The sequence below is a fragment of the Aneurinibacillus uraniidurans genome (assembly GCF_028471905.1).
Lineage (GTDB): Bacteria > Bacillota > Bacilli > Aneurinibacillales > Aneurinibacillaceae > Aneurinibacillus > Aneurinibacillus uraniidurans.
Map to the genome: position 1 here is coordinate 3,797,672 of NZ_CP116902.1, position 55,651 is coordinate 3,853,322.

Consider the following 55,651-nt stretch of genomic DNA (forward strand, 5'->3'; position numbering starts at 1 on the left):
GCAACTTTTATATTCTATCAGAACAAACAATAGTTTGTCAACAAACTTTTTTGTTTGTTCCGCCCGGCGACGTCCTACTCTCCCAGGGAGTTGCCCCCCAAGTACCATCGGCGCTAAAAGACTTAACTTCTGTGTTCGGGATGGGAACAGGTGTGACCCTTTTGCCATCGTCACCAGACTAGAATAGAATTTTTGGTGGAGCTAAGCGGGATCGAACCGCTGACCTCTACACTGCCAGTGTAGCGCTCTCCCAGCTGAGCTATAGCCCCATGTTTATGAAGCTAACTCTTTTTATAAATGAAGGAAAATAAAAAATTCCTTCAAAACTGAACAGTGAAATCTCGACGTGTGCAAAGTCTCCATAGAAAGGAGGTGATCCATCCGCACCTTCCGGTACGGATACCTTGTTACGACTTCACCCCAATCATCTACCCCACCTTCGGCGGCTGGCTCCTTGCGGTTACCTCACCGACTTCGGGTGTTGCAAACTCTCGTGGTGTGACGGGCGGTGTGTACAAGACCCGGGAACGTATTCACCGCGGCATGCTGATCCGCGATTACTAGCGATTCCGGCTTCATGCAGGCGAGTTGCAGCCTGCAATCCGAACTGAGAATGGTTTTCAGGGATTTGCTCACTCTCGCGAGTTGGCTGCCCGTTGTTCCATCCATTGTAGCACGTGTGTAGCCCAGGACATAAGGGGCATGATGATTTGACGTCATCCCCACCTTCCTCCGTCTTGTCGACGGCAGTCTCCCTAGAGTGCCCAACTAAATGCTGGCAACTAAGGACAAGGGTTGCGCTCGTTGCGGGACTTAACCCAACATCTCACGACACGAGCTGACGACAACCATGCACCACCTGTCACCTCTGCCCCGAAGGGAGCCTCTATCTCTAGAGATTTCAGAGGGATGTCAAGCCCTGGTAAGGTTCTTCGCGTTGCTTCGAATTAAACCACATGCTCCACCGCTTGTGCGGGTCCCCGTCAATTCCTTTGAGTTTCAGCCTTGCGGCCGTACTCCCCAGGCGGAGTGCTTATTGCGTTAGCTGCGGCACTGAGGATTGGAGTCCCCAACACCTAGCACTCATCGTTTACGGCGTGGACTACCAGGGTATCTAATCCTGTTTGCTCCCCACGCTTTCGCGCCTCAGCGTCAGTTACAGGCCAGAGAGCCGCCTTCGCCACGGGTGTTCCTCCACATCTCTACGCATTTCACCGCTACACGTGGAATTCCGCTCTCCTCTCCTGCACTCAAGTCTCCCAGTTTTAGGTGGCCCTCCACGGTTGAGCCGTGGGCTTTCACACCTAACTTAGAAAACCGCCTGCGCGCGCTTTACGCCCAATAATTCCGGACAACGCTTGCCCCCTACGTATTACCGCGGCTGCTGGCACGTAGTTAGCCGGGGCTTTCTCGTAAGGTACCGTCAGACCGGGAGGTCATCCCGGCGGTTCGTCCCTTACAACAGAACTTTACGATCCGAAAACCTTCTTCGTTCACGCGGCGTTGCTCCGTCAGACTTTCGTCCATTGCGGAAGATTCCCTACTGCTGCCTCCCGTAGGAGTCTGGGCCGTGTCTCAGTCCCAGTGTGGCCGATCACCCTCTCAGGTCGGCTACGCATCGTCGCCTTGGTAGGCCTCTACCCCACCAACTAGCTAATGCGCCGCAGGCCCATCCGACAGTGACTCATGGTCTTTCCCAGCAAGGAGATGCCTCCTTGCTGCGTATCAGGTATTAGCACCGGTTTCCCGGAGTTATCCCTGTCTGTCGGGCAGGTTGCCTACGTGTTACTCACCCGTCCGCCGCTAACATCAGGAGTGCAAGCACTCCATCTGTCCGCTCGACTTGCATGTATTAGGCACGCCGCCAGCGTTCGTCCTGAGCCAGGATCAAACTCTCCAATAAAGTTGAAAAGATGATTCGCTGAGCTCGAAAGCTAGCTTATAATTAAATCGAAATTGATTGAACTCGCACACTCGAGTTTCACTGTTCAGTTTTCAAGGAACTTCTTTAGCAATTCATCGCCCGACTGTATTTCAGTGGCGACCTTTATAATTTATCATGTCCCATAAATTAAGTCAACACTTTTTTATTTTGTTTTTAAAATGAACTAAAAAATAAAAAGTCCGTTGTAACGGACTTTTACACTGTAGCATTGTTTTTGGCTAGGGTCAACATTTGTTCACAAGAGAAACTGTTTAATAACAACTAGCGTAGCAAGACCCGGTACACCAAGGAACCCCGTTATGGTTACCGTCACAGGATTAACCGGGAGATGAAATGAGATAGACTGTCCAGCCAAATTAAACAAAAATAGCATAATACTGCCCACAACCAGATTTCCCAGCCCCCACCCGATCCATTTAATAGGTCTCCACGCAGCCTGATTCATAAGTAAAAATACACTTATCGCAATCGCTACAGCTACCCCAATTGTCCAGCCATTCAACAGCTGTCTCCCCCTTTTCCCAATTATTTATTTTTTAAGAAAATAAATAAGTACAGTAACAGAGTTATTAAGTGAATGAAATAGTATAGATGCCCAGATACTTTGATAATGATGGCGTAGCCACCCAAGTATTATGCCCATAATAAATAAAGAAGGGAAAAAAACAGGGTCTACATGGAAAATGCCAAACAATAAACTCGAACCTATAATTCCAGCTGCTGCCCCCAGCCGATTTGTAATCGCCGTTTGTAGTACACCTCGAAACATCATCTCTTCTGCGATCGGCACAAACATCCCAATCAGTGTTATTTCCAGAAGTCCCATCATCATACCGAGGCTCTTAGCTTCTGTTACGCCGCCAGAGATTTGTTCTTCACGCCATGAATACAGATCTACATGTAATCCCTGTGCAATTGGAATTGTTACCAATCTATCTAATAAAAAAAGAGAAGCCAAATAAAAGCCCACAACCGCCCCAATCATCGAAAACATTCGGGTCGGTCGAACAAACCCCAGTTCGTCCATTCTCCCAGCAAATAAAATCAGACCGCATACAAGCATAATAATCTGCATTAACAAAGACTCAATAAGTCCCCCCGGTGTATCCGCTTGAAAAAAAGACCCATCTACAAACTCGTACAAAATATACGTTGCTCCTGTAAACGCCTGATAAAGTGCAAAGTAATACAACAAGTCCGTTCCGGTTAGTTCTCGCTCCCAAAGCAAAAGTCTCCTGCGACGTACTTTTATAAGAGCCGGCACAAACACAAAAATCGGCAGCACACTTAGCCCAAGCACGCTGAAAGCCAACCATCGGCTTGCTTCACCTGTCGCCACAATCCGCCACAACCCTTGCTCTGTTACTACCAAGCGAAGCGTAGAAAAATGAAATACCTGCGCACTTATATATCCAAGCAGCAGAAGTATACTCGAAACTACAGCTACTTGTTCCCACCGTCGATTCTTCGCCACATCCTCACCTCGCCATCTTGTACAAACATATTCCGAATTCCCCTATAACAGAACAAGCTCTCCTTGATAAAAAATAAAGATGCTCAGCAATACGATGCTGGCATCTTCACTTTATCATGGAAAGAACAACCTATTACAACTCTCTTCTTCCCTCAAGTGCTTTTGAAATCGTTACCTCATCCGCGTATTCTAGATCCCCGCCTACCGGCAGACCATGCGCAATTCGGGTCACCCGAATACCAAACGGTTTCACAAGCCGAGAGATATACATTGCAGTCGCTTCCCCTTCAATATTCGGATTGGTCGCTAAAATGAGTTCCTGTACCTCTTCATTTTCTAAACGCCTGAGCAATTCTGCGATGCGAATATCTTCTGGTCCGACTCCTTCCATAGGAGAAATCGCGCCATGCAACACATGATAGTACCCCGTAAATTCACGTGTTTTCTCCATCGCAATCAAATCTTTCGGCTCTTGCACGACACAAATGGTAGATATATCTCTTGATGTGTCGGAACAGATACGGCACGGGTCAACATCTGTAATGTTCTGACATACCGAGCAATAAAACAAATTCCGCTTCGCATTTACAAGCGCCTTGGCAATATCAAGCACATCATCTTCTTTCATGCCAAGCACGAAAAAGGCCAGACGGGCTGCCGTTTTCGGGCCGATGCCTGGCAATTTCATAAATCCATCAATCAATTTAGCTATCGGTTCGGGATAATACACGTATGCCTCCCTATGACCTAGAACATCCCCGGCATATTCATACCGCCTGTGAAACGTCCCATGCTTTTCGATGCCATCTCATCGGCTTTATTGAGCGCTTCCGTTACCGCAGCCAGCACAAGATCTTCGAGCATTTCAACATCATCCGGGTCAACCGCTTCCGGCTTGATCTTCACTTCAAGAATTTCCTTCTGACCATTCGCCTTCACAGTTACCATGCCGCCGCCAGATGTTCCTTCTACGGTCTGTTCCTTCAGCTCTTCTTGCGCCTTTTGCATTTGCTGCTGCATTTTCTTAACTTGCTTCATCATATTTTGCATATTTCCGCCACCAAACATATTGTGTTCCTCCTAATCTTTTATGTCCACAAGGTCTTCGCCAAACAACTTTATCGCTTCATCAACCAGTGGCTCTGCTTCGGGAGCAGATACCGACTCCTCTCCCGATCCTTTCTCTGGCAAAACGGCTGCCTGCCGAATCTCCTGCCACTGACTTTCCATCAAGGTAAATAATTCAACAGGACGATTTATAAATCCTTTTACAACTTCTTCAAGTAACTTCTTATTTAATTCGCGTGATGTTGTCTCACAATGAATCACGCTCTTAAAGCAGACCACGATTCCATCCTGAGAGAGTGCAACCGGCTTGCCATCAAGGAGCCAGGCATGCAGTTGGATGCTGCGTGATTTAACTGTCCCAAGAATGTCCGGCCAGATGGACTGTAACTTCCGTAATTGTGGCTCAATCGAATGAACCGCCACATCTTGAATGCGACTAACCGGAATTTTGACTGTCGGCTGAAGGCTGGAACGACGCTTTTCTGGACGAGTCGGTTGCGACACGGGTGAAGCTGAGCTTCCGTCTGTTTCCATCTGCTTAAGGCGCTTCTCCAGTATATCAATTCGCTGTAGAAGCTGTGCCACATCCGCAGATAAAACAGCAGGGGCGCCTGACGGATTCTCTCCACCCCCCATAACTTCCTGTTCAGAACCTGTCGCTTGGCAAAGCTGAATCAGAATCAGCTCGAGCATAATCCGCGGCTGACTGGCCCACTTCATCTCACTCTTCGCCCGGTTCAACTGCTCAATAACAGCGAAAATGTGCGGACGTACCAGGCTGTCTGCTAGCTTTGCGAATTCTGGTTCCAGTATGATCCGGTCCTGAATCTCTTCTAACGCTGGCGCTGTTTTATACAGCAGGAGGTCCCGGAAGTAAAAGAGTAAATCATCCAGAAACTGCTCCGGGCTTTTACCTTCTTGCACAAGGCGGCGAACAATGTCGAGTGCCGTAGCAGTTGCCCCATCCTGGATTGCCGTAACCGTCTCACTCAACAAACCATGGGAAGCGGCACCCGTAATGGCGATCACATCTTCAAGATCAATCTGTTCGCCACCGAACGAAAGAGCCTGATCAAGCAAGCTCAATGCATCCCTCATCCCACCTTCTGCCATACGTGCAATAAATGTCAGCGCCTGATCTGAAATCTGGACGTGTTCCGCTTCGACTGCCTCGCGCATCCGCTTCACAATTGCTCCACTTCCGATACGTCGGAAATCAAACCGCTGACAGCGGGAAATAATCGTAGCCGGAAGCTTATGTGGATCTGTCGTTGCCAGAATAAAAATCACATGGGCTGGCGGTTCTTCCAACGTTTTCAGTAAGGCGTTAAACGCTTCCGTCGTCAGCATGTGCACTTCATCAATAATATATACTTTATACCGTACTTGAGTCGGCGCATACTTCACTTTATCACGAATATCCCGAATTTCTTCAATTCGTCGATTCGAAGCAGCGTCAATCTCCATGACATCGACAACAGAGCCTTCTGTAATTCCACGGCAGGCCGCACATTCGTTGCAGGGTTCCGCTGCCGGACCCTGTTCACAGTTAATCGCCTTCGCCATCACTTTGGCTGCACTAGTCTTACCGGTACCGCGCGGCCCATTAAATAAGTACGCATGAGAAAAACGCTGCTCTTTAATTGCGTTTTGCAGCGTACGAGTGATGTGTTCCTGGCCTACGATATCATGAAATGTCTGCGGCCGCCAAACACGATATAATGCACGATATGTCATGTTTGCCTCTCCGCTTTCTTGTCCATATATGCTACCTAACCATATACGGAACTAAGATAATCAATACTAGTATGATTATATCATTGAACACACTTTATGGGAAAGAGGTGGGGAGTGATCAACAGGAAGGAAGGATAATATGAAAAGTCGTACCGAACCCTTTGCTTGAAACTCGGATGCTACCACCCATATCATGTATAATTTTCTGACAAACTGGCAACCCTAGCCCAGTCCCGTTTTCTTTTGTCGTAAAAAAGGGCTCAAAAATCTTATCAGCTAAATACGGCGGAATTCCCTGCCCACTATCATGTATCGTAATCTCCAAATTCCCATGATTGGAGACAATACGTACAGTGAGTTCTCCTTTGCCACCCATCGCCTCGATTCCATTTTTGGATATATTCAAGAATACCTGCTTTAATAGTTCTCCATCCCCCATAATGTGCGGAAGATATTCTTCCTGCTCCATTCTAACCTCAATTCCCTGTAAAAGCGCTTCATTTTTTACAATCGGTAAAATCTCACACATCACCTGCTTAATATCAACAAGCTTGTACTGAATCTTTTTCTGCTTACTCAGTAATAAAAACTCGCTGACCAGATCATTAATCCGCTTGATTTCCATCAGCATAATATCTGTATAACTCTTCTCTTTTTGCATACCCGCTTTTTCAAGTGATTCCCGCATCATCTGAAGGAAGCCATTAATGGATGTAAGCGGATTACGAATTTCATGCGCTGTGCCAGCTGCAATCTGTCCGATCATAGCCAGGCGATCACTACGTTCGATTTTCTCTTCGAGTGAACGCATATTCGTGATGTTTTTAAAAATATAATACCCACCCTTGATTTGACCCGCCGCATCACGAAATACATCTGAGTCTACAATCAGCTCGAACCGCTGTTCCCCGTTGTTCCACGAATAGGGCTTATCCGATACTGTAACACCGCTCAGCAGAGAAGAGGAAATAAACCCCTGTTCTTCTCCCATTCCCGGGAAAGCTTCTTCAATTGTCTTATTAATTACCTCAGTTTTACGCACCCCAAGAATGGTGCAGGCTTTATTGCTAATCTCCAAAATCCGGGCTTCCTTACTCAGTAAAATAATCCCCAGATTGATCTCACGAACGATTTGTTGATAAATAGACGGGAAAGCATCCGGCCCCTGTGCCTCTTGAATACCCGGGAGGATAATATAATGAATCGCATCTTCCCCATTCCCTCTGTAAATCATTAAATCGCACATGCACGTCTCACCGCTTTTTAACCGCAGTAAACTTCGCGGTGTCTGTAAGAAACGCTCGCGCATAATATCGCAGTAGGAAAGCCAAGCTTCAAATGAGTCTTTCGTTACGAATAAATCCTGGTATGTCTTTTGCTTAATTTCTTCATATGTATGGCCGGTTGCCTGAAGCAAGATTGCATTCGCTTCTACAATGTGGCCCTGTCCGTTAAAAAATACAGCAGCAAATGGCATCGTATGCAGATGTATTTCTAATTCATCCATGCCGATCTCTAAGTAAAATGAATTGCTAGACATTACATCGTTCCTCCACAAACTAGAGATAATTGCCATTTTGTCGGTATATGTTAACTATACTAATTCGTTTTTCTTTTCTTATTTCCTTTCTTTTCCGTAAAAAATAAGAACTCCTGGTGTAAAATACACCAGGAGTTCTATAAAAATGAACCGCACACCTATCTTCGATACGTACATCCGAGCGGCCCCGTGTAGTTAGCTCAAACCAGGCACCCCTGCGGCACACGAAAGATACCACTTATGGCTGCTTCCTTCCGGACCTGACCAGGTTCATGGGCTTTCGTTGCGCAGGACCCGGTTCTCAACACCACTTGCACGGACCTGACCCCACATGTTACGCACCTCTGATAGGAATTCAACCCCGCTACAGCGGATTGCGGGTTACAGGGCACCGCTACCTCCCCATCTAGTGCGGAAACTTATACGCTTTTATTAGGCAGTGTTAACTGCCCATTCATCATAACAAAAACAGAACAGATGTGCAAGCTGGTCGATTAAGGAAGCGAATCCAGTCTGTATCGTACTGACTCTACCCATTCGATTTGTTCAGCTGTCAGAACCATTCGTTCCCCTTCTTTTATAATCGTTGGATTCATCGGTGTATCTGCCTGCACCTGTATAACCTGCCAGACAGTTTGATCGGTTAATCGCACCTCACTTCCGACAGGAAACGGATTCAGAAGCCAGCGATACGTCTGCAGCTGATTCATGTCATGCTCCCATATGTACGTCACCAGCTGTTCATATGCTTTTTTTGGTTCGATCCAGCCATTCTTGATCGTTGCAAATAGCTGTTGTGCATAATAGCGCGCATAGCTTTCATCTGGACTCGGCTTCCCCGCGAGAATACATGCCTGCTGAAGCAAACTTGCTGTATACAAAATCGCAACCTGATGTACAAAATCAGAAAAATCATCTGGAGTATGAATGCAGAGTTGTCTAACAATTAGTCGTGGAAGGGAAACGTTTTTCTTTAACTCTCGCAGCATTAGCCCATGATCATGCAGGAATAACACGCTGTTTATTGAGGAGTCAAGCTTTTGGATAATCCGTATAATTTCCTCTTCAGCGGCGCTCATTACCTTCACCCCATTCAAGCAAAAGCATCGTATAATCGTCTTCCCGTATCGGATGCTCCTTCTGAATTTCCTGTTTGAGCTGCATCTGTAGCGGATCTAGCTCACGGTAATCTGATGATCGAAAAACTTTCGTCAACCTCTCAATCCGCTTTGCATTTCCTTCCGGATCATTTCCTTTCTCATACACACCGTCTGTCATAAGCATAAGACGGCCCGTCTTTCCTACTGCCAATTTCTTTGTTTCATGTCGATTTGTCTCAATAATACCAAGCGGCAAAGAAGTAGACCGCAGGCAATGCAAGATATCCGCTTCTGTATCAAGCACATACCCATTTGGATGACCTGCATTCGCATACTCCATAGTTCCAGCTGATATATCTACTACCACATACATGCAGCTCACAAACATCGTATCCGGGAGGCGGAAGAATAGGCGACAAAGATGGGAATTAAGTTCCTTCATAACCGTGGCAGGATCGGTTACTTTCATAGCCAGTCCGCGTAAAAGCGTACGAATGGCCATCGTAATTAAAGAAGCTGAAAAGCCATGACCCGACACATCCAGCAAGAATAATGCCGCCTTGCCGTCGTCAAGTGAAATAAACTCGAATAAGTCCCCGCCGAGAAGGTAGTAAGGCTGGTGGATGTACGTAAAGCGAATAGCTCCGCTCTTAATTTCCTGAGGATACAGACTTTTCTGAACGAGAGTGGCGATATTCAGCTCTTTTTGTACAGCGTGAAATCGACTCATACGTTCGTTCAAGCTACGGGCATGTGCGATGTACTTCTGAACCATCAGGCGAACTTCACGCACATCAAGAGGATAAGAAAAAATATAGGAGACTCCACGATCAAAGTACAACAGTCTATCTTCAAAATACAATCCTGGACAATCAAGCAAAATAGGTAAAAGCGGCTCAACGTTCCGTAGCTCATGAATGGCTTCTTTAAGGTTTTCCGCTTTTTCTGCACTCGCAGCACTGACCAATACTAGCTCAACGGTCATAATCCGTTCCATAATGCGCCGCAAATGTGATATATCCTCTACCTCCAACAATCGATACTGCATGGAAAGAAAAGAACGCATCAGCGGCTGGGGCGTTCCAAGAAGCAGAATAGTTCCAGCAGATTCTGACATAAAAACAGACACACCTTTTCTATGAATTTTTCATCGTAGACAACTAGTAAAAGACAGCGGTCCCCTATAGCGGAATCGCTGTCTTACTAGCTGCCAATCTTTTTGTCAAAATTAACAAGGCGATGAATTTCATCTAGCGTTTTTACGGAACGGGTAAACCCTTCTTTCCCCTGTGTGATGGAGTGACTGACCTCAATGAGAAGTCCTGTTAGTTCCGTTAGATCAAGGCTGTCTGTATACGATTCAAGCTCATTAATTTTTATAACCATATCACGCCCCAGCTGATCACTATAAGGCTGATTAGCCATGGCCTGAAGTTCGGTCGTAAGCGTTCGAACAAGCGGTGCTAGTTGTCCCCGAGACGGTGAGAATGATTCTGGGCGCTTAATTACCCGGCCTTCACGATTAATAACCAGGCCATTCGTGTAGTGAGCATCTCCGGTTAATGGATCAATCGACATTTTATCGGGACGGCCTTTACGTGGTTTATCTAGCGGCTTCTCAAACGGCTGCTCTACAACAGAAAATACTTCCTGAATGCGAGCCATTCTTGGGTCTGATACTGGAATTTTTTCATGCTGTACGACTTCATGGTACAGGTTTTTGCGCATTTCTTGCTCGAATTCGGAAGGGGTAGCATTGTCGTCAACATTGACCTGATAAGGTGATGGATTCGCAGGAGCTATCTCTTCCGGCTGATCGTCTGCCTCGACATTCAATGTGACGGTACCAAATCCAACTCCGGCTAGAGCTATAGAAAGTAGTACACCTGCCAGAAGCTTTCGTTTCCTCATTGGTATATCTCCTCTTGTATCGTCTCTACTAATTAATTACTGCTTCGAGAAAAATAGTACGTGTTCCTTCACATTTTTTCAATCCTTAATTATGTCTGTTTGCAAAACTTTTTCGTGGCTACACAAAAAACCGCAGCATCACGCTACGGCCTAGCTTTTATATGTATGGCGGAGATGGAGGGATTCGAACCCCCGCGCGCCGTAAGACGCCTAACTGATTTCGAGTCAGTCCCCTTCAGCCGGGCTTGGGTACATCTCCATAACATTGTATATTTTATCACATTAAAATTATGAGATGCAAAAAGAAATCTTTCGTCTTGATTTTTCCAAAAACCCTTTTTATAATAAAAAATAAATTTGTACTGACCAGTCAGTTTAAAAAAGTTCGAGGTGAATACATGCGGACAAAAACAAAAGAGTTGATTTTTCAGGGGGCGCTTAAAGCGTTCGCAGAAAAAGGATTTAACGAAACAACAATGGAGCAAATCGCCGAAATATGCGGCGTAGCCAAAGGTACGCTTTACTACAACTTCAAAACAAAAGAAGACCTTTATATTTTCGTCATGGAATCAGGCGTGCAGCGCTTTATTTCAATGATTCAAGATTACGTCGCACCCGTCAGCGACGACGACTTCCGTGAGCGGGTTATCCGCCTGACAGAAGCGCATCTTGACTTCTTTGAGAATGAACAAGACTTTTGCCGTCTGCTGCTCAGTCGCAGTTGGGGAACACAAGAACGACATCACACAATCCGGCATGTACTACAAAAATATTTCGATTTACTAGAAAGTGAGCTGCACACCGCCCAGGAGCAGAGGAAACTGCCCGCCAGCATCGATGTTAAAACAGCCGCTAGCAGCTACTTTGGAATGGTTGGATTTGCAGCGATGCGAGCTATTGTTCACGGACAATCACTCGATAATGTCGCACTACGCAGCAGCTTACAATGTCTTGTTCTTCACATGATGGGAATCTCTGATCAAGAATAGGGGAGAAAAAACGATGAAAGCAATTCGAATCACCATGTTCTCGGCAATGGCACTGCTGATAGGAGGAGGGACGTATGCACTGGCTTCCTACCAGGAAACCGGGCACATTGAAGCCGCATCCGTAGATCAGCCAACCGCCTATGTAGAAGCAACCAATATGAATCTCAGCTTTAAGATCGGCGGACGTATCAATCAGATCTATGTAAAAGAAGGAGACCATGTAAAAAAAGGTCAGCTACTCGCACGAATTGAGAGTAAAGAGCTGCAAGATAAGGCTGCTCAGGCGCAGGCAGCTCTTCAAGCGGCTGATGCTGGAGTAGGTCAGGCTTCTGCTGCCGTATCGGCAGCAGAAGCGAAAAAACTACAGGGAAGTAACGCCGTCACCGTAACAGCCGAAACAGCCGAGCGACAAGTTTCTCAGGCGCAAGCTGCCGTGAAAGCAGCACAAGCACATCTCGAAGCACTAAAAAATGGCGCCCGCCCAGAAGAAAAACAGCAGGCACAAATTAAAATGAACGCCGCCAAAGAGGCAAGCCGCATCGCAGACGATAATCTGAAACGGACACAAGCTCTGTTTCAAGCCGGGGCTGTCCCTCAAGCCAAAGTAGACGAGGCGGAGCTCAACTATCAAAAAGCAAAAGCTGAATATGATGCATCTGTTAAGCAGTATGAACTGGTAAAACAAGGGCCGCGTGTAGAAGAAATTAAAGCAGCTCAAGCACAGGTAGAACAGGCTCAGGCAGCCGTCGCTCTTGCGGAAGCAAACAGAGGCCAGGTCACACTTCGCCAGGATGATGTGCGAGCAGCAGAGGCCGGGGTTTCTCAGGCACAATCTGCAGTTTCGTCCGCATCTGCCGGTGTATCTAAAGCCCAGGCAGCTTTAAACGAAGCGAACACGTACATTAGCTACACTGAATTACGAGCACCATCTGACGGCATCATTACCGTCCAATCCGCACAAAGCGGAGAACTTGTCGGTGCAGGCTTCCCGGTCCTGACACTTGAATCCAATCAGGATCGCTGGGCAAAATTCTACTTCCCGGAAAACCGAATGGCTGGAATGAAAACGGGGGATGAAGTCCAATTGAAGGTAATTTCCACCGGCAAAGTAGTCAAAGGTCGTGTAACGGTTATTCAGCCGGCCGCTGATTTTGCGATCCAGAAGCCAAGCCAAGGTACAGGCGATACGGACGTGCGCTCATTTGGTGTAAAAGTAACCTTACTTGATCTGCCTGATACAATAGCAACTGGCATGACGCTGCAATGGCAGGGCAAAGGAGCGAAATAGCATGGAAAACCGTCTCAAAATCGGGGACGTTATCCGGGAAGAGTGGCAAAATATCCTCAAGGACCGCCGTCTATTCGCAATCCTGTTCATCGTCCCGCTTATGTATACCGCCCTGTTTGGCTATTTATATACGAATCAGCGGATAAAAGAAATCCCGACCATCGTGTACGACGGAGACAACAGTCAGCTCAGTCGCCAGATCGTACAGTCATTCGATCAAACCGAAACGTTTCATGTTAACCGACAGGTACGCTCGGAACCAGAAGTGGAGCGAGCGATTGAGCACGGTGAAGCAAAAGTCGGTATCATTATTCCGAATGACTTCGAGGCGAGATTAAAGCATGGCGAGAACGTGCCGGTGCTTACGTTTGTTGATGGAAGTAACATGCTGTTTTCCAATGCGGCAACACGCGCCGCTAATCAAGTTGTCACAACGATTGGGTATGGCGCCTCTTCCATGAAACTAAAACAGCAGGGGCTACAGGATGAGCAGATCTCCTCGACGTTCGCTCCGATCCCATTCCGATCCCGCGTCCTGTATAATCCGATGTTTAACTATAACTACTTCCTTGTGTATGGTCTGATCGGCACCATTCTGCAGCAAATTCTGCTGCTGGGAATTGCGCTTGCGATTACACGGGAGAAAGAGCAGGGGACATGGAGCCGCTTTGCTCAATGGCGTGATATGCCCTGGCGGATTGCCTATGCCAAAGCGGCCCCTTATTTTTTGATCGGTATGGTGAATAACGTCACTGCATTCAGCATGGCACTGTATATGTATCATCTGCCGTTCCGAGGACTTATTGTACCTGCACTGGCGCTGGCTGCCTGCTTCTCAATTGCACTAATTGGACTTGGATATTTTATCAGTATGTTCTCTAGCAATCAGCTTGGATCGACACAGACTGCTATGTTGATCGCAGTCCCTTCCTTCCTACTGTCCGGATTTACGTGGCCATTTGAAGCGATGCCCCACCCGCTATATGTGCTCAGTCATGCGCTTCCGCTCACATACTTCCTTGATGGCGTGCGGGAAATCTTTATCAAAGGGCACGGGTTTGACATGATATGGCGTGACTGTATCGCTCTTCTGCTTACCGGAGCCATCACGTTTTTTGCAGCATTCATACTAACACCTCTGTTCTTGAAAAAACAAAAAGAAGAGGACTACGATTCTTCCCCTTCCACCTTATCCATGTAAGGAAAAAGGATGAACCACTCTACCTGTGGCTCATCCTTTTTTTCGTTTCTGCCGCAACGCCCGGAAAAAATCCCGCAGCAAGTCGGCACACTCTTCTTCCCGTACACCATGCACAAGTTCAACCTGGTGATTAAATCGCTCTTCTTGGAGTAGGTTCATTAAGCTTCCGGCACAACCTGCTTTCGGGTCCATTGCACCGTATACGACACGGGGAATACGTGCCTGTACAATCGCTCCCGCACACATTGGACATGGCTCTAGCGTTACATACAATGTCGTCTCAATCAATCGCCAGCCTTTCATCACTTCACTTGCTTCTTGAATCGCCATGATTTCGGCGTGGGCTAGCGGGTTCTTCCCTGTTTCCCGTAGATTGTAGCCAGATCCGACTATCTCTCCATTGCGGACAATGACTGCTCCTATCGGTACTTCTCCACGCTCTGCCGCTTTTTGCGCTTCCGCTATGGCTAACCCCATATAATACTCGTCGTTCATCTTTTCCTCCCATCGTTTCTACCTAGAAAAAATACAAAGTCAATCAATATGGTTATTTTTTAGGGATAATTACAAGCGCATTACTTAGCAGGCGTCCTGGCTTAGTCAGGTATTTTCCATTCGCATACAGACCAGATGACGCCCCTCCATCCATATTCAATGCTGATTCTAAGCCCAGTTCCTTGCAAATTTGTGCCAACTGCGCCGTTGTAACATTCGGCACTGTCCCTAGCACAAGCCGGTTCGTCTTCGTATATCCGATGAAGCTGCGCTGGCTGCTCTGCGTTGTAATTTTTGGATCATTCATCCCCTCTGCTTTTGCATTCAGGACGATTTTACCTCCTTGCAGCAAGGTCGGACCTGCACTTGTCATATGCTTGAACGACGCGTCTACTGTTTTGAAGCTGCGGGAGCTTCCGATGACAGGCATATTCGTTTCCGTGAAGCCAATCGAAGCTCCCGTCCATCCTTCGTTTACTTCCTGATGATTAATAATGATTTCTCCGTGTGCTTTTTTGTATGCCCCTTTATCAAAGGAATTAAAAAATGAACCGTTAATTGCCGCATAAGCCCCAGTGCGCTTCGCCATACTCTCCAAGCTTTCTGTTGATCCAAGCTTATTTCCTGCGAGTACAGGTAATACGTCAAGCTTCGTATCATTCAGGTTCACATACACAAGCTTCACCGCCCGCTTTCCTCCGCTGAAGCTTACGGTCTTGCCTGTAGCAACTACACTAGATGTTTCGGTCGCCTGAACGGGTAAACATACAGTACTTCCTAGTACGAGCAAAAAACTAATAAACCAGCCCAACCATTTGTTCATCCTACCTTTTACTCCTTTTCTAAAAACTTCAATAACCTACATTAATCTTATTATAACGCACCAAAAAAACAAAACACCCGATTCCAAAAGAACAGAATCGGGTATAGATAACCTTCTTTCTTATACAGTTGCGAGAATGTTAGTACGGAATGACAGCAGCGCTTTCGCAAATGCTTCTGGCTGCTCAAGCATAATATAATGACTGGCCCCTTCAATGACTACAGATCGCACGTGCTGATTAGCAGTAGCTGCCGCTTCCTTCGCACCTTTTGGCAGAAGTCGATCTTCTGCTCCATACAAGGTCAAAATCGGGACGGCCAGACTACGGAAGGTACCCTCCCCTTTATACGCACTGCAAGCCGCAAAATCCACATGCGTCACATCCATCGGCACCGCTGACAACTGAGCTCGCTCTTCTTCAATCAATTCCTCAGAAGCGCCTTTTCCATACGAAGCGGTAAAGAGCATGTCCGGGAACGTGCCTGCCTCAAGTTCAGCAAGGATTTTCGGATGAACTGGCATCTCATAATGGCTTGCATTTAAGACAAGTCCCTTCACGCAAGACGTACGAGCTGCAAGTTCAATCCCCACGAGTCCACCCATCGAATGACCGACAACAATAACCTCTTCCTCACCAAGCTGCTCCAGCATCCAGGCTGCTTGCTGCTCAATCGTTGTGCAATGTGGTGCCTTATTACCTCCATGACCCGGTAGTTCAATAATACGAACCGGTACGCCTTCGAGATATGTTTCGATACCACGATATTTTGCTTTAGTTCCACCCGCGCCATGAATAAACACAAAAGGGAGTTGTCCAGAAGCTACCATTCTTATTCCTCCTACTACATAATCGACCGGGAAATAACCACACGCTGAATTTGGTTGGTTCCTTCATAGATTTGCGTAATTTTGGCGTCACGCATCATGCGCTCTACCGGGAATTCCTGAATATATCCGTAGCCACCTAAAATCTGCACGGCGTCCGTTGTTACTTTCATCGCTGTATCCGATGCGAATACTTTCGCCATAGAAGCAAGCTTCATCATAGATGGATCTTTGCCTTTGCTGCCAAGATTGTCAAGCGAAGCCGCAGCCCGGTATACGAGCCCACGTGCCGCTTCAATCTGGATCGCCATATCTGCCAGCATGAATTGAATCGCCTGGAAGGAACCGATCGGGCGTCCGAACTGCTCACGCTCTTTCACGTACTCCAGACATACATCCAGCGCACCCTGGGCAATCCCCAGTGCCTGTGCTCCGATCCCTGGTCGTGTTTTATCGAGCGTTTTCATGGCAACCAGGAAGCCCTCACCGTCTTCACCAATCAGGTTTTCTTCTGGAACCATGCAGTCCTCGAAGAAAATCTCAGCTGTCGGTGAGCCTTTGATGCCCATTTTTTTCTCCAGCTTGCCTACAATAAATCCTGGCGTATCTTTATCAATGGCAAAAGCAGCATATCCTTTGTCAGTCTTCGCAAACACACTATATACATCTGCTACGCCACCATTACTAATGAAGCACTTCTGTCCATTCAGGCGATAGTAGCCTCCATCTTTTTCCGCACGCGTTTTCATATTTTTCACGTCTGAACCAGCACTTGGTTCAGTCAAACCAAAAGCAGCAATCTTGCGTCCGGTTGCAAGATCATGCACATAACGTTCTTTGAGCTGCTCACTGCCGCCAATAATGATCGGCAATGTACCAAGCTCCTGTACAGTCAGCACCTGGGAAGAGGATGCACATACACGTGCTACCTCCTCGACGATCAAGCAGTAGCTAAGCAGATCAAGTCCGGCACCGCCGTATTGTTCCGGCAGATTCGCACCAATATAGCCGTATTCGCTCAGCAGTTCTTTGATGTCAAACGGGTACTCGGCCTTTTCGTCGATTTCCGCTGCACGTGGCTTGATTTTTTCCTGCGCTAGTTTGTGAATGCCCTGTTGTATTTCTTTCTGCTCGTCTGTCAGTGCAAAGCTCATCTTACTTCGACCCCTTTGTGTAATCGTAGAATCCTTTGCCTGATTTGCGTCCAAGATGGCCTGCACGAACAAGCTTACGCAGAAGAGGAGCGCTGCGGTACTTCGAATCTTGCGTTTCTTCATACAGAGAATCCTGCACATATAGAAGAGTATCAAGACCGATTAAGTCAGCCAGTGCCAGCGGTCCAATCGGATGATTTGCGCCAAGCTTCATCCCTTTATCGATGTCTTCTGCACTTGCCGTGCCTTCCATCAATACAAAAATGGCTTCGTTAATCATCGGCACAAGAATACGGTTTACCGCAAACAGTGGTGCTTCTTTTACATCGATCGGGTCTTTACCGATTTTCTCAACAACTGCTTTCGCTGTTTGATAAGTCTCTTCTGATGTACTCTGACCACGAATCAGCTCAACTAGCTTCATAACTGGAACCGGATTGAAGAAGTGCACACCGATCACTTTATCCGCACGATTCGTTACGCTTGCAATTTCCGTTACGCTCAAACCAGATGTGTTGGTCGCCATAACTACGCCTTCTGCCGCAACTTTATCTAATTTTGCAAACAGTTCTTTTTTAAGCGCCATGTTCTCGCTTACAGCTTCAATGATGAAGGAAACTTCGCCCAACGCTTCCCACTCCGTTGTTGTCGTAAGCAATGCCTCGTATGCTTGCTTCTGCTCTTCTGTCAGGCGGCCTTTCTCAATGCTGCGGTTCCAGTTCTTCTGAATGCCGCTTAATCCCCGGTCAAAAAACTCAGCCTTTTGTTCAACTGCTACGACTTCAAATCCAGCTTCTACTGCTGCCTGTGCAATGCCAGAACCCATCGTTCCAAATCCGATAACGCCAATCTTTTGTGCCATCTCTTAATTCCCCGCTTTTCTTATTTATTTTGGAATTGTGGAGCACGACGCTCAAAAAATGCCGCCACTCCTTCGTTTTTATCTTCTGTCAGACAAATCTCACCAAAAGCCTGCGCCTCTTCATTCAGACCCTCTTCCAGTGATGCAGCCAGTCCACGATCAATTACGCGCTTCGCTGCCTGCACCGCAAGTGGTCCACGTTCCAGAATGATCCCTGCCCAACGTTTTGCTTCAGCCAGTGCATCCTCATCTACCAGTTGTTCTACAAGCCCGATACGTTCTGCCTCTTCCGCTGATACGAACTCCCCAGAGAAAATAAGCTGCTTCGCTTTGCCTGGACCAACGAGACGAGCGAGACGTTGTGTGCCACCGTATCCTGGAATGATACCAAGCTTCACTTCTGGTAAACCTAATTGTGATTTGCGGCTGGCGATTCGGAAATCACATGCAAGTGCCAATTCCAGGCCACCACCTAACGCAAATCCATCAATCGCCGCAATAACCGGCTGCTTCAGCCCAGCAATTCGATTGAAAATTCCCTGTCCACGCTTGCACAGTTCAACACCCGCTGCCTGTCCAAGCTGTGGAAATTCTTTAATATCGGCTCCAGCGACAAAAGCTTTCTCTCCGGCACCTGTGATGATAATAGCTGCGCAGTTATCATCGATTTGATTCAGCAACTCGTCCATCTGTTCAAAAAACTCTTTATTCAAAGCGTTCACAGGTGGCGCATCAATCGTAATGATACCCAATCGGTCTTGTAGCTCCCATGTAACTTTCATTCATTCTCCACCTCCGTAATGAAACATGCCTTATGTTCAGATATATGTTCATTCAAGCAATAATAATGCCAACTTTCCTTGTAAAATTCCCGGTCTTTTTTAGGAGAATGATGAGAACGATTTGTTTCTAAAAGAAACAAATGTGTATAGTTGTTTCCGCTCTGTTTCTTATGGAAACAAAAAAACTTACAATAAGCCGTATTTTTTTAGCTTTTGATAAAATGCCTTCCGACTAATACCAAGTCGCTCAATAGCCGCTGTCTTTGTTCGACTTACCCGCAACGCTTCTTCAATCATTTCTTTCTCCGTCTGTTCTACCGCCCCTAAAAGCCCGATTCCTCCCGTATAAACAGGTGGAAGAACTTCCATCTGTCCTGCTTCCTTCGCCTGCCGTATGCTATCCGGTACATCATCCGGTACAAAATACGAACGCGGGCAGATCGCTGTCATTCGTTCCAGTACGTTTCCAAGCTCCCGTACATTCCCTGGCCAGTCATATCGCTCAAACATCTCATATACTTCCTGTGTGAGCGTAATATGCTTGCCATATTTCATACTCAAATCACCCATAATCGTATGAATTAATTGTGGAAGATCCTGCTTTCTCTCTCGTAGCGGCGGAATATGAATGGGAACAACATGCAGTCGATAATACAAGTCGTTGCGGAATGCCTCGGTTTCCATCATCCTCTCCAGATTCCGATTGGTAGCGCTAATAATACGTACATTGAGCGGAATCGGGTTCGTTCCTCCCACTCTACGAAACGTACGCTCCTGCAATACACGCAACAGCTTAGCCTGAAGAAACAACGACAGTTCCCCAATTTCATCAAGAAACAGCGTACCGCCCTCCGCAAGCTCCAGGAGCCCTTTTTTGCCTCCTTTGCGTGAACCCGTAAATGAGCCTTCTTCAAAGCCAAACAGCTCGCTTTCAAACAACGCTTCCGGTAATGAAGCCATATTAATCGCCACAAATTCTCTGTCTCGGCGTGGGCTCGCTTCATGAATCGCCCGCGCAAATACCTCTTTGCCTACCCCGGTTTCCCCATACAACATGATCGTCGCTTCCGACTCCGCTACCTGGCGGGCTGTCTGTACGGCTTGCCGCATCACAGGAGTGTGACTCTCTAACATTTCAAAAATTTTATTATGCAGTTGTTCTTCCAGCCGAATCGAGTATGTTTTATACCGCTTCAATTCATCCTGCAGCGCATAAAATTCGCTTATATCTTTCATAATCGCAACCGCCCCGATTAGCTCACCTTTCTCCATCAACGGTGTAATATTAGCAAAAATATGAATATTTAGTGAGTGAAGATAGCTGTAATCATTAATAAGCGGCTGTCCATTTTTCAATACGTCATGAATACGCGCTTGTGGTTCGACCTGACTTAACTTACGTCCGATCAACTTGTCAGCAGGCACACCGAACTGAACCGAGTAGGCGTTATTAATATAGACAATGGTGCTATCCCGTGCGATGACCAGTACAGCATCATGCAGTGACTCAAGAATTGAAAGCAAATGATTCGCAAGCTTCATTCTATTGCATCCCCCTTTCCCTTCAGTATAACGTAAAAAATAAATTTCTTTAGATTTAGGTATTAATAATCCATAAGAACTACCGATAATATAGTCATAAGGGCTTACAAGGAGGTCAGTAGAATGAATCAAGAGCGAATGCAACGTCTATCACGTGTTGCACATGAGATGTCATCAGGGCAATCTGTTGCCCAACCGAAAAAACAACTGCCACGTACGATCATTACGCGACCGCTCAAGCCATTTCTCCTGCATCATTCTGCTTCAGAATGCGTGGTTTATACGGATGAACAGGAAGAAAAAAACTTTTCTTCTTTCAATCAGTATGTTTAGGATATTTTTACTATCTTTTCGAAAAAATCTTAATAGCCATCGCTCCTACAGGCATTTATAATAGAAAAGTGTAAATGACTGAATAAAGCGAGGGAGAGCAACAATGAACCAATTAAAATCAGCCATGTCTCTATTCGGAGCAATGTCGCTGATTATGTCTGTATTCGTTTTGATTTGCGTTGGCATTTCCCATATCTAAGCAGAGCCTTATTGAATAAAAAAGAGTGCAAAGGATTTCGAGCCTTTTGCACTCTTTTTTATTTTACTCTAGCAACATGCTTTGTTTATGATGCAAGATTAGCGGCCATTCACAGCATCTTTCAGTGCTTTACCCGGCGAAAACGCTGGCACTTTACTTGCTGCAATCTCAATTTCTTCACCAGTCTGTGGGTTACGTCCTTTGCGGGCTGCACGCTCACGACTTTCAAAGTTTCCGAAGCCAATCAACTGGACTTTTTCGCCTTCTTTCAACGCTCCTGCAATCGTATCCAACACCGCTTCTAACACCACAGATGCTTCCTTTTTCGTCATATCTGTCACTTCTGCTACTTTTTCAACTAACTGTGTCTTATTCATTATATGTCCCTCCTTAAAGGATTTTGGTTTTCATAGAATGATACCGCCTATATTTATTTTTCCAACATTGAACGAGCTTTAAACCTTTCTTTCTCTAAATTGTTTGCAATATGGAGCAGCCCAAGCCCATGTTTCATATGATGACAGGGAACGAAAAGCCAAAAGGGGGCAACAGGAATGGCAAAAGCGCCAAAAAAACCAGGTGCGAAGAAGAAAAACACTCCTATTCAACAAGACGACCGGAACCGTTTTAATATGAAGGTGGTAACCTCGGATAAATGTCGTGTCTGTACACAACAGTGTCAGCGTGGCCTGGCCTACCTTGCAAAAATGGCCCAACCCGGCACAAACATCGGCAAGGGGGTACCTTGCATACTGACCAAAGGAAAGGCGTACAAATAAGAAAAAAATGGGCTAATCCAAAAAGGCACGTTGCATTTCTTTTTGGTATCAGCCCATTTTCAGATTGAGATATACTTACTCGTTATATTTCTCCATTTCCTTCTGCATGATAAAATAACTTTTCTTTTTCCGTTCGTAATAATTAGGCTGATCCCAATTCTTCCACGTATAGAACAACGGGCTCGGCTGGGCATCGCTTTGATTCAACACGGGCATGATTGAAATACCCGGAGAAGGAATCGGCTGGATTTTGTTGTATTTATACAAATTCCCCCACGCCATTTTTTGACTCGGGTCCGTAAAACCGATCAACATCCATGGGATGCGAAGTTCCAGTATGTTTCCCTTAACATACCAGTCTGAAAGGTTATTAAATGACGGATTATCGGGGTCCGTTACCCCAAACGTCATCTTCCCAACTTCAAACTCTTCAAATGGGATATGAACTTTGCTTTGTGGCAAATACAAACCACGGCTTAAAGCAACCTTCCAGGGGAGAAATACTCCCTCCTTCTCCTGACTTAGCTGTCTTACATCACCGGAAAGCATTTTTTTCTGGGCAACGTATAACCATGTATGGTAATCAAATGCGCTGTTTACCATAAAAGTACCGCTTTTGGTTCCCGCTACTGATACGGCATATTCGATAGGCTTCGTAAAGGTACTTGAAATTCCCTTTATTCTATTACTTCCTCCCTCTACTGAATCAATTCCTAGAAGAAGTTGATCATTTGGCTGCCAGTTGCCCGTTTTCTTCTTTGCTTCTACATATACAAATTCCTCATCATGTGTAACAGAAAGCGTAAACGAGGGATACGATACTGTTTTTTTATCTTCTCTACGGTTCCAATCCGCATCCTCTCCATCCAGATAGATCGCATTTTCCTTCTTACCCGGCTCATTGGCGATGAAGCCAAAGTGTTCTTCATTTGTTAGCGCATTTCGCCACATAGCTCGGCGCGTTCCTGGCTCTTCCAAATCAATTGTGTTCCAGGTAAATTTAAACCACTCATCCTGCCACGCAAATAAAATCGCTCCATTCAGCCCTTCATCATGAATGTCTCGCATCATATCTGCGTCCATTTTCCCCTGCTCAGTTTCTTTATGCATTCCCTGGTTTCTGTTTAGTGGACCATTATGAGCTTTTCCTCGACTGCTTGGAACACCAAATTCAGAAATAAAAACCGGAATACCTTTATGATGTTGATGAAGGTCATGCAAGTAGCCCGCATACGGATCAACGTTGCCATCCTTCCTCTTATACGTTTGATACTTTTGCTCGTAATTTAGAAAGTCCGGGTAATAGGAATAAGCATGATACGAAGCAAAATATCCAGCTTTCCATTTAGCTGTAGGTGTAACATGCATAGGATCAACGACTGCCAGGTCTTCCTGTTTCAAAGGCTCGTTCGGATGCGGCATCGGATCGGTAGTCAGCCAGTTTGCAAATGCAACTGGATGCTGCCATCCATACTTCATCTCTTCAACGGCAAGGGTATCAACCATTTCAGCAAGCCAACTTTCAAACGCGGAGGCACCGGATTTTCCTTGGAAATAATCGCCCCTAAAGGGAAGCTGCTTTGGATGTGCCTCATTTGTTTTCTGTACTGCATATGGGTACCATTCTGTTCCAACAATCCAACCAAGCAGATACGGTGAAGTGTCTACCGTATACGTCCCACTCGCTTGTCCTGGCGTTTTTTCCCGGGAAAAATCCCCGTGGACGACATGAACTGCATCCTGAATTTCCTTTTTGAACTTGTTGCGAATGGAAGGAAGATAGGCATCACTTCCTTCTCGTGTCTTTCCAATCAGCTCTTCTTCAGGTGACCAAATGCCCTGAATGAATAGAAGTGGTTCTTTCTGGCTTTGATTAAATTCGCAGAGTGTATTATAAAATACAGGAGGAAGAATCGTATAAATCCGGACTACCTGAACATTCATTTCTTTCATCTCTTGAAACCAGCGAAGATAGTCCTCTCTACTCGGTGCTAGATCACCTGGATAACTCCCCGGAAGAGTCGCACCCAGATTGACACCTGCCCAAAAATGAGGCTTCCACGCTTTTCCGTCATAAACAGAAATCTGTTCCCCTTGTACCATTGAAACCTGCTTGATATTCTCCGATTCAAAAACATGCGAGGTGTAAGAAAATCCATTAGAATAATAAGGTACATAAAATACCTTCCACGTAACAAACACACCGAGCCCAATAAGAAGAAAAAACATGAGGAAAACCATCCATTTTTTCATCTGCCATCTCCTCCTCTTTTGTTTTTAAACAGATTGGTTTTTCTCGCTCATGTCCTCAGAAGACTCAGGATGAGTAGAAAAGCTTTGACGTTCCATCACACCCCACCCGTTCTTCTTGAATAGAAATTCAAACAGGCCAATGGTGCAAAAAGAAGCAACCATCTGTCTATAAAAAAAGGACTCCATAACCGAAAAAACGAATAACGTAAACAAATCCGAGCTTTTCTGATATCTCCGTAAACTCCACTCCTCTAAAATAACGGCACTTAAAGATAAAAACATACCGAACGAAATGGATAACAAAAGAAAAAGAATAAAAAATTTAACCTGAACGATGTGAAAGAAAAAGCCAAGGGTAACGATGATATAACCGATAAACTCAATAATTGGCCCTAAAAATTCGACAAGAAAAAAATAAGGCATTACCCACATCCCAAGCCATCCGTATGCAGGATTTAAAAAGATACGCCGATGAATCAACAATGTCTCAATCAAGCCACGATGCCAGCGAGCTCGCTGACGTTTTAACACCTTCGCTGACTCAGGAACCATCGTCCAGCATACTGGATCAGGAACAAATAAAATTTTGCTGTTTTTCTTATTTTCACGGATATGCCGATGCAACCGTACAACGAGTTCCATGTCTTCTCCTACAATCGATGTATTATATCCGCCAACTTCTAAAACATCTTGCTTTCGAAACACACCAAAAGCACCGGAGATAATCAGGAGACAGGAAATGCTACTAAATCCAAGTCGAGACGCTAAAAAACTACGAAGATACTCGATCACTTGAAAGATCGCCCAAGGATTTTCTGGAAGCCCTACTTTCGTTACGTTTCCATCTCTGAACGTACATCCGTTGGCTACCCGCACAATGCCGCCGCATGCGACAATATCGTCTTTTCCTTCAATAACTGGACGCATTGTCCGAAGGAGCGCATCCCGTTCTAGAATAGAGTCTGCATCCACCGTACAAAAATAAGGATACGAAGCAAAGTTAATACCTGTATTTAAAGAATCAGATTTCCCCCCATTTTCCTTATCAATCACAAGCAGATACGGATATTCCACAGAACGATATACATTTCGTACATCTTGTGTTTGCAGTTGCTTGCGATACGTTGGGAAAATCGGCAGCAAATTGAATTTTTCCTTTAGAATATCTAGCGTTTGGTCTGTACTCCCATCATTCACAACAATCACTTCATATTCCGGGTAATTCAACCACAAAAAAGAACGTACGCTTTCTTCAATGGTCTGGCTTTCATTAAATGCTGGAACCAGGATGGAAATCGGAGGTGTCTGAGACGACACCTCCATGTCTTTGTATTCGCTATATAGCAGCTTTTTCATATAGGCTCTCAGCTCTTTAAACGAGCGCAAAATTAAGAACAAATAGGAAGAATTAATAAACAGAATGTAAGAAAGAATAAACCACTCAAACGCCATAAATAAGCTATGCAAAATACTCAAGCTGCGGCTTCTCCCTTCTGTCCATCTTCTCGAGGATGGTCCCCGCCATCTCCCTTGCAAATCGGTCTGGATGACGCTCGCTGATCACTTTTACTCTCCGTATCCCTTCTGCTCCAAAACTTAGGAGAGTTTCTAATGCTCGTAGGCGTACCCACCAGTCCTTATCTGCCGCCAGGGCTTCCAATAGTTCATAATTTATACAGCTTCCATTGGAGCGAACAATCTGTAAAGCGGCTAGCTTTTCTGGTACTGAACCTTCTTGTAAAAACCATATTACCTGTTTGTGATGGATCGTTATACCGATTTGTGCAGCGGCTTTTAAGGCTTTCACACGTAGAAATTCATACTGTGATTCGAAAAATGATTCAATATCAGGTAAATACCGATCATATTTTTGATAACCGATAATATCGATAAACATCCCTTGTAAATCAGGATATAGAGACGGAACCTGCTCTTTTATCGCAACAAGATCCTGTTCACTAGCATGCTTCAGCATATCAAACAGCCGAATCGCAAAAAAATAAGGATATTCCTTATGATAGCGGATTAAAAATTGAAAGACTATGTCAAACTCCCCAAGCAGGGCAAGAGCCTGTATCGCTGTGGTCCACACGTCAAAAGAAGAATGGTGGAGATTTGATTTTATATGCGATGCTGCATGCTTCATTCGAAACTTTCCTGCCCGACGCATAGCTCTGCAAGCAATCATCGGCTTTTTAGACTGAATGGACAACAAAATGTTCTGTTCAATCCCGGCATTTTTTAGTAGTACATGCAGACGTACATATTCTTCCTCTTGTAATGTATCTGCAATTTCATACAGAACATCTTCTACTATCTCATTTTTCCATTTCATATCAGGTGAAAAAAGCCGATAAATATTTTTCTCTCTACCTTTTAGATATTGAATCACCAAAGGAAAAATCTTTCGTTTCCACTCTTCTTTTTTTCGTTCTTTACGAATCGTCATCGCTTTTTGAAAAAACAAATACCCAAAAATGACGATAATAAGCAAAAAAAGTGAAACAAAACTAAGCCAAAGCAATCGAATCAAAAAATCAGACGGTACCCATGTCAGCATGTAGTTGTCCTTTCTTTTGGCGTACCTCAATATGACGTCTCAGACGGGCCTCTACTTCTTTTACAAAGTATGGTTTACGAATGTATTCATCCGCTCCTGCCTGAAAAGCATGGACAATGTCTTTCTCGAGATGGGATTTACTTACAAATACAATAATGTTTTCTTGAAATTCTTCCGTTTTTCTCAGCTGCGAGCAAAGCTGCAAGCCGTTGAAATAAGTCGCCCTAAGTTCAAGTAAAATAATATCTGGCTGTACACGATAAAGAAAGCCAAGTGGATCTTCCTCTTCTGTCCAAATATAGATATCCCATTTTTCCTTATCGAATGTATTATCAAGAATGACATCATTCACATCGTCACCATCTAATATGGCTATTTTGAGGCGAGAGGTCTCCGTATCCTCTTCTTGTTTCTCGTGCTGAATGAGAAAAATCGTATTCTCAAAATGGAAGCGCACTTTTTCTTTCATCCTTGTAATCATCATAGAGGCGCTTCCGTATTCAATGTGGCTCTCAATTACAGAGATTCTAGACGATGTACTGATCCCTTCCTGACTCTCAAAGTCAAGAATAAGCTTCTGGATTCGCTGCGCAACAACTACACTATCTTCTTGTGATGTAATAGGGAGAAGCAAAAGAAACGAGTACGTTTCAAAGCGGGCAATCCGGTCATAAAAGCGTAAGGACCGTGCTATTCGCTCAAAAAGTGTCGAGAACGTATAACCTGTGAATGCTGCACCCCTACTCTTAAGCAATCCTTCCCAGTTCCCAAATTCAATGTAAAGTAAAGAAAAGCTCATCCCTGGATTACGGGAAAAGCGACTCCACTCTTCCTCAATTTTTTTTCTTATTTTATATTGCTGGGCAGTCACATCATGAAAAAAAGTATTTTGATTTGCCATCATTTCGATTTGACGTTTTCTCTGTTTTAAAGAGTACCCTATTTTCATTTGAAGCATTGAGAAAGAAAATGGTAGAAGAAAAATATCATCTGCCCCAGCTTCATACATTTTTTTATGATAGGACTCTGCCTTATGATGAGCCATACAAAGAATAGGTAACAAATCATGCAATTGATTTGAGCGTAACTGTTGGATAATATCCAGACTTTCAGGCGCCTGCTCTTGAACGTAAAGCAATAATAAATCAAATTCTTCGTTCATAACCGTTTCTATTATCTTCTCATACGTACAGATGGTTACTTCATACTCCTCTAGCTGGCTAAATTGCTCTCGTATCCATCCCGTTATAACAAAATCAAAAGAAACTAAAAGAATTTTTTTCTTCTCCATAAACGCTTGCTTTACGATTGGGTCATATTCGTTATCCATCAATTGTTTCATAACAATACAGACCGTATCGAAAAATAGCAGGTGTTCTTGTTTATGCAACGAAAAAGTAAAGGCATTCCTTTTTATTTTTTTTATTAAAAAGGTTGATGTCTTACATATTTCTTTCCACTGAAACAATGCAGCTGTATCACGAATTTGTTGCAGCACAAAAAACATCTGTTCCCAATAGCTTGATTCCTCGATAATTTTCCGGTTTTTTGCCCCTCTGGCATATAAATTAACGAGGGCTTTATAGAAATCATTTTTTAATTTCCCGTCTATCCCACCTATTTCTTCACGTACCTCTTCATTCTTTTTCACACAAATTCATCCCTCTCTTCGAAAATCATGAGGAATCTCATCATATCTTTTTGGTCACCTTAAGGTGAAAATATTACTATTATTTAAGACTTATTAACATATATAATACTATTTTCTACTGAACAAATTCTAAACATTATTGTATTATTTCAGTTCATCAGGATACAAAAGTAATTTTTTCTTAACAAAAAAAAGCCAGATACGGCAATAGCCGATCTGGCATGATGTAATCCAGAGTTATGACAAAGACATAACAGAAGAAGATAAGCTGGTAAGCAAGCTCGCAAGCGAAGGAGAATCGGTGATGATATGCGGTTCATACCCTGCCTGGCGAATCGCTTCCGCTGTTTTGGGTCCCATACAAACAAGTTCCGCAGAGCCAAGAATCGAGGAGACATCCAGCTCTGCTTCCGCTAAAGCATGGATCAATACAGAAACAGATGCCGCACTTGGGAAAACAATGGTGTCGCGCGGTTCTTCTACAAGCACCCGCTCCATCATTCGGTTATATTCCGTGTGCGGCTGCTTTTCATACAGGGCAAGTGTATCATACGTAGACGTCAGATTCTTTTCCTGCTCCTCACTACCACCAAGTAGAAGTCCCTTGCCCGGCAATAGCCCGGTAAGGATCGAAGATAGTAAACCATGCTCAGCTAACCGAGCCTGTGTACGAGTCGATAAAGCGTACAAATCAGCCCGTAGATCACGTATGTCGAGCCCAAGGTCCTGATAAGCACGGAAAAAGAAGCCAACACTTTCCGGTGAGGTAAATAAAAGCGCATCATCATTCACGCTATTTCGGATTCGTTCCTGCTTTGCCGCATCCATAGCCGGGCAAAGTGTATAGCGTGGATACTCGACAACGTCCGCTCCCTGTTCGAGCAGCGCCTCTGCCATCGTTCCGACTTCTCCACCCGTACGAGCCAATAGAATACGACGGCCAAACAGCGGCTTTTTCTCAAACCAGGCAATCGTCTCTCGCATCTCCACGATGGAGCCGACCAAGGTCAGCGCTGGATTCATAAGTTGTGCCCTGTCCACTTCCTGTACGATCGTGGCAAGTGTTCCCGTTACCGTACGCTGGCGGCCAAACGTCCCCCACCCGATTAAGGCAACAGGCGTATCGGCACTGCGTCCATGCTGAATCAGATTTGCACAAATGTGCGGCAAATTCGAAACGCCCATATAGAACGCGATCGTATCAATTCCGCTAGCGAGCGAAGCCCAATTAATCGACGGCTTTCCATCTTCGCCTTTTGTATGCCCGGTCACAATTGCAAAGGACGTTCCATATTCCCGATGCGTCACCGGAATACCCGCATATAATGGTGCAGCAATGCCAGATGTAATGCCCGGTACAATCTCAAACGGAATATGATGAGCTGCAAGCTCGGCGGCTTCCTCTCCTACCCGACCAAATACACCAGGGTCACCGCCTTTAAGCCGCGCTACACACTTACCTTCCTGCGCCTTGCGGACGAGTAATTCATTAATCGCTTCCTGACGCAACGTATGTTGTTTCGGGAGTTTTCCACAGTAGATAAACTCCGCATTCGGGTTAGCAAATCGCAGTAGGCGCGGGTTCGCCAGCCGATCATATACGATGACGTCTGCCCGCTCCAGGCACTCTCGCCCCCGAACCGTAATCAGCTTCTCATCCCCCGGTCCAGCACCAATTAAATAGACGATTCCTGCCATTACATTCGTCCCCTTCCTGCTGTGTTCCGGTACTCAAGGCAAGCTGCCACCCAATTCTGAGCCAAGTCTGGCTGCGACCCAAAGTGAAGATGCGTATAACCTGCTACCAGGTTATGGAGCACAACACCCTCGGACTTCGAGCCGAATCGTCCTTGTGACGTGTAGGCATGCGGCAGTTCTGCTTCCGCTTCGAATACGGAGTAATGAAACTCGTGTCCGCGTGCAACTGCCCCATCTGGTAGGAGGAAATTGCCCGGCAATCCAGTTACTTCCCGGTACCCAAGCGCTGCCCGCTTCGTTTGCATGCGTGCCTTTCCCGGTACAAGACCGATCATCGCGTATGACTCACCCGATGTCGTAATGATTTCGTCTGTCAAATACATGAATCCACCGCATTCAGCAAAGGCAGGCATTCCTCCTTCGATTGCCTGTCGAATCGACATGCGACTATGAGTAGCTTCTGCAAGCTGCGGCGCGAATTCTTCCGGGAAACCACCGCCGATATACAGCCCATCTACCCCATCTGGTACTGGCTCATTGGCAAGTGGGCTGAAATATACACATTCCGCTCCAGCCTGCGTGAGCAGCTCCAGATTTTCTGGATAATAGAAGTTAAAGGCAACATCTCGTGCCACTGCGATGCGAACTTTCGCGCCATGCGGCTGTGCAACTTCCGATTCTTCTACCATTTCAGTTGTTTCTGCCAGCTCAAGTAAGCGATCCAGATCGATATTTTGTTCAATCAATTCGCCTGCTTTGGCAAACAGCGCATCCAGTTCACCACGTTCGACAGCCGGAAGCAGACCGAGATGGCGTTCTGGAATCCGAATTTCATTCGTTCGGACGATCGTGCCAAGCAGTGGGATGCCACATTCTTGCTCTACCGCCTGCTGAATGATCTTGCCATGTCCGGCACTTCCAGCGTGATTGGCAATAATCCCGACAATTCGAACGGAAGGATTCAGAAGCTGGAAGCCCTTCACGACCGCTGCCGCGCTCCGTGCCATGCTGTGAACATTCACTACAAGCACAACCGGCGTATCAGTCAACAGACTAATCTCTGCTGTACTCCCGGTGTCTTCTGTCGGACTTTTGCCGTCATACAGTCCCATTACGCCTTCAATAATTGAAATATCTGCGTCATGGCTGGCGCGAGCAAGTACGGAACGAACCGTATCTGAAGACAGCATCCAGCTGTCCAGATTGCGAGATGGGCGTCCGGTAATCGCTGCATGGTAGGCAGGATCAATATAATCCGGCCCGCATTTGAAGCCCTGTACAGTCAGGCCCCGGCGCTGAAATGCAGCCATCAAGCCAATCGTAATGGTCGTCTTTCCTGCTCCACTGCCCGTTCCAGCGATAATGATTCGTTTATTTCCCACAGCCAATCCTCCTTACTGCCCGAGCACGCCAACGGAAATGGTAGCGTTGCCCGATTTTTTCTTCGTAAGGGCAAGTGTCTGGCATCCGCTGTACCGTTTGCAGGCCGGTTCACTGACACCGTATGCTCCCGTATATTTGTACACAGTATCGGACGGCTCGGTAATATCCATTTCATTCAATTGTTCCGGCGTGTAGTACACGAACTCCCAGCCGTACTTACTGCATACATCAAGCAGACCTTGTTCATCTTTTTTCAACTCAATGGTGCAGAGCGCCTTGACACTATGAATCGAAAACTTCAGTTCTTCGAGCGTTTCCATAATCACCTGCTCGATTTCTTCTGCTGATGTCCCCCGATTGCATCCCATTCCGAGTACAATGCTTTTCGGACGATAGACCACACCGTTCGCCGTCAGTGCTTTTTCTTCTGACGACAATAGACGATGTGTAATCAGAAGTGACGCATCTGGCTGATTTGCAAGAGCATCTGCCATTGTCGGGTATACACGAAGTGAAGGCGGCATCGGTGTATCGTGCATCCACCAATCCGTCTCTCCCGACTCCTGTACAATGGCGACGTGTTCCTCATTAACAACTGAGGCACTGACCGGGGTCAGTTTCTTCTCAGATTCAGGGTCCCATGTCCAGCCAAAACGGCGGCCAAACAGATCGACCGGAATGGTTTTTTGTACGTCCGAGGCAGTTGTAATAACTGGCTTGGCCCCGATCAGTGCCGCCACTTCACGCGTCAGCTCATTCGCGCCACCCAGATGACCCGATAGCATACTAATCGCATGCTCACCCCGGTCATCAATGACAACAACACCTGGATCGGTTTTTTTATCCTTCAAAACAGGTGCGATCATCCGTACAACCGCACCGAGCGAGATGAATAAAATCAGCCCGTCATAGGCCGGAAAAAGCGCCGGGAAAAGGAGACGTACTGATCCTGCGAACAACTGAATCCCACGTGAATCTTCATCCCCACGCGCAAATTTGCTCATGTAGTACAGATCTGCATCGGGAAACGTATGCAGCAGGCGACGGGCCATTTCGACACCATGCTTTGTAATCGCCACTATGGCATAGCGACCGTGCTGCGTAATCGCGGGTACTACCCCTTCCGTTAATTCGATTAGCTGCGGATCGCTCATTATGACGGAATCCCCCGGCGAAAACGATGTGTGAATTCTTTGTCATACAGCTTCGAACGGAAGCGATCTTCAGCCGTAATATTCGGATCAAGTGCCCAGCCCGCAAGAATCATGGCCTGGGAACGGATGCCGTTCGCTCTCATATCGTCGTCGAGTGTCTCCAGTGTAGAGTGGATGATTTTTTGATCCGGCCAGCTTGCACGGTACACGACGGCAACTGGTGTGTCCGGTGTCCAGCCCGCTTCGAGGAACTCCCCGACTACTTTTTTGATTAATGTCGCACTCAAGAATAACGCAATCGTACAATGATGAGACGCAAGATCTTGCAGTTTTTCCCGCTCTGGCACTGGTGTCCGTCCTTCTGCTCGTGTCAGGATCAGCGTTTGGGTTAACTCTGGTACGGTCAGTTCTGCGCCTACTGCTGCCGCTGCCGCAAATACAGAGCTGACACCTGGTACGATTTCATAGTCTACGCCGTTCTTCTTCAAGAGCACCATCTGCTCGAGGATAGCGCCGTATACAGCTGGGTCACCTGTATGGACACGTACAACAGATTTCCCTTCTTTCGTACGTTCGGTCATAATTTCGACCATTTCTTCCAGTGTCATGCCTGCTGTTTTGATTACTTCTGCGCCTGGTTTCGCTTTTGCAACCAGTTCTTCATTCACAAGGGAATCCGCCCACAGAACAACGTCGGCTGCCTGTAATAGCTTAAGCCCCTTTACCGTAATTAAATCTGGATCCCCCGGTCCTGCCCCGATAATGTATACTTTCATTATTTTCTCACCACCATTAACGTTAAGTATTCAAGCTCAAGCCCTTTAAGCTCCGCCACGTTATTCCAGACGACTTCCTCACCTGACGTTACCTTTGTAATTACAGATGCATTCGGCAACAGGTTGAGTTCTCCTAGCACATCAATCATGACATCAATCACTTTAGCGACTTTAATAAACACAACACAGTCGTGGCTAATAAGCGCTTGTTTCATCTCATCTCGATCCGCTGTTGCCGGAATGATCGCGACATGCTCATCCCCGTCCGCAAGCGGCAGGCCAAGACGAGACGCGGCACCGTTCACCGAGGAAATGCCCGGTATGGATACGATGCGTACTTCTGGATGCTTCTCCTGCATCAGTCGCATCATATGGATGAATGTGCTATACAGCATCGGATCGCCTTCCGTTACGAACGCAACATCCTTGCCCTGAGCCAGACGCTCATACACTGCTTCTACCGTTTGCGTCCATTCCCGCTCCAAAATATCCGGGTCTTTCGTCATCGGAAACACCAGACCAAGCATTTCTTTTTGTGACTGATCAATGTAGCTCTCCACAATTTGATAGGCATAGCTTTTGCTGCCCTTGCGCTTGCGCGGATAGGCAATAACCGGAGATTCTTTCATCAAGCGATACGCCTTCACCGTAATCAGTTCCGGGTCGCCCGGTCCAACACCGACCCCATATAATGTACCTGTTGCCATCTTACTCATCCTCTCTGTGCTTCGCGGTTATGATATAGATCGGGTTCAATCCCTCAAACCGATTCATATGTAAAATAGGCTTACTGCGTGAGATTTGCGTCAGTGTCACCGCTGTTTCGAACCCTTCTTCTTCGAAAGTTTTCATCGCTTCATACAGCGTCTCAATCGTCGCTGCATTCAGCACGATGCGCCCTCCCTGCTTCAAGCGGGTACAACAGATATGCAGCAGCTCTTTCATCTCGCCACCACTGCCGCCGATAAATACCGCATCCGGATCAGCGAATTCTTCAATTCCCTGCGGTGCCTTGCCGTGTACGGTTACAAAATCCGTTCGGAACTTCTTCATATTCGTCCGACAGTTCTCAAGATCGGCTTCATTCTTCTCAATCGCAAACACCTGGCCGTCCCGACAAATACGGGCTGCTTCAATCGCCATAGAGCCTGTGCACGTGCCGATGTCCCATACCGTACTGTCTGATCGTAGACCGAGTGCTGCGAGACTGAGTATGCGCACTTCTTTCTTCGTAATGAGTCCTTTATCCGGCTTGCGCTGCGCAAATTCTTCGTCTGAAACACCAAGCGGCCACGCGGGACCCGGTACTGTACGCTTCAATACAACGATATTAAGCGGTGCGAATTCCTGTTCCGCCATCTCCTCGAGTGTATACCATCCTGTGCGCTCCTCAGTGCCTCCAAGATTCTCCGCCACAAAAGCCCGGTATTCGGTCATGCCAAACGATAGCAAGTACTCCGCAATAACGGCTGGACTGTTTGTCTCATCCGTCAGTACACATACCTTCTCACGTCCGTCAATTTTCTGTGCTAGCCCGCGCATGCTGCGCCCGTGCACACTGAGGAATGTACAGTCCTGCCAGCTTTCCTGCATGCGAGCGAATGCTTCTTGAACCGAACTAAGACCCGGATAAACCTCAACAGGAAGCTTCTTTGCCAAGTATGATCCGATGCCATAGAATAGCGGGTCACCGGATGCCAATACGACTGTTTTTTTGCCAGACTCCCGAATTCGCTCTACAAGTGCGGCAAGCCCGCCTTTGACCGCCAGCTTTTCACCTGTATAGTCCGGAAAAAACGATAGATGGCGTTCCCCACCAACAAGCAACTCGCTCTCCTCAACCCATGTCCGATACAACGGAAGCAAACTGTCTACCCCGCTGTCTCCGATTCCGATGACTTTAATTACTTGCTGCACTCTACTAGCTCCCTTCCTAACAGTTCGCTCTTCATCGTGATGAGCACTGCTTCCACATCAAAAGTCCCTTCTGCTTCACGCAGTGACGATTCACAGATGGCCCGGCACAACTCGCTAAAGAAGGCTGTATTTCCTTGTTCCCGCATCATGTCACCTACTTCAGAAGCTGTGTTTGCATTCCGCACCTGCGCAACCATCTCGTCTGACGCACTAGCACGAGCCGCTACTTCCGCCAGAAAATCGAAGTTAATCGGCGCACTTTTGGAATGCACCATCATCACGCCTTGTGCAACTTTAGAAAACTTGCCCATCATTCCAACAAGCGTTACTTTTTTGGCCCCAAAATTTCGGCACATTTTAAGCGTGAACCCAACAAAATCACCCATCTCGATAAACGCTTCTTCCGGGTAATCCGGATACAATTCCTGTATGGCATACTTCTCACTTCGCCCACCTGTCGTAATAATCAAATGGTCACAGCCACATGCAATCGCCACCTTAACCGCTCGGGCAATACTTGCTTTGAAAGCTGCTGTTGAGAACGGAACGACCGTGCCACGCGTGCCAAGAATCGAGATCCCGCCGAGAATGCCAAGCCGTGCGTTCAGCGTTTTTTTAGCGATTTCTTCTCCGTCCGGAACTGAGATGATAATACGAATCCCCCGGTTTATTCCGTACTCCGCCAGGACTTCCTCTGCGGTCCCCATAATCATCCGACGCGGTACTGGATTAATCGCCGCTTCTCCGACCGGAACGGGCAGACCAGGCTTCGTTACCCGGCCTACTCCAACGCCACCTTCTAGTTCAATGCCTAGTTCATTACGCCAGCTGACGGTTGCCACAATACGGGCTTGATGCGTAGCATCCGGGTCATCTCCCCCGTCTTTGATCACTTCCGCTACTGCATATTCATCAGCAAGCGTCACCTGCTCCATCATGAACGAGACACAATCTCCTATTGGAAGCAGAATCTCCACGTCCGTTACTGCACGTTTTTCCAGCAGAGAGAGGAGAGCCGCTTTCGTAGCTGCTGTTGCATTTGCCCCTGTCGTATAGCCGTGTCGGAGCGGCTTTTCCTCCTGTGCCGTCATCGAAGTTAGCCTCTCTTTTCCGCGAGAATGGTCAGGGCGTTCAGGGCTGCAACGGCAACAGGACTTCCGCCTTTCCGTCCGATATTCGTAATGAATGGAATGTCCATTTTCGCCAGCTCTTCTTTAGACTCTGCCGCCGATACGAATCCAACTGGAACGCCGATCACAAGACCCGGACGCGCTTCCCCTTCTTTGACAAGACGGATGAGCTCAAGAAGGGCAGTTGGTGCATTCCCGATCACAAAAATGCCGCCTTCTGCTTCTTTAATTGCTTTACGCATGGAGATAATTGCTCTTGTTGTATTCAGACGCTTTGCTTCTTCCATAACGTCCTTGTCTGAGATATATACATGTACACTGCCACCGAATTTTTCGATACGCGGCTTGCTGATGCCGACCTGTACCATCTGCACATCCGCTACTACTTTACGTCCTTCACGGATCGCTTTAATCCCGGACTCAATCGCATCCCGATGGAACACCATACTACGTCCAAGTTCAAAGTCAGCAGATGCATGGATAACACGCTGTACAACAGGATACTGGTCAGCGGTAAATGGATGCTCGCCCAGTTCCTCTGTGATCATCTCAAAGCTTTTGCTTTCAATTTCTTGCGGTTGAACCGTAAGTGGTTTAAATTCTGTATGAAAATCCATTAGATTATTTCCTCCCTGATTTTAGTATGTAAAGCCGTAAGTACGGCATCAAACTCTGAGAATACCGTTCCGTAATCAATCTTTGGCCGGGCAATGAGGATCGTCGGAATGCCCAGTTCCAATGCTGCTTCCAACTTCTCATCTACGGAGCCGACTTTTCCGCTTTCTTTCGTGATCATCAGTGTGACTCCGTATTGCCGATAGAGAGCAATGTTTAATTCCTTAGAAAATGGCCCCTGCATCGCAATGATATGCTTCTGCTCTACACCTAATTGCTCACACTTTTCCATGTTGTCACGACGCGGCAGCATCCGGGCAATGAGCGTTAGACCCGGCACGTCTCGCAATCGTTCTACGAATACCTGCAGCGTCTTGCTTCCCGTTGTCAGCATCACCACGCCACCGCGCTGTGCCGCTTCCTCTGCGGCAGATTCGTAATCGGGAACAACCGTTACAAGTGGATGTGTCGGCTCTTCGACCGATTTTCGCTCGTAGCGAATGTACGGTACACCTGCAGCAGCAGCCCCTTCTAATGCGCTACGTGATGCTTCTTCTGCGAACGGATGGCTCGCATCCACGATCGCTTGAAACCCCTGCTCTACGACTACTGCCGCAATCTCGTCTGCATTCAGGCGGCCTATCCGCACCGGAATCCCAGCCTCTGTCATGCTTTTCGCCGCACTCTCCGTCACAACCGTCGTAAGCAGCTCATACCCGGCATCTTGTATCTGAAGTGCCAGCTCCCGCGCATCACTCGTTCCTGCCAACATCAAAATCATGATTCTACCGACCCCTTCTCATCATGATGGTGGTGATCATGATGATCGTGGTCGTGGTGGTCATGATCACCGTGATGATGATGGTGGTGATGGCCGTGATCATGATCATGGTCGTGATGTAGATCCAGGTGCTCCACCGCAAATAGACGGTACTGACACACATCACAGTTCATCTTCACGTCGTCTGCCAGCGCTTCCGCCACCCGGTCCTCAAAAATCGTCTTCAGCCCTTCATGAAACCCAAAATAAGCGGTCATCACAAACTCCCGATCCGTATATTGTGCACGGAATGCATCCAGTTTCGTTTCCATTCTCTTCATCAAAATGCCCGTAAAGAGCAAATACGGAACGAGAATGACGCGCTTCGCACCGAGTGCCAGACAACGTGCAATTCCTTCCTCTACGTTCGGATCGGTTACCCCAATAAAGCACGTTTCCACCCATTTTACATGTAGGCGTTCCCAGAGCAGACGGGATAGCTTATATACCTCACTATTCGCATCAGGGTCACTACTGCCGCGTCCAACGAGTAGAACCGCTGTATCATCCGCCTGTTGTGCCGGATCGAAGCCTGTCTCCATCAGTCGTTCCTCTATAATATGCAGTACTTCTTCGTGAATTCCGATTGGACGCCCGTAGATGAACTGTACATGCGGATACTGCTTGCGTGCTACATCCAATGCCGCTGGAATATGTAGCTTCGAGTGTCCGGCTGGAAGAAGCATCATCGGGATGACTGCTACCTTTGTCGCGCCACGCTCTACACAAGCTGCCAGCCCCTGGGCAATGTCTGGGGCAGCAAACTCCAGAAAACACGTTTCAATAATCGGAACCCCGATCCGTTCTTTGATCTGCTCTACAAATGCGGAAATTTCCTCATTCCCCTGCGGATCACGACTCCCGTGGCCAACGAATAATATTGCGTCCATACTCATGCTGCTTATCCTCCCTGTCTGCTATTCTCCACACGCAGCTTCTGCCAGCACCGGAATCGGCACTTCCTCATAGACGAAGCCTTCGATCTGTTTGATCCGCTTGAAAAACTTGTGGAAACGTTCATTCGGATGTCCCTGTTCTTTATAGACGGCAATAATTCGTTCCAGCAGCCCAACAATCTCAGCCGGTTCAATCCCTTCCGCTACAGGCTGCCCCGCATGTGCGGTCCGTCCCACTGTCTTTGCCCCTAAGAACAGGTCAAATTTTCCCTGTCGGAACACAATACCGATATCCTCTTTAACCGCGCCATAGCACGCCATGCCACAGCCGTTAAAGCCAATTTTCATTTCTTTTGGCACATCCATTCCACCAAGCAGTGCCTGTATCTCGTCTGCATATGGAATCGGGTCCGTCTTCTCCCCGTCACAGAAATCACATGCTTTTACCGTAATGACATTCCCAACTGGCAGTACGAGCAAGCCTGCCTCACGAAGACGACTAACGACTTCATCCGGATTTGCGGTTGGCAGGCTAATGCGGAACTGATGATCCGGCGTGTAATCCATCGAGCCCCGTTCTCCGACAATCCCGGCAAGCAGCATCATCTGTGCCGCACTCAGCTTCTTATTCGCCACTCCAGGTGAAACTGCGAATTCAAAAATCTGCTCTTGTACAAAGCCAGAAGGAGATGCAACAGCAACGGACTCTTTTACACCATACAAGCACCCAAGTGCTTCATCTGCTAGCGCCCGAGCGGAAAGGGATTCCACCTGCTCCCGTTTTTGTTCAGGTGCAGACTGTATCGCTTCTGTTCCTGACTGCTCATCCATGCTGTGCAGTGCCCACGGCTCATTTTCTTCTCGCAAGCGCTGATGCGGTGCTAACGTTTGTTTCTCCGAGCCAAGCGTATACTTGCGCTGATAGCCACGCGGCGTGATCATTTTACCGTCATACAAGCATGTTGAGTTATTTCCGATAATGACAGTTGTTAGCATCCCGATATCATGATTAAGCATGTCAGCTAATGTCGTCACAACTACTGACTGACGATCCCGATACGCACTCTTCACGAGCCCAACCGGAGTATCCGGGGAACGATATTGCAGCAAAATACGCTGCGCTTCCTCAATCTGGCGCGTCCGGCGTCCGCTTTTCGGATTATATAAAGCGATAACAAAATCTGCCGCACCTGCAGCATCAATCCGCTTTGCAATTAACTCCCATGGTGTTAGATGGTCACTTAGACTGATCGTACATGCATCATGCATAACCGGCGCCCCAAGCAAGGATGCACATGAATTAATCGCCGAGATGCCCGGCACAACTTCTACTTCAACCCCATCAGCTTCCGTCCAGCCTTTTTCCATAAGCACTTCATAGACGAGTCCAGCCATTCCATATACCCCGGCGTCCCCACTGGAGATTACGCCTACTACTTTGCCCTGTTCCGCCTGGCGCACCGCTTCCTGTGCCCGACCTACTTCCTCAGTCATCCCGGCTTGCATAACAACTTGCTCGTCCCGCAGCAATCCACGAATCAAATCGACGTATGTCGTATACCCCAGGATTACTTCACATTCTTCAATCGCAGTCCGCGCTCGCATAGTCAGATGTGCTTCACTTCCTGGACCAAATCCAATCAGCAGCAGTTTTCCTCGTTTCATCTCCCGTGCTCCTTCCTTTTTGTACAATAAAAAAACGTCTTTCTGGTTAGAAAGACGTATTGGTAGACAATTAGTCATACAGTTACTTTGCTCGTATGCCTGTCGCTAGTCAACACGCCCCATCCTCGTGGTTCGATCGTGCAGAACTTTACGGCAGGTTTCCTGGCTTCGAGTACAAACGAGCTCTACCCCCTTCCCATTTCAATCACGAAATAGTGGACATTATGATAGCACTCTCCTCTTCACAGTGGCGGGACCGCGTCGGCTTTATACCGAACTTCCCTATTAAGCCCTTACATAAACATATCGGGCACCGCAAAGCAAATCATTCAATTTTTAAGTAGCCCTATCATATCACGAATTCTATATTTCGACTATGCTGAAAAATTCGTGACTTTTGCTGCTGCAAACTAACGATTATTTTACTCATAGTCATATCGAATACTAAAATATTTACTACCGTATCTCTTCCATAATTTATTACAATATAAAGGAGGTATCCTTACTTCAGGAGGGGATTGATTGTATGAATAAACCCATTCGCATTCTGATCGCTGACGATCAAACATTAATGCGTGAAGGACTTAAAACCATATTGGAATTAGAAGATGATATCGAAGTCATTGGAACACCCGATGATGGAAAAAAAGCATATGAAATGGTAGCCCAGCACCGCCCCGACGTTGTTTTGATGGATGTACGAATGCCTGTCATGGATGGAATCGAAAGCACTCGTCTGATCAAAAAAGAATTCCCTGAGACTGTTATTCTTATTCTTACTACATTTGCTGAAGATGCCTATATCATAGAAGGTCTTGCGAATGGAGCCAGCGGATTTCTATTAAAAGATATTCACGGAGATCGATTAATCTCTTCCATTCGAGATGCAGCTTGCGGCCAGCTCTTGCTCCCTTCCATCATTGCCACCAAACTTGCAACCCGACTCTCTCAACTTTCTTCCCAAGCCCAACACGAGATCAATACCGAAAAACTACGCCAGGAAGGCATCGAATTTTCCACACGCGAAAAAGAAATTGCCCATCTTATGCTCAAGGGCTTCAGTAATCGGCAAATTGCCAAGGCCCTGTTCATCAGTGAAGGTACAGTAAAGAATTATATCAGCATTATTTACAGCAAAATCGGTACAAATGAACGGACAAAAGCCATTATGTATATTCAAACCCTTGGCATTGAAGAATCCAATACTCAGTAAAGCAAAGGAAGAACCTTCATGAGACGAGCTTACACTTGCCTTTCGATCTTGTTCATTCTTATTCTTCTCCCATTTAGTCTCGCAGGCTGCTCACCTTCTACAGCTTCTCACCATCCTACTGTAAAGCAAGGGGTACTTGATTTGCGCGACTGGGATCTGGAGCAAAAAGGGACCGTTAGTTTGAATGGGGAATGGCAATTTTACTGGAGACAGCTGCGTGATACACCAGATTCTATTCCCTCACATTTTATTACCGTTCCCTATGTGTGGAACGGGTACGAATGGAATGGACAGAAACTCCCCGGTGAAGGCTATGCAACCTTTATCGCAACCATACGACTTAATCCTGCAGAAAAAGATAAACTACTCGCCCTTTATGTTCCTGATGTCTACACGGCCTATCGACTTCTACTTAACGGCAAGCAAATCTCAGAAAATGGAGTCGTCGGGACGTCCAAACAAACGATGAAGCCGTACTACATGCCGCGTCTTGTTTACTTTCGTCCGGAAACAGATACGCTTGTCCTTACCATGCAAATCTCTAACTTCGTACATAAAAATGGGGGCATGTGGAATGAGATGCTAGTAGGGGACGCGCAAACACTCGCCGACTGGAAGGAACATAGCATAATCGTTCAAGCCCTGCTTATCGCAAGCTTATTTATTCTCGGTGTTTATCATTTGACGATATATGCCATCCGGCGCAAAGATCTGCCTTCTTTCTATTTCGGGCTATTCTCTTTTATGCTTAGCATTCGTGCTACCATGCAAGAAAATATGTTTTTGTTTCAGCTGTTTCCCAACTTTAACTGGGAGCTCTCAAAAAAAATCGAATATATTATTCTTTTTCTTGGGCTTGCGGTACTTTGTCTGCTCATTCAATCGCTTTATCCGCAAGAAATTAAAAAACGTGTGGTACAAATTATCCAGATTATTTGCTCTTTCTTTGCCTGTATCGCCATTGTAACACCTGCTAGTATTTATACTCGAGTCGCTTCGATTCACTACAATTTCATGCTGATTACGATTGTTTATCTCATGTACGTTCTAATCCTTGCTGTTATTCGTAAACGACCGTTCAGTTATATCAATTGTTTCGTCGCGATCTTCTTCATGATTACCGTTGCCCTTGATATTCTGTATTACAATCAGATCATTCCATACGGAAATTTCACAACATTTGGACTGCTAATTTTCACTTCTGTTCAATCGATCAATCTTTCCATCACATTTGCTCGTGGCTTCTCCCGAGTCGAACAGATGACAGGAGAATTAAAAGAACTCAATGAAACTCTGGAATTGCGTGTCCAAGAACGAACACAGTCCCTCGAGCATTCCCTTCGTGAAGTTGCCCGAGCACGTGCCGAGATGTCCATCATGGAGGAACGAAGCCGTATTGCAGGAGATATTCATGACATTGTCGGTCATACATTGACAACAACTGTTATCCAGATTGAAGCCGGGAAACGATTACTCTCAAAAGACCTGCCGCGTGCTCTTGAAAAATTAGAACTGTCACAGGAGCTTGTACGAAATGGGCTAAATGAGATCCGCCGGGCCATTCGAATTGATCAGGAGGATGAAGAACAATTTGTATTTCCAGGTGTTTTATATCATCTTGTTGCGGAGACAGAAAAACATACGGGAGTAAAAATTGATACGGTGATTGAACCACTTCCCTCTTTGACACTTCCCCAGAAAAAGTTTATTTATCACACTCTTAAAGAAGGATTAACGAACGGAATCCGCCACGGGCAAAGCAATCATTTTATTTTCACGATGGAACGACGGGGAGCCATGCTGCACCTGACGTTAAAAGATAACGGAACAGGGACCTCAGAGATTGAATATGGATTTGGTCTGACAACCATGCAGAATCGTGCGCAAAAATTGGATGGGCAGCTCATGATTTTTTCTGAACCTGGGAAAGGCTGTCGGTTGTCTGTCAGTCTGCCAATCGTGCAGACAAGTAAATAATTCCTTTTTCTCGTATATAATAGAGCAGACAACTATTATCCAACGAAAAGGAGAAATACTATGATAGACAGCCGCATGGAACAGTTAGCCTGCAATCTTGTTACCTATTCGACGAAAGTACAGCCGGGTGAACATGTATTGATTGAAGCATTTGGTATTGATAACATGCTGGTCAAAGCGGTCATCCGGGAAGTACATAAAGCAGGGGGGCACCCGCATGTTAACATCCGCGATCATCAGGTGATTCGTGAGCTTCTAATGAATGCAACCGAAGAACAAGTTCGCGTCTGGATGGAGAATGATGAGCAGCAAATGCGCCAGATGCAGGCGTATATTGGGATTCGTGGTGGCCTGAACATCAACGAGTTATCTGATGTTCCGCCAGAGAATCTGAAGCTGTACAATCAACTGTATAATGCGAATGTCCACAGTAAGATTCGTGTGAAGCAAACGAAGTGGGTTGTGCTTCGTTACCCGACACCATCAATGGCCCAACTAGCAAATATGAGTACAGAAGCATTTGAAACATTCTATTTCAATGTATGCACGATGGATTATGCCCGGATGAGCGAGGCAATGGATGCACTGGTTGCACTCATGGAGAAGACTGACCAAGTGCGTTTGACTGCTCCAGGGACGGATCTACGGTTCTCAGTCAAAGATATCCCGGCCATCAAATGTGCAGGTGAACTGAACATTCCAGATGGCGAAGTGTTTACGGCTCCAGTTCGTGAGTCGGTCAACGGTACGATTTCATATAATACGCCGACTCCATACAATGGCTTCGTATTCGAAAATGTTGTACTCCGCTTCGAGAACGGTAAAATTGTCGAAGCGACCGCAAATGATACGAACCGGATTAACGAGGTGTTTGATACGGATGAAGGAGCACGTTTCGTGGGTGAATTCGCGATTGGTGTAAACCCGTTCGTCCGTGAGCCGATGAAAGACATTCTGTTTGATGAGAAAATCGATGGCTCGATTCACTTTACGCCTGGGCAATGCTATGACGAGGCGTATAACGGAAACAAATCAGCCATCCACTGGGATATGGTATTAATCCAACGCCCGGAATACGGTGGCGGCGAAATCTGGTTTGATGATCAACTGATTCGCAAAGATGGCCGCTTTGTCGTTCCTGAATTAGAAGCATTAAATCCAGAAAACCTGAAATAAAAAATGCGCGGTCTCGCCTATAGCGAACCGCGCATTTTTTCGTCTAAACCTATAACGACCCCGAGAGGATTCGAACCTCCGACCTGTAGTTTAGGAAACTATTGCTCTATCCTACTGAGCTACGGAGTCAAAATTCCTCTTCCATTATACCGATGTCCTTATCAAATTTCAAACCTCATTATTGTATGCGTTTTTATATAAAGAATCCTCTCTTCTATCATGATTTCTTCTCATTTATCCGAAAAAACATACAAGTCCAACTTATTCTGATACTGTTTTATTACAGATAAATAAATGAACCGTAAACTATAACAGTCCATCAGAGGTGAGTTAAATATGTTATCATCCCGTATCCGCCATGCTTCCCTGCTCGAAAAAATCGTCACAAAAGAAACCGCCGCGAGCTGGATCGAAGACGGTATGACCATTGGCTTCAGCGGCTTTACTTCATCAGGGGATGCTAAAGAAATTCCCGTTGCTATTGCAGAACGCGCTCGTGCAGCTGGAAAACCGTTTAAAATTAACGTCTATACCGGTGCATCTGTTGCTCCTACAATTGACTCCGTATTAGCGGACTACATGAACATTCGCCTGCCGTTCCAATCTGATAAAGACTTGCGCAAAAGCATCAATAAGGGAAACGTTAACTATATCGATCAACATTTATCCGAAACCGGAGATGCCCTGTTAACCGGAGCCATTCCTTCGGTCGACATCGCGGTTGTAGAAGCATTGGCTATTACAGAAGATGGAAGCATCATCCCAACTACCTCAGGTGGCAATACACATAACTATATTAAAAATGCAAAAGAAGTCATCGTGGAGCTAAACCTTGCTCAACCGTTATCACTCGAAGGCGTACACGACATTTATGACATCGGAGCATTTGGCGAGCGAAAACCGATTCCACTTCAAGCCGTTGATGATCGTGTGGGCCGCACTAGCATCCCTACTGGCCTAGATAAAATTAAAGGTATCGTCATCACCGAACAATTGGACACTCCGAAAACACTTGTCGAACCAGATGAGGAAACAAGCACTATTGCCCGTCATCTCCTGAATTTCCTGCGAGATGAAATCAAAGCCGGACGCTTATCAGAAAAGCTTCCTCCGCTTCAATCAGGCGTTGGATCGGTAGCAAACGCTGTGTTCCATGGTTTCCTTCATTCCGAATTCCATGACCTGGAACTATATTCTGAAGTGCTGCAAGATTCTGTATTTGACCTGATTGATGCAGGCAAAATTCGCTTCGCATCTGGTGGTGCTCTCACACTGTCCAAAGAAAAAATGGACGTTGTGCTGAATCATTTTGAAAACTATCGCGATAAAATGATGCTTCGCCCACAAGATATGTCTAACAACCCGGAAATCATCCGCCGTCTTGGCTTAATTACGATCAATACCGCGATTGAAGTAGACATATATGGAAATGTTAACTCAACTCACATCATGGGCAACAAAATGATGAACGGAATTGGTGGTTCTGGTGACTTTACACGTAACGCTCGCCTGAGTATTTTTGTAACGAAATCGATTGCGAAGAACGGAGACATCTCCAGCATCGTTCCGTTTATCTCACACGTCGATCACACTGAGCATGATGTGATGGTTGTCGTAACCGAGCAAGGAGTTGCAGATCTGCGCGGCCTGACACCTCGACAACGCGCGATCAAACTGATCGAGAACTGCGCCCATCCGTCTTATCGGGAACAGCTGTATGCCTACTTTAACGAAGCTTCACAACGCGGTGGGCAGACTCCACATGTTTTAGAAAAAGCGTTTGCCTGGCATGTACGCTTCAATCAAACAGGCTCAATGCGGGAAGGTTCCACTTTACCGCTCGTAGAAAAAGAAAAAGTGAATGTAAACTAAGTAAAAGGAGCGACAGATATAATCTGCCGCTCCCTTTTTATGATCTTACTTTGATTTTTTCTCGATTCTTTCAAGTCCACCCATATAAGGACGAAGTGGTTCTGGAATCAGAACACTGCCATCTTCCTGCTGGTAGTTCTCCAGAATGGCAGCCATCGTACGTCCAATGGCCAATCCTGAGCCGTTCAGTGTATGTACGAACTCTGGTTTTGCTTTTGGCTCGCGACGGAAACGAATGCCTGCACGACGCGCCTGGAAGTCTTCAAAGTTACTGCAGCTTGAAATCTCACGGTACGTATCATAGCTTGGAATCCATACTTCAATATCGTATTTCTTCGCCGCTGTAAAGCCCAGATCTCCCGTACACATGCTCATTACACGGTATGGTAAGCTAAGCAGCTGCAGCACTTTCTCTGCGTCATTCACGAGCTTCTCCAGCTCATCATATGACGTTTCTGGCTGAACGAACTTCACTAGTTCGACTTTATTAAACTGATGCTGACGAATCAAACCGCGCGTATCGCGTCCAGCTGAACCTGCTTCGGAACGGAAGCAAGCACTGTATGCTGCATAACGAATTGGCAGTCTGTCCGCACTGATGATCTCATCACGGTGATAGTTTGTCACCGGCACTTCCGCTGTCGGGATCAAGAAATAATCAGTATCAGCAAGCTTAAATGCGTCTTCCTCAAACTTCGGAAGCTGACCGGTTCCTGTCATGCTTTCCCGGTTCACAATATACGGTGGCAAGATTTCTTCATAGTTATGCTGCATCGTATGCAAATCCAGCATGAAGCTAATAAGCGCACGCTCCAGACGAGCACCAGCGCCTTTGTAGAATACAAAACGACTGCCCGTTACTTTGGCTGCTCCTTCAAAGTCCAGAATGCCAAGATCGGCTGCAATCTCCCAATGTGGCTTCGGTTCAAACGCAAAGGAAACTGCTTCCCCCCAGTGACGCACGGGAACATTATCATCTTCTGTCAGACCAATCGGTACACTTTCATGTGGTACATTAGGAATCCCAAGCATGATCTGGGAAATTTCTTCTTCTAGTACACGTATTTGCTCATCATATTCTTTAATTTTTGCAGATACTTGCTTCATCTCTGCAATTAGTTCATCAGCATTTTGTTTTTCTTTTTTCAGGCGGGCAATCTCTTCCGTTACGACATTACGCTTATTCTTTAGCTGTTCGCTTTCCGCGAGCAGGGAGCGCCATTTCGTATCGACATCCACAAACTTCTCAATTTCATTCAGCTTTTCACCGCGCGTTTCGAGCGCTTTTTGAATGGCATCGAAATTCGTCCGCAGCCGTTTTACATCTAACATCGTGTTCTCTCCTCCTGGTATGTAGAGCACCTATACTAAAAAACCCTCTCCCGCACATGGGGACAGGCATCAGGTTGTCGATTATCATATATCTTTACTTTACTATATCGCACCAAAATATGCAAAGGACACCCCCTCAAGGGTGCCCTTTATGTGTTACTTTGCTGCAACACTCTGATATTGTTCTACCATGCGAATGAAGTAGGTATGCATGCGAGCGTCTTCTGTCAATTCCGGATGGAATGACGCACAGAGCAGATGTCCCTGACGCGCCGCTACAATCTCGCCTTTGTATTCAGAAAGCACGTCTACACTGTCTCCAACTGACAGAATAAGCGGTGCTCGAATGAATACAGCTCGGAAGTCTTCTGCTACTTCTTTCACCGGCAGGTCTGTCTCAAAGCTTTCACGCTGACGACCAAATGCGTTACGTGCTACTTTAATGTCCATCAGACCAAGGTGTACCCAGTCCTGACCATCAATTTCGCCTGCGAGAAGAATCAATCCTGCACATGTGCCAAAGATCGGCTTCTTCTGTGCAGAAAACTCCGTAAGCGCTGTGTCGAATCCGTACTTCTTCATCAGCTTGCCGATTGCTGTGCTTTCGCCACCCGGTAGAACCAGGCCGTCAATCTCATCAAGCTGTTCTGTTTTCTTCACCGCAACGGCTTCCGCCCCGGCCATCTCCAGCAGGCGGATATGTTCCGCTACGGCACCCTGCAGAGCGAGTACCCCGATCTTCATGATCGATTACCAGCCACGTACAGCCATGCGCTCGTTTTCAAGCAGAGATGTTACGTCGATCCCTTTCATAGCTGAACCAAGGTTTTTGGAAAGCTCGCCGATCAGTGCGTAATCTTGGTAGTGAGTTGTTGCTTCTACGATTGCACGAGCGAATTTTTCTGGGTTGTCCGATTTGAAAATACCGGATCCAACGAATACACCGTCAGAACCAAGGTGCATCATAAGAGCTGCATCAGCTGGAGTTGCCACGCCGCCTGCTGCGAAGTTTACAACTGGAAGCTTGCCGTGCTCATGTACGTATTTAAGAAGTTCGAATGGAGCACCAATGTTTTTCGCTTCTGCCATCAGCTCATCAAGCGCCATGCTTGATACTTTGCGAATCTGGCTTTGCATCATACGTTGGTGACGAACAGCTTCTACGATGTTACCTGTTCCTGGCTCACCTTTTGTACGGATCATGGATGCACCTTCACCGATACGACGAAGCGCTTCGCCAAGATCACGAGCACCGCAAACGAAAGGAACTGTAAAATCGTTTTTATTGATATGGAATACTTCATCCGCTGGAGTCAGTACTTCAGATTCATCAATATAATCAACGCCAAGTGATTCCAATACTTTTGCTTCTACGAAGTGACCGATACGCGCCTTCGCCATAACTGGAACCGAAACGGCTGCCATTACTTCTTCCACGATTGTCGGATCTGCCATACGGGCAACACCGCCTGCTGCGCGAATATCCGCAGGAACGCGCTCTAACGCCATAACGGCTACCGCTCCAGCCGCTTCTGCAATTCGCGCCTGCTCAGCGTTTACAACGTCCATGATGACGCCGCCTTTTTGCATTTCTGCCATTCCACGTTTTACACGCGATGTTCCTTGTTCTGTCATTTGTAAAATCCTCCTGCCACCTTATAAAATTCTGAAATATATAAAGAGTATCAATAAAACAATTCTACATAAAACATCGAAAAAAAACAATGAAATAAGCTTCCAATGTTTATTCCACTACATATTGGAGTAAACAAATTTGCTAGAATAAACCTTTAATCAGACCGCCAAGGCTACCGAACAATCCACCAATAAAGTCAATAATTGCTCGGAACGTCAAGCGCAGCCAGCCAGCTTCTTCTACATCATTTTTCGCAACCAACGTGCCCCCGGCTTTTTGTTCATCCACCGGGCGAAGGAATTCATCAGCCTGTCCGTTTGCACCGACTAGCTTAACTGTACCGAGTGCCTGTCCCTGTTTAATCGGTGCCGTTGCTTCTTTTACAACCGCCTTTGGTTTATATGCCTTCTCTTCCCCATTACGAACTGGATACACAAGATCCTGGCCTGTCACCAATTCTATTTCCTTGTCGGTCCCTTTACTAACAGTGGCTTTTTCTCCACCTGGTACCTGACTACCTTTTGCAAGCAGCGGCACCATTTTATAATTACTGAATCCATAATCGAATAGCTTAGCTGTTTCTGTAAAACGGCTCAGGAACGAATTGGTCCCCATAACAACTGAGATAACACGAATACCATTGCGCTCTGCTGTACCAGTGAAGCAATATCCTGCATCATCAGTATGTCCTGTTTTTAAGCCATCTGCTCCTGGATATTGTTTTACAAGTGTTGGAAGCATCCAGTTCCAGTTGTCCATTTTAAGCGGATGAGGTGTACCTTCTCGGAACATTTTGTGTGGAATCTTCGTTGTTTCAAGCAATTCCGGATACGTTGTAATCAATTCTTTTGCCAGAATGGCTGCATCGCGTGCTGACATCACGTTATCACCACGATCAGAAGGTGGCGCAAACTGACCAAGGTCTTTTAACGGAAAACCAGTTGCTGTTGCGAAATACGTCTGTGTCATACCAAACTCTTTCGCCTTTTTGTTCATCATCTTTACGAAGTCAGCTTCTGATCCGCCAACCGTCTTAGCGATAAGATAAGTCGCGTCATTGGCTGAATAGATCGCCATTGCCTCATACAACTCACGAACTGTATGCTGCTCACCAAGGGCCAAAAGAACAGATGAACCGCCTGGCTTACCGAGGAAAGCTGCATATTCATCAGCTGTAACTTTTTGATCCCAGGTAACTTTTTTGTTTTTAATGGCTTCAAGCAAAAGATATTCTGTCATCATCTTCGTCATACTGGCCGGAGCAAATGGTTGATTCTCATTGTATTTATAAAGAATTTTCCCTGTTTTCGCTTCCACTAGAATGGCGGATTTTACATTCAGGTTCAATGTCGGGGTAGCTGCCTGTGCCCAAACTTGTCCAGACGGGACGAGCATTGCCGGCAAAAATGCCAGTAAAAAAGCTACCGCGATGAAAAATGTTTTCGTCAGTTTTTTACCGCGTGTTATCAAATCTTGCACCTCCACTTTTATCACACAATACTATTGATTCTATCATAACAACACAAAAAAGGCAGGGCGTTTTCGCCCTGTCTTTTTTGCTATTTTTAACAGATTATATGTGTTAGGACAACGAGTAATTTGGTGCTTCCTTCGTGATTTGTACATCGTGCGGATGACTTTCTTTTAGACCTGCGTTTGTAATGCGGATAAACTGCGCATTATCATGCAGTTCCTGGATTGTTTTTGTTCCGCAATAGCCCATACCGGCACGTAAGCCCCCGATAAGTTGATAAACAGTATCTACAAGCGGTCCTTTGTACGGTACACGACCTTCAATGCCTTCCGGTACCAGTTTCTTGTCATCATTCTCTTTCTCCTGGAAGTAACGATCTTTACTTCCTTCCTTCATGGCACCAAGAGATCCCATGCCTCGATATACTTTGAAGCGACGGCCTTGATAAATTTCAGATTCACCTGGGCTTTCTTCACATCCAGCAAACAGGCTTCCAACCATAACAATGGATGCCCCTGCACCAATTGCTTTTGCAATATCGCCTGAGTACTTAATGCCACCATCCGCAATAATCGGAACGTTATATTCGCGAGCAGCTGTGGCACAGTCATAAATCGCTGTAATCTGCGGCACACCGATCCCTGCAACAACACGAGTTGTACAAATAGAGCCTGGTCCAATCCCAACTTTAACGGCTGATGCACCAGCTTCAATGAGATCACGTGTTGCTTGACCTGTTGCTACGTTACCAGCCACAATCGTTAAATCTGGATATTTCGCACGCATTTCTTTTACCGTATCAATAACACCTTTAGAATGCCCGTGAGCCGTATCGATTACAATACAATCCACTCCGGCTTTTACAAGCGCTTCTGCACGCTCAAATGTATCTTTCGCTACACCAATTGCCGCTCCGCACAGCAGACGTCCATGCTTGTCCTTTGCTGCGTTTGGAAATTGAATCGCTTTTTCAATATCTTTAATTGTGATAAGGCCCTTCAGTTCATTATTTTCATCAACGAGTGGAAGCTTCTCAATTTTATGGCGTTGTAGAATTTGTTCTGCTTCTTTCAAAGTAGTGCCAACCGGAGCTGTAACCAGTTCTTCTTTTGTCATTACTTCACCGATTGAAGCTGCATAATCATGAACAAAACGCATATCACGGTTTGTAATGATACCGACAAGTTTATTATTATCATCAACAACCGGCACACCGGAAATCCGGAATTTTGCCATCAGGTTTTCCGCTTCAGATACAGGGTGATTTGGCTTCAATGAGAAAGGATTCGTAATAACACCACTCTCAGAACGTTTCACACGGTCTACTTCTTCTGCCTGTTTTTCAACGGACATATTTTTATGGATGATACCCATACCGCCATGTCTTGCAATCGCAATCGCGAGTGCTGACTCCGTTACTGTATCCATACCTGCACTAATGAGAGGGATGTTGAGTTTGACGTCTTCACTTAATTGTGTACCTACATTTACATCACGAGGGAGCACTTCCGATTTTCCCGGAATTAATAATACATCGTCGAATGTTAAGCCTTCTTTACCAAATTTATTTTCCCACACGATGAGTACCTTCCTTTTCCATTGTTTTGATATTTCTAAATGCGTTCATTGATATTATCGAAAGTTTAACAAATCACTTATTTTACTGTCAAGAATACATTCATATTGTTCGGCTTTTCAGCAAACACTACAGGAAAATCTCAAAATAAAAGGAATACATGTTTGATTTTTACGAATAATCAGAGATAAATGGAGGGTTTTTATGTACACAGCGGTTCATACAATATTATGTGAAAATCCAACTGAAAAAATGTGGGATAGCTATTTATATTTTGAAAACGAACCGATGGTCAAGCAATTTCTACAAAATACCTATGAAAAACAGGACTATAAGAAGGCAAATGTCCTTGCTTTTACAAATGCAACCAAGTTTATTTACTACATAAAACAGGCCAGACAATACTACCTGTCCGCCAAAAAAAGTGACCTATTGGTTCGTCCACTTCTTTTATACTATGGAATGGTTAGCCTCCTAAAAGCGTACATCTTAACAAGGGACCCACTTTATCCCAGTACAACAAAAGTGTTGCAACACGGCATTACAAGTCGAAAAATAAAAAAGAATTATTACTCACTAGCAGAGGACGAGGTTCGAATTCAAAAAGAGGGGCTACTCCCTTACTTTCATTCCTTACTGCAAAAAGAGCCCGTGTGCGATAAGTATCAGCTTTCTGACTTACTCGCTCTCTTACCAGAACTTCAGCCAACCTATCAACGTATCTATCATAAAACGACTCTTCTTCCTGTGACTGTGTCTCCTTCCCTAGATGTTTCACGATCCTGTACAGTACTTTCCCTTTCGGAAGAAGTACTCGATTGCGCTCATTTAACATACGATAGTTTCATTTACTATATGAATCGCTATAACAAAGGGGAAGGAAATTTTTCAGCATCAAATGCAAACACTCCATCTGGAATGATTCAATTAGAATGGAGTCATCCGACCTATACACATGTAAAAGAAAATGGAAATGGGTTCGAAAATGAACTTTTTAGTAGTAATTACAAAGGAGAATTTTTCTATAATGTATCTATAAAGAAGGATGCTACGATTAATGAAATCGAAATTCACTACATGATTATGTATATAATTAGTATGCTCTGTCGATATGAAACAGAGAAATGGGGAGAAATTATCTTTTCTTTTGCTTCAGAGGACCTATATATAATTCAAGAGTTCTTAACGATATCAACCCGAAAATTCCCCAATATCATGTATGATTTACTATTAGGAAAACGACATATTTTTCAAGTTGTATAACGTCTGCAATATAACAAAATACCCCCTCTATCCATTTAGAATAAAGGGGGTATTCTACACCTTCAAAACTGAATCGAAACGAAACGCAAGTTATATTGGTTAAGCCCTCGACCGATTAGTATTCGTCAGCTCCGTACATTGCTGCACTTCCACCTCGAACCTATCTACCTCATCATCTATAAGGGGTCTTACCAGCTTATGCTGTGGGAAATCTCATCTTGAGGGGGGCTTCACGCTTAGATGCTTTCAGCGCTTATCCCGTCCGCACATAGCTACCCAGCTGTGCTCCTGGCGGAACAACTGGTGCACCAGCGGTGCGTCCATCCCGGTCCTCTCGTACTAAGGACAGCTCCTCTCAAATTTCCTACGCCCACGACAGATAGGGACCGAACTGTCTCACGACGTTCTGAACCCAGCTCGCGTACCGCTTTAATGGGCGAACAGCCCAACCCTTGGAACCTACTTCAGCTCCAGGATGCGATGAGCCGACATCGAGGTGCCAAACCTCCCCGTCGATGTGGACTCTTGGGGGAGATAAGCCTGTTATCCCCAGGGTAGCTTTTATCCGTTGAGCGATGGCCCTTCCATGCGGAACCACCGGATCACTAAGCCCGACTTTCGTCCCTGCTCGACTTGTAGGTCTCGCAGTCAAGCTCCCTTGTGCCTTTACACTCTGCGAATGATTTCCAACCATTCTGAGGGAACCTTTGGGCGCCTCCGTTACCTTTTAGGAGGCGACCGCCCCAGTCAAACTGCCCGCCTGACACGGTCCTTCATCCCGGTAAGGGATGCAAGTGAGAAGGCCAGCATTGTCAGGGTGGTATCCCAAGGACGCCTCCCCCGAACCTGACGGTCCGGATTCAACGGCTCCCACCTATCCTGTACAAACAATACCAGCATTCAATATCAGGCTGCAGTAAAGCTCCATGGGGTCTTTCCGTCTTGTCGCGGGTAACCTGCATCTTCACAGGTAGTATGATTTCACCGAGTCTCTTGCCGAGACAGTGCCCAAGTCGTTACGCCTTTCGTGCGGGTCGGAACTTACCCGACAAGGAATTTCGCTACCTTAGGACCGTTATAGTTACGGCCGCCGTTTACTGGGGCTTCGGTTCAAAGCTTCGCCTTGCGGCTAACCTTTCCCCTTAACCTTCCAGCACCGGGCAGGCGTCAGCCCCTATACTTCGCCTTGCGGCTTCGCAGAGACCTGTGTTTTTGCTAAACAGTCGCTTGGGCCTTTTCACTGCGGCCCCCTCGCGCTTTGACACGCTACCGGGGCACCCCTTCTCCCGAAGTTACGGGGTCATTTTGCCGAGTTCCTTAGCAAGAGTTTTCTCGCGCGCCTTAGGATTCTCTCCTCGCCTACCTGTGTCGGTTTGCGGTACGGGTACCTCACTCCTCGCTAGAGGCTTTTCTTGGCAGTGTGAGATCAGGGACTTCGCTACTTTAATTCGCTCGCCATCACAGCCTGGCGTTACAGTGTACGGATTTGCCTATACACACGCCTCACTGCTTGGACAGACATAACCAGCAGTCTGCTCACCCTACCCTCCTGCGTCCCCCCGTTGCT

General features: G+C 46.2%; 47 protein-coding genes, 3 tRNA genes, 2 rRNA genes, 1 other RNA gene, 1 riboswitch and 1 other annotated feature. Of the genes, 10 read left to right on the plus strand and 43 right to left on the minus strand.

Annotated features, from left to right (window positions below; all coding sequences use genetic code 11):
• Nucleotides 1-61: 61 nt before the first annotated feature.
• The 14 genes from rrf to PO771_RS19190 all read right to left on the minus strand — a co-directional run bounded on the left by rrf (nucleotide 62) and on the right by PO771_RS19190 (nucleotide 11,034).
• Nucleotides 62-178 (minus strand): 5S ribosomal RNA (gene rrf, locus PO771_RS19125).
• Nucleotides 179-193: 15 nt separating this feature from the next.
• Nucleotides 194-269: transfer RNA gene (locus PO771_RS19130), tRNA-Ala, on the minus strand.
• A gap of 96 nt (nucleotides 270-365) precedes the next feature.
• Nucleotides 366-1,903 (minus strand): 16S ribosomal RNA (locus tag PO771_RS19135).
• A 277-nt stretch (nucleotides 1,904-2,180) separates the two neighbouring features.
• A complete protein-coding gene (locus PO771_RS19140; RefSeq protein WP_272561212.1) occupies nucleotides 2,181-2,447 on the minus strand; it encodes a pro-sigmaK processing inhibitor BofA family protein in 267 nt (88 codons plus the stop codon).
• A 27-nt stretch (nucleotides 2,448-2,474) separates the two neighbouring features.
• The gene (locus PO771_RS19145; RefSeq protein ID WP_272561213.1) at nucleotides 2,475-3,419 is read right to left on the minus strand and encodes a CPBP family intramembrane glutamic endopeptidase; all 945 of its coding nucleotides are present in this window, start codon (nucleotides 3,417-3,419) and stop codon (nucleotides 2,475-2,477) included.
• 133 nt (nucleotides 3,420-3,552) lie between these two features.
• Entirely contained in the window at nucleotides 3,553-4,149 is a 597-nt protein-coding gene (gene recR, locus PO771_RS19150; protein ID WP_272561215.1) for a recombination mediator RecR, read from the minus strand.
• Nucleotides 4,150-4,166: 17 nt separating this feature from the next.
• Entirely contained in the window at nucleotides 4,167-4,487 is a 321-nt protein-coding gene (locus PO771_RS19155; protein WP_272561216.1) for a YbaB/EbfC family nucleoid-associated protein, read from the minus strand.
• Nucleotides 4,488-4,499: 12 nt separating this feature from the next.
• Nucleotides 4,500-6,224, minus strand: a complete 1,725-nt coding sequence (gene dnaX / locus PO771_RS19160) for a DNA polymerase III subunit gamma/tau (protein ID WP_272561217.1) — start codon at nucleotides 6,222-6,224, stop codon at nucleotides 4,500-4,502.
• 118 nt (nucleotides 6,225-6,342) lie between these two features.
• Complete coding sequence (locus PO771_RS19165; protein ID WP_272561218.1) at nucleotides 6,343-7,764, minus strand: ATP-binding protein; 1,422 nt, start codon at nucleotides 7,762-7,764, stop codon at nucleotides 6,343-6,345.
• A 150-nt stretch (nucleotides 7,765-7,914) separates the two neighbouring features.
• Nucleotides 7,915-8,179, minus strand: an RNA gene (gene ffs, locus PO771_RS19170) — signal recognition particle sRNA large type.
• A gap of 79 nt (nucleotides 8,180-8,258) precedes the next feature.
• On the minus strand, nucleotides 8,259-8,843 hold the full coding sequence (locus PO771_RS19175) for a hypothetical protein (protein ID WP_272561219.1): 585 nt from the start codon (nucleotides 8,841-8,843) through the stop codon (nucleotides 8,259-8,261).
• Nucleotides 8,830-9,981: a PP2C family protein-serine/threonine phosphatase gene (locus tag PO771_RS19180; protein ID WP_272561221.1), complete on the minus strand. Its 1,152-nt coding sequence runs from the start codon at nucleotides 9,979-9,981 to the stop codon at nucleotides 8,830-8,832. Before PO771_RS19180 ends, PO771_RS19175 begins: the two co-directional genes overlap by 14 nt.
• 86 nt (nucleotides 9,982-10,067) lie before the next feature.
• Nucleotides 10,068-10,775 carry a hypothetical protein gene (locus tag PO771_RS19185; protein WP_272561222.1) on the minus strand — a complete coding sequence of 236 codons (708 nt, stop codon included), beginning with the start codon at nucleotides 10,773-10,775 and terminating at the stop codon, nucleotides 10,068-10,070.
• A gap of 166 nt (nucleotides 10,776-10,941) precedes the next feature.
• Nucleotides 10,942-11,034 (minus strand) — tRNA-Ser (locus PO771_RS19190).
• Nucleotides 11,035-11,173: 139 nt separating this feature from the next.
• Here PO771_RS19190 and PO771_RS19195 point away from each other — a divergent pair.
• From PO771_RS19195 to PO771_RS19205, 3 genes are read left to right on the plus strand one after another with little or no spacing between them, the layout of a single operon-like run.
• The gene (locus PO771_RS19195; protein ID WP_272561223.1) at nucleotides 11,174-11,764 is read left to right on the plus strand and encodes a TetR/AcrR family transcriptional regulator; all 591 of its coding nucleotides are present in this window, start codon (nucleotides 11,174-11,176) and stop codon (nucleotides 11,762-11,764) included.
• A 13-nt stretch (nucleotides 11,765-11,777) separates the two neighbouring features.
• Nucleotides 11,778-13,052, plus strand: a complete 1,275-nt coding sequence (locus PO771_RS19200; protein ID WP_272561225.1) for an HlyD family secretion protein — start codon at nucleotides 11,778-11,780, stop codon at nucleotides 13,050-13,052.
• A 1-nt stretch (nucleotide 13,053) separates the two neighbouring features.
• Entirely contained in the window at nucleotides 13,054-14,253 is a 1,200-nt protein-coding gene (locus tag PO771_RS19205) for an ABC transporter permease (RefSeq protein WP_272561226.1), read from the plus strand.
• A gap of 30 nt (nucleotides 14,254-14,283) precedes the next feature.
• On the opposite strand, the gene tadA is transcribed toward PO771_RS19205, so the two are convergent.
• The 7 genes from tadA to PO771_RS19240 form a co-directional block, all read right to left on the minus strand.
• Nucleotides 14,284-14,748 carry a tRNA adenosine(34) deaminase TadA gene (gene tadA, locus PO771_RS19210; protein ID WP_272561228.1) on the minus strand — a complete coding sequence of 155 codons (465 nt, stop codon included), beginning with the start codon at nucleotides 14,746-14,748 and terminating at the stop codon, nucleotides 14,284-14,286.
• Between the two features lie 52 nt (nucleotides 14,749-14,800).
• Nucleotides 14,801-15,571, minus strand: a complete 771-nt coding sequence (locus PO771_RS19215) for a phosphodiester glycosidase family protein (protein WP_272561229.1) — start codon at nucleotides 15,569-15,571, stop codon at nucleotides 14,801-14,803.
• Nucleotides 15,572-15,691: 120 nt separating this feature from the next.
• Nucleotides 15,692-16,399, minus strand: coding sequence for an alpha/beta fold hydrolase (locus PO771_RS19220; protein ID WP_272561230.1), 708 nt, complete (start codon nucleotides 16,397-16,399; stop codon nucleotides 15,692-15,694).
• A 14-nt stretch (nucleotides 16,400-16,413) separates the two neighbouring features.
• Nucleotides 16,414-17,550: an acyl-CoA dehydrogenase family protein gene (locus PO771_RS19225; protein ID WP_272561231.1), complete on the minus strand. Its 1,137-nt coding sequence runs from the start codon at nucleotides 17,548-17,550 to the stop codon at nucleotides 16,414-16,416.
• 1 nt (nucleotide 17,551) lies between these two features.
• Nucleotides 17,552-18,412, minus strand: coding sequence for a 3-hydroxybutyryl-CoA dehydrogenase (locus PO771_RS19230; protein ID WP_272561232.1), 861 nt, complete (start codon nucleotides 18,410-18,412; stop codon nucleotides 17,552-17,554).
• A 20-nt stretch (nucleotides 18,413-18,432) separates the two neighbouring features.
• Nucleotides 18,433-19,194, minus strand: a complete 762-nt coding sequence (locus PO771_RS19235; protein WP_272561233.1) for an enoyl-CoA hydratase/isomerase family protein — start codon at nucleotides 19,192-19,194, stop codon at nucleotides 18,433-18,435.
• Between the two features lie 186 nt (nucleotides 19,195-19,380).
• The gene (locus PO771_RS19240; RefSeq protein WP_272561234.1) at nucleotides 19,381-20,736 is read right to left on the minus strand and encodes a sigma-54 interaction domain-containing protein; all 1,356 of its coding nucleotides are present in this window, start codon (nucleotides 20,734-20,736) and stop codon (nucleotides 19,381-19,383) included.
• A 123-nt stretch (nucleotides 20,737-20,859) separates the two neighbouring features.
• Between PO771_RS19240 and PO771_RS19245 the strand changes: the two genes are divergently transcribed.
• Nucleotides 20,860-21,069, plus strand: coding sequence for a hypothetical protein (locus PO771_RS19245; protein WP_272561235.1), 210 nt, complete (start codon nucleotides 20,860-20,862; stop codon nucleotides 21,067-21,069).
• 297 nt (nucleotides 21,070-21,366) lie between these two features.
• On the opposite strand, the gene PO771_RS19250 is transcribed toward PO771_RS19245, so the two are convergent.
• The gene (locus tag PO771_RS19250; protein WP_272561237.1) at nucleotides 21,367-21,645 is read right to left on the minus strand and encodes an HU family DNA-binding protein; all 279 of its coding nucleotides are present in this window, start codon (nucleotides 21,643-21,645) and stop codon (nucleotides 21,367-21,369) included.
• 177 nt (nucleotides 21,646-21,822) lie between these two features.
• Here PO771_RS19250 and PO771_RS19255 point away from each other — a divergent pair, with 177 nt between their 5' ends.
• The gene (locus PO771_RS19255; protein ID WP_272561238.1) at nucleotides 21,823-22,047 is read left to right on the plus strand and encodes a hypothetical protein; all 225 of its coding nucleotides are present in this window, start codon (nucleotides 21,823-21,825) and stop codon (nucleotides 22,045-22,047) included.
• 75 nt (nucleotides 22,048-22,122) lie between these two features.
• On the opposite strand, the gene PO771_RS19260 is transcribed toward PO771_RS19255, so the two are convergent.
• The 15 genes from PO771_RS19260 to cobJ all read right to left on the minus strand — a co-directional run bounded on the left by PO771_RS19260 (nucleotide 22,123) and on the right by cobJ (nucleotide 40,565).
• Nucleotides 22,123-24,300: a hypothetical protein gene (locus PO771_RS19260; RefSeq protein ID WP_272561240.1), complete on the minus strand. Its 2,178-nt coding sequence runs from the start codon at nucleotides 24,298-24,300 to the stop codon at nucleotides 22,123-22,125.
• A gap of 24 nt (nucleotides 24,301-24,324) precedes the next feature.
• A complete protein-coding gene (locus PO771_RS19265; RefSeq protein WP_272561241.1) occupies nucleotides 24,325-25,776 on the minus strand; it encodes a glycosyltransferase family 2 protein in 1,452 nt (483 codons plus the stop codon).
• Complete coding sequence (locus tag PO771_RS19270) at nucleotides 25,760-26,860, minus strand: HEAT repeat domain-containing protein (protein WP_272561242.1); 1,101 nt, start codon at nucleotides 26,858-26,860, stop codon at nucleotides 25,760-25,762. Before PO771_RS19270 ends, PO771_RS19265 begins: the two co-directional genes overlap by 17 nt.
• The gene (locus PO771_RS19275) at nucleotides 26,838-28,511 is read right to left on the minus strand and encodes a response regulator (RefSeq protein WP_272561243.1); all 1,674 of its coding nucleotides are present in this window, start codon (nucleotides 28,509-28,511) and stop codon (nucleotides 26,838-26,840) included. Before PO771_RS19275 ends, PO771_RS19270 begins: the two co-directional genes overlap by 23 nt.
• Before the next feature lie 237 nt (nucleotides 28,512-28,748).
• Complete coding sequence (gene cobA / locus PO771_RS19280) at nucleotides 28,749-30,209, minus strand: uroporphyrinogen-III C-methyltransferase (RefSeq protein ID WP_272561244.1); 1,461 nt, start codon at nucleotides 30,207-30,209, stop codon at nucleotides 28,749-28,751.
• Entirely contained in the window at nucleotides 30,209-31,591 is a 1,383-nt protein-coding gene (locus PO771_RS19285; RefSeq protein ID WP_272561246.1) for a cobyrinic acid a,c-diamide synthase CobB, read from the minus strand. The genes cobA and PO771_RS19285 overlap by 1 nt, the downstream gene beginning before the upstream one ends.
• Nucleotides 31,592-31,603: 12 nt before the next feature.
• Nucleotides 31,604-32,746 (minus strand): cobalt-precorrin 5A hydrolase, encoded by a 1,143-nt coding sequence (locus PO771_RS19290; RefSeq protein ID WP_272561247.1) that lies wholly within the window; start codon nucleotides 32,744-32,746, stop codon nucleotides 31,604-31,606.
• On the minus strand, nucleotides 32,746-33,522 hold the full coding sequence (gene cobM, locus PO771_RS19295) for a precorrin-4 C(11)-methyltransferase (protein ID WP_272561248.1): 777 nt from the start codon (nucleotides 33,520-33,522) through the stop codon (nucleotides 32,746-32,748). Before cobM ends, PO771_RS19290 begins: the two co-directional genes overlap by 1 nt.
• Nucleotides 33,522-34,238, minus strand: coding sequence for a precorrin-2 C(20)-methyltransferase (gene cobI, locus PO771_RS19300; protein ID WP_272561249.1), 717 nt, complete (start codon nucleotides 34,236-34,238; stop codon nucleotides 33,522-33,524). The genes cobM and cobI overlap by 1 nt, the downstream gene beginning before the upstream one ends.
• Complete coding sequence (gene cbiE, locus PO771_RS19305; RefSeq protein WP_272561250.1) at nucleotides 34,231-35,439, minus strand: precorrin-6y C5,15-methyltransferase (decarboxylating) subunit CbiE; 1,209 nt, start codon at nucleotides 35,437-35,439, stop codon at nucleotides 34,231-34,233. The genes cobI and cbiE overlap by 8 nt, the downstream gene beginning before the upstream one ends.
• A complete protein-coding gene (locus PO771_RS19310) occupies nucleotides 35,427-36,530 on the minus strand; it encodes a cobalt-precorrin-5B (C(1))-methyltransferase (protein ID WP_272561251.1) in 1,104 nt (367 codons plus the stop codon). The genes cbiE and PO771_RS19310 overlap by 13 nt, the downstream gene beginning before the upstream one ends.
• Nucleotides 36,531-36,535: 5 nt before the next feature.
• Nucleotides 36,536-37,186: a precorrin-8X methylmutase gene (locus tag PO771_RS19315; protein ID WP_272561252.1), complete on the minus strand. Its 651-nt coding sequence runs from the start codon at nucleotides 37,184-37,186 to the stop codon at nucleotides 36,536-36,538.
• Nucleotides 37,186-37,965: a precorrin-6A reductase gene (cobK, locus tag PO771_RS19320; protein ID WP_272561253.1), complete on the minus strand. Its 780-nt coding sequence runs from the start codon at nucleotides 37,963-37,965 to the stop codon at nucleotides 37,186-37,188. The genes PO771_RS19315 and cobK overlap by 1 nt, the downstream gene beginning before the upstream one ends.
• Nucleotides 37,962-38,894, minus strand: coding sequence for a sirohydrochlorin chelatase (locus PO771_RS19325; protein WP_272563225.1), 933 nt, complete (start codon nucleotides 38,892-38,894; stop codon nucleotides 37,962-37,964). Before PO771_RS19325 ends, cobK begins: the two co-directional genes overlap by 4 nt.
• 27 nt (nucleotides 38,895-38,921) lie before the next feature.
• Complete coding sequence (gene cobJ, locus PO771_RS19330) at nucleotides 38,922-40,565, minus strand: precorrin-3B C(17)-methyltransferase (RefSeq protein ID WP_272561254.1); 1,644 nt, start codon at nucleotides 40,563-40,565, stop codon at nucleotides 38,922-38,924.
• 135 nt (nucleotides 40,566-40,700) lie between these two features.
• Nucleotides 40,701-40,898: riboswitch (cobalamin riboswitch) on the minus strand.
• A 193-nt stretch (nucleotides 40,899-41,091) separates the two neighbouring features.
• On the opposite strand from cobJ, the gene PO771_RS19335 reads away from it, so the two are divergent.
• From PO771_RS19335 to PO771_RS19345, 3 genes are read left to right on the plus strand one after another with little or no spacing between them, the layout of a single operon-like run.
• Nucleotides 41,092-41,778, plus strand: a complete 687-nt coding sequence (locus PO771_RS19335) for a response regulator transcription factor (RefSeq protein WP_272561255.1) — start codon at nucleotides 41,092-41,094, stop codon at nucleotides 41,776-41,778.
• A gap of 18 nt (nucleotides 41,779-41,796) precedes the next feature.
• The gene (locus PO771_RS19340) at nucleotides 41,797-43,755 is read left to right on the plus strand and encodes a sensor histidine kinase (RefSeq protein WP_272561256.1); all 1,959 of its coding nucleotides are present in this window, start codon (nucleotides 41,797-41,799) and stop codon (nucleotides 43,753-43,755) included.
• Nucleotides 43,756-43,815: 60 nt separating this feature from the next.
• On the plus strand, nucleotides 43,816-44,931 hold the full coding sequence (locus tag PO771_RS19345; RefSeq protein WP_272561257.1) for an aminopeptidase: 1,116 nt from the start codon (nucleotides 43,816-43,818) through the stop codon (nucleotides 44,929-44,931).
• 55 nt (nucleotides 44,932-44,986) lie between these two features.
• Here PO771_RS19345 and PO771_RS19350 read toward each other — a convergent pair.
• A tRNA-Arg gene (locus tag PO771_RS19350) sits at nucleotides 44,987-45,060 on the minus strand.
• A 207-nt stretch (nucleotides 45,061-45,267) separates the two neighbouring features.
• On the opposite strand from PO771_RS19350, the gene PO771_RS19355 reads away from it, so the two are divergent.
• On the plus strand, nucleotides 45,268-46,803 hold the full coding sequence (locus PO771_RS19355; protein ID WP_272561258.1) for a succinyl-CoA:acetate CoA-transferase ScpC: 1,536 nt from the start codon (nucleotides 45,268-45,270) through the stop codon (nucleotides 46,801-46,803).
• Between the two features lie 45 nt (nucleotides 46,804-46,848).
• Here PO771_RS19355 and serS read toward each other — a convergent pair whose 3' ends face one another.
• The 5 genes from serS to guaB all read right to left on the minus strand — a co-directional run bounded on the left by serS (nucleotide 46,849) and on the right by guaB (nucleotide 52,823).
• The gene (gene serS / locus PO771_RS19360; protein ID WP_272561259.1) at nucleotides 46,849-48,135 is read right to left on the minus strand and encodes a serine--tRNA ligase; all 1,287 of its coding nucleotides are present in this window, start codon (nucleotides 48,133-48,135) and stop codon (nucleotides 46,849-46,851) included.
• 156 nt (nucleotides 48,136-48,291) lie between these two features.
• Nucleotides 48,292-48,879, minus strand: a complete 588-nt coding sequence (gene pdxT / locus PO771_RS19365; RefSeq protein ID WP_272561260.1) for a pyridoxal 5'-phosphate synthase glutaminase subunit PdxT — start codon at nucleotides 48,877-48,879, stop codon at nucleotides 48,292-48,294.
• A gap of 6 nt (nucleotides 48,880-48,885) precedes the next feature.
• Nucleotides 48,886-49,770 (minus strand): pyridoxal 5'-phosphate synthase lyase subunit PdxS, encoded by an 885-nt coding sequence (gene pdxS / locus PO771_RS19370; RefSeq protein WP_272561261.1) that lies wholly within the window; start codon nucleotides 49,768-49,770, stop codon nucleotides 48,886-48,888.
• A 142-nt stretch (nucleotides 49,771-49,912) separates the two neighbouring features.
• Complete coding sequence (locus PO771_RS19375) at nucleotides 49,913-51,241, minus strand: D-alanyl-D-alanine carboxypeptidase family protein (RefSeq protein ID WP_272561262.1); 1,329 nt, start codon at nucleotides 51,239-51,241, stop codon at nucleotides 49,913-49,915.
• 112 nt (nucleotides 51,242-51,353) lie between these two features.
• Nucleotides 51,354-52,823, minus strand: coding sequence for an IMP dehydrogenase (gene guaB / locus PO771_RS19380; RefSeq protein WP_272561263.1), 1,470 nt, complete (start codon nucleotides 52,821-52,823; stop codon nucleotides 51,354-51,356).
• 202 nt (nucleotides 52,824-53,025) lie between these two features.
• Between guaB and PO771_RS19385 the strand changes: the two genes are divergently transcribed.
• Complete coding sequence (locus PO771_RS19385) at nucleotides 53,026-54,084, plus strand: YaaC family protein (RefSeq protein ID WP_272561264.1); 1,059 nt, start codon at nucleotides 53,026-53,028, stop codon at nucleotides 54,082-54,084.
• A 95-nt stretch (nucleotides 54,085-54,179) separates the two neighbouring features.
• Nucleotides 54,180-55,651 (minus strand) — a sequence feature (23S ribosomal RNA rRNA prediction is too short).

Excerpts from the sequence above, each read along its gene's own strand:
- PO771_RS19205 (WP_272561226.1), top strand. The coding sequence starts at position 13,054 with ATGGAAAACCGTCTCAAAATCGGGGACGTTATCCGGGAAGAGTGGCAA.
- PO771_RS19385 (WP_272561264.1), top strand. The coding sequence starts at position 53,026 with ATGTACACAGCGGTTCATACAATATTATGTGAAAATCCAACTGAAAAA.
- PO771_RS19260 (WP_272561240.1), bottom strand. The coding sequence starts at position 24,300 with ATGAAAAAATGGATGGTTTTCCTCATGTTTTTTCTTCTTATTGGGCTC.
- tadA (WP_272561228.1), bottom strand. The coding sequence starts at position 14,748 with ATGAACGACGAGTATTATATGGGGTTAGCCATAGCGGAAGCGCAAAAA.
- PO771_RS19240 (WP_272561234.1), bottom strand. The coding sequence starts at position 20,736 with ATGAAGCTTGCGAATCATTTGCTTTCAATTCTTGAGTCACTGCATGAT.
- PO771_RS19165 (WP_272561218.1), bottom strand. The coding sequence starts at position 7,764 with ATGTCTAGCAATTCATTTTACTTAGAGATCGGCATGGATGAATTAGAA.
- PO771_RS19245 (WP_272561235.1), top strand. The coding sequence starts at position 20,860 with ATGAATCAAGAGCGAATGCAACGTCTATCACGTGTTGCACATGAGATG.
- PO771_RS19340 (WP_272561256.1), top strand. The coding sequence starts at position 41,797 with ATGAGACGAGCTTACACTTGCCTTTCGATCTTGTTCATTCTTATTCTT.
- pdxS (WP_272561261.1), bottom strand. The coding sequence starts at position 49,770 with ATGACAGAACAAGGAACATCGCGTGTAAAACGTGGAATGGCAGAAATG.
- PO771_RS19180 (WP_272561221.1), bottom strand. The coding sequence starts at position 9,981 with ATGTCAGAATCTGCTGGAACTATTCTGCTTCTTGGAACGCCCCAGCCG.
- PO771_RS19220 (WP_272561230.1), bottom strand. The coding sequence starts at position 16,399 with ATGGTAGCTTCTGGACAACTCCCTTTTGTGTTTATTCATGGCGCGGGT.
- dnaX (WP_272561217.1), bottom strand. The coding sequence starts at position 6,224 with ATGACATATCGTGCATTATATCGTGTTTGGCGGCCGCAGACATTTCAT.
- cobI (WP_272561249.1), bottom strand. The coding sequence starts at position 34,238 with ATGAGTAAGATGGCAACAGGTACATTATATGGGGTCGGTGTTGGACCG.
- PO771_RS19200 (WP_272561225.1), top strand. The coding sequence starts at position 11,778 with ATGAAAGCAATTCGAATCACCATGTTCTCGGCAATGGCACTGCTGATA.
- cobA (WP_272561244.1), bottom strand. The coding sequence starts at position 30,209 with ATGGCAGGAATCGTCTATTTAATTGGTGCTGGACCGGGGGATGAGAAG.
- PO771_RS19225 (WP_272561231.1), bottom strand. The coding sequence starts at position 17,550 with ATGAGCTTTGCACTGACAGACGAGCAGAAAGAAATACAACAGGGCATT.
- PO771_RS19325 (WP_272563225.1), bottom strand. The coding sequence starts at position 38,894 with ATGGACGCAATATTATTCGTTGGCCACGGGAGTCGTGATCCGCAGGGG.
- serS (WP_272561259.1), bottom strand. The coding sequence starts at position 48,135 with ATGTTAGATGTAAAACGGCTGCGGACGAATTTCGATGCCATTCAAAAA.
- PO771_RS19270 (WP_272561242.1), bottom strand. The coding sequence starts at position 26,860 with ATGCTGACATGGGTACCGTCTGATTTTTTGATTCGATTGCTTTGGCTT.
- PO771_RS19335 (WP_272561255.1), top strand. The coding sequence starts at position 41,092 with ATGAATAAACCCATTCGCATTCTGATCGCTGACGATCAAACATTAATG.
- cobJ (WP_272561254.1), bottom strand. The coding sequence starts at position 40,565 with ATGAAACGAGGAAAACTGCTGCTGATTGGATTTGGTCCAGGAAGTGAA.
- PO771_RS19175 (WP_272561219.1), bottom strand. The coding sequence starts at position 8,843 with ATGAGCGCCGCTGAAGAGGAAATTATACGGATTATCCAAAAGCTTGAC.
- cobK (WP_272561253.1), bottom strand. The coding sequence starts at position 37,965 with ATGATTTTGATGTTGGCAGGAACGAGTGATGCGCGGGAGCTGGCACTT.
- PO771_RS19195 (WP_272561223.1), top strand. The coding sequence starts at position 11,174 with ATGCGGACAAAAACAAAAGAGTTGATTTTTCAGGGGGCGCTTAAAGCG.
- PO771_RS19230 (WP_272561232.1), bottom strand. The coding sequence starts at position 18,412 with ATGGCACAAAAGATTGGCGTTATCGGATTTGGAACGATGGGTTCTGGC.
- PO771_RS19315 (WP_272561252.1), bottom strand. The coding sequence starts at position 37,186 with ATGGATTTTCATACAGAATTTAAACCACTTACGGTTCAACCGCAAGAA.
- PO771_RS19235 (WP_272561233.1), bottom strand. The coding sequence starts at position 19,194 with ATGAAAGTTACATGGGAGCTACAAGACCGATTGGGTATCATTACGATT.
- PO771_RS19255 (WP_272561238.1), top strand. The coding sequence starts at position 21,823 with ATGGCAAAAGCGCCAAAAAAACCAGGTGCGAAGAAGAAAAACACTCCT.
- PO771_RS19215 (WP_272561229.1), bottom strand. The coding sequence starts at position 15,571 with ATGAACAAATGGTTGGGCTGGTTTATTAGTTTTTTGCTCGTACTAGGA.
- PO771_RS19155 (WP_272561216.1), bottom strand. The coding sequence starts at position 4,487 with ATGTTTGGTGGCGGAAATATGCAAAATATGATGAAGCAAGTTAAGAAA.
- PO771_RS19355 (WP_272561258.1), top strand. The coding sequence starts at position 45,268 with ATGTTATCATCCCGTATCCGCCATGCTTCCCTGCTCGAAAAAATCGTC.
- PO771_RS19250 (WP_272561237.1), bottom strand. The coding sequence starts at position 21,645 with ATGAATAAGACACAGTTAGTTGAAAAAGTAGCAGAAGTGACAGATATG.
- pdxT (WP_272561260.1), bottom strand. The coding sequence starts at position 48,879 with ATGAAGATCGGGGTACTCGCTCTGCAGGGTGCCGTAGCGGAACATATC.
- PO771_RS19185 (WP_272561222.1), bottom strand. The coding sequence starts at position 10,775 with ATGAGGAAACGAAAGCTTCTGGCAGGTGTACTACTTTCTATAGCTCTA.
- PO771_RS19345 (WP_272561257.1), top strand. The coding sequence starts at position 43,816 with ATGATAGACAGCCGCATGGAACAGTTAGCCTGCAATCTTGTTACCTAT.
- PO771_RS19310 (WP_272561251.1), bottom strand. The coding sequence starts at position 36,530 with ATGACGGCACAGGAGGAAAAGCCGCTCCGACACGGCTATACGACAGGG.
- PO771_RS19290 (WP_272561247.1), bottom strand. The coding sequence starts at position 32,746 with ATGAGCGATCCGCAGCTAATCGAATTAACGGAAGGGGTAGTACCCGCG.
- cobM (WP_272561248.1), bottom strand. The coding sequence starts at position 33,522 with ATGAAAGTATACATTATCGGGGCAGGACCGGGGGATCCAGATTTAATT.